At 41.8% G+C, this 57,671-nt stretch carries 45 protein-coding genes (1 of these 45 running past the window's edge); 43 read left to right on the forward strand and 2 right to left on the reverse strand.

The genetic code is table 11. The annotated features are described in order from the left end of the window. The first annotated feature begins 113 nt into the window (after positions 1–113). From BN3456_RS05065 to nhaC, 20 genes are all read left to right on the forward strand, one after another. Positions 114–428: a hypothetical protein gene (locus tag BN3456_RS05065; protein ID WP_089983055.1), complete on the forward strand. Its 315-nt coding sequence runs from the start codon at positions 114–116 to the stop codon at positions 426–428. Between the two features lie 688 nt (positions 429–1,116). Further along, positions 1,117–2,100 carry a LacI family DNA-binding transcriptional regulator gene (locus BN3456_RS05070; protein WP_089983056.1) on the forward strand — a complete coding sequence of 328 codons (984 nt, stop codon included), beginning with the start codon at positions 1,117–1,119 and terminating at the stop codon, positions 2,098–2,100. A 35-nt stretch (positions 2,101–2,135) separates the two neighbouring features. Next, complete coding sequence (locus BN3456_RS05075; protein ID WP_089983057.1) at positions 2,136–3,416, forward strand: ABC transporter substrate-binding protein; 1,281 nt, start codon at positions 2,136–2,138, stop codon at positions 3,414–3,416. Positions 3,417–3,503: 87 nt separating this feature from the next. Next, the gene (locus BN3456_RS05080) at positions 3,504–4,391 is read left to right on the forward strand and encodes a carbohydrate ABC transporter permease (RefSeq protein ID WP_089983107.1); all 888 of its coding nucleotides are present in this window, start codon (positions 3,504–3,506) and stop codon (positions 4,389–4,391) included. Positions 4,392–4,393: 2 nt separating this feature from the next. Further along, positions 4,394–5,212: a carbohydrate ABC transporter permease gene (locus tag BN3456_RS05085; RefSeq protein ID WP_089983058.1), complete on the forward strand. Its 819-nt coding sequence runs from the start codon at positions 4,394–4,396 to the stop codon at positions 5,210–5,212. A 30-nt stretch (positions 5,213–5,242) separates the two neighbouring features. Next, positions 5,243–6,343, forward strand: coding sequence for a glycoside hydrolase family 172 protein (locus BN3456_RS05090; protein WP_089983059.1), 1,101 nt, complete (start codon positions 5,243–5,245; stop codon positions 6,341–6,343). Between the two features lie 393 nt (positions 6,344–6,736). Then, a complete protein-coding gene (locus tag BN3456_RS05095; protein ID WP_242862805.1) occupies positions 6,737–7,318 on the forward strand; it encodes an AAA family ATPase in 582 nt (193 codons plus the stop codon). A 182-nt stretch (positions 7,319–7,500) separates the two neighbouring features. Beyond that, entirely contained in the window at positions 7,501–9,237 is a 1,737-nt protein-coding gene (locus tag BN3456_RS05100; RefSeq protein WP_089983109.1) for an ammonium transporter, read from the forward strand. 165 nt (positions 9,238–9,402) lie between these two features. Then, positions 9,403–10,692 (forward strand): DNA polymerase Y family protein, encoded by a 1,290-nt coding sequence (locus tag BN3456_RS05105; RefSeq protein ID WP_176699099.1) that lies wholly within the window; start codon positions 9,403–9,405, stop codon positions 10,690–10,692. A gap of 15 nt (positions 10,693–10,707) precedes the next feature. After that, positions 10,708–11,016 (forward strand): hypothetical protein, encoded by a 309-nt coding sequence (locus tag BN3456_RS05110; RefSeq protein WP_089983061.1) that lies wholly within the window; start codon positions 10,708–10,710, stop codon positions 11,014–11,016. Positions 11,017–11,238: 222 nt separating this feature from the next. After that, a complete protein-coding gene (locus tag BN3456_RS05115; RefSeq protein WP_089983062.1) occupies positions 11,239–13,380 on the forward strand; it encodes a methyl-accepting chemotaxis protein in 2,142 nt (713 codons plus the stop codon). Between the two features lie 103 nt (positions 13,381–13,483). Further along, entirely contained in the window at positions 13,484–15,640 is a 2,157-nt protein-coding gene (locus BN3456_RS05120) for a methyl-accepting chemotaxis protein (RefSeq protein ID WP_089983063.1), read from the forward strand. A 267-nt stretch (positions 15,641–15,907) separates the two neighbouring features. Continuing rightward, positions 15,908–16,189, forward strand: a complete 282-nt coding sequence (locus tag BN3456_RS05125; protein ID WP_089983064.1) for a hypothetical protein — start codon at positions 15,908–15,910, stop codon at positions 16,187–16,189. Between the two features lie 23 nt (positions 16,190–16,212). Further along, positions 16,213–17,805, forward strand: a complete 1,593-nt coding sequence (locus BN3456_RS05130; RefSeq protein ID WP_141654494.1) for a hypothetical protein — start codon at positions 16,213–16,215, stop codon at positions 17,803–17,805. A gap of 353 nt (positions 17,806–18,158) precedes the next feature. Continuing rightward, entirely contained in the window at positions 18,159–19,091 is a 933-nt protein-coding gene (gene srtB / locus BN3456_RS05140; RefSeq protein WP_176699100.1) for a class B sortase, read from the forward strand. A gap of 186 nt (positions 19,092–19,277) precedes the next feature. Beyond that, positions 19,278–20,429 (forward strand): exonuclease SbcCD subunit D, encoded by a 1,152-nt coding sequence (locus tag BN3456_RS05145; protein ID WP_089983067.1) that lies wholly within the window; start codon positions 19,278–19,280, stop codon positions 20,427–20,429. Next, complete coding sequence (locus tag BN3456_RS05150; RefSeq protein ID WP_089983068.1) at positions 20,426–23,569, forward strand: AAA family ATPase; 3,144 nt, start codon at positions 20,426–20,428, stop codon at positions 23,567–23,569. Before BN3456_RS05145 ends, BN3456_RS05150 begins: the two co-directional genes overlap by 4 nt. Before the next feature lie 163 nt (positions 23,570–23,732). Next, positions 23,733–24,428 carry a FadR/GntR family transcriptional regulator gene (locus BN3456_RS05155; RefSeq protein WP_089983069.1) on the forward strand — a complete coding sequence of 232 codons (696 nt, stop codon included), beginning with the start codon at positions 23,733–23,735 and terminating at the stop codon, positions 24,426–24,428. Between the two features lie 198 nt (positions 24,429–24,626). Beyond that, positions 24,627–25,790, forward strand: a complete 1,164-nt coding sequence (locus BN3456_RS05160) for a trans-sulfuration enzyme family protein (RefSeq protein ID WP_089983070.1) — start codon at positions 24,627–24,629, stop codon at positions 25,788–25,790. Positions 25,791–25,804: 14 nt separating this feature from the next. Then, positions 25,805–27,289, forward strand: a complete 1,485-nt coding sequence (nhaC, locus tag BN3456_RS05165) for a Na+/H+ antiporter NhaC (RefSeq protein ID WP_089983071.1) — start codon at positions 25,805–25,807, stop codon at positions 27,287–27,289. A 101-nt stretch (positions 27,290–27,390) separates the two neighbouring features. Here the strand turns inward: nhaC and tkt are convergent, their stop codons facing one another. Then, a complete protein-coding gene (gene tkt, locus BN3456_RS05170; RefSeq protein ID WP_089983072.1) occupies positions 27,391–29,373 on the reverse strand; it encodes a transketolase in 1,983 nt (660 codons plus the stop codon). A 155-nt stretch (positions 29,374–29,528) separates the two neighbouring features. Here tkt and BN3456_RS05175 point away from each other — a divergent pair, with 155 nt between their 5' ends. The 14 genes from BN3456_RS05175 to BN3456_RS05230 all read left to right on the forward strand — a co-directional run bounded on the left by BN3456_RS05175 (position 29,529) and on the right by BN3456_RS05230 (position 48,649). Beyond that, positions 29,529–30,146, forward strand: coding sequence for an amino acid permease (locus BN3456_RS05175; RefSeq protein WP_089983073.1), 618 nt, complete (start codon positions 29,529–29,531; stop codon positions 30,144–30,146). Between the two features lie 442 nt (positions 30,147–30,588). Then, entirely contained in the window at positions 30,589–32,454 is a 1,866-nt protein-coding gene (locus BN3456_RS05180) for a family 43 glycosylhydrolase (RefSeq protein ID WP_176699101.1), read from the forward strand. 31 nt (positions 32,455–32,485) lie between these two features. Further along, on the forward strand, positions 32,486–34,597 hold the full coding sequence (locus BN3456_RS05185; protein ID WP_089983075.1) for a LamG-like jellyroll fold domain-containing protein: 2,112 nt from the start codon (positions 32,486–32,488) through the stop codon (positions 34,595–34,597). Positions 34,598–34,640: 43 nt separating this feature from the next. Continuing rightward, the gene (locus BN3456_RS05190) at positions 34,641–35,021 is read left to right on the forward strand and encodes an LPXTG cell wall anchor domain-containing protein (protein WP_089983076.1); all 381 of its coding nucleotides are present in this window, start codon (positions 34,641–34,643) and stop codon (positions 35,019–35,021) included. Between the two features lie 17 nt (positions 35,022–35,038). After that, the gene (locus tag BN3456_RS05195) at positions 35,039–40,687 is read left to right on the forward strand and encodes an immunoglobulin-like domain-containing protein (RefSeq protein WP_176699102.1); all 5,649 of its coding nucleotides are present in this window, start codon (positions 35,039–35,041) and stop codon (positions 40,685–40,687) included. Positions 40,688–40,781: 94 nt separating this feature from the next. Continuing rightward, positions 40,782–40,928: a hypothetical protein gene (locus BN3456_RS15815; RefSeq protein ID WP_176699103.1), complete on the forward strand. Its 147-nt coding sequence runs from the start codon at positions 40,782–40,784 to the stop codon at positions 40,926–40,928. A gap of 130 nt (positions 40,929–41,058) precedes the next feature. Continuing rightward, positions 41,059–41,976 (forward strand): DUF2935 domain-containing protein, encoded by a 918-nt coding sequence (locus tag BN3456_RS05200; protein ID WP_242862806.1) that lies wholly within the window; start codon positions 41,059–41,061, stop codon positions 41,974–41,976. A 162-nt stretch (positions 41,977–42,138) separates the two neighbouring features. After that, positions 42,139–43,023 (forward strand): DMT family transporter, encoded by an 885-nt coding sequence (locus tag BN3456_RS05205; protein ID WP_089983079.1) that lies wholly within the window; start codon positions 42,139–42,141, stop codon positions 43,021–43,023. Between the two features lie 107 nt (positions 43,024–43,130). Continuing rightward, positions 43,131–45,194, forward strand: a complete 2,064-nt coding sequence (locus BN3456_RS05210) for a molybdopterin-containing oxidoreductase family protein (RefSeq protein WP_089983080.1) — start codon at positions 43,131–43,133, stop codon at positions 45,192–45,194. A gap of 14 nt (positions 45,195–45,208) precedes the next feature. After that, the gene (locus tag BN3456_RS15820; RefSeq protein ID WP_176699104.1) at positions 45,209–45,361 is read left to right on the forward strand and encodes a hypothetical protein; all 153 of its coding nucleotides are present in this window, start codon (positions 45,209–45,211) and stop codon (positions 45,359–45,361) included. After that, the gene (locus tag BN3456_RS05215) at positions 45,346–45,993 is read left to right on the forward strand and encodes a nitroreductase family protein (RefSeq protein WP_242862807.1); all 648 of its coding nucleotides are present in this window, start codon (positions 45,346–45,348) and stop codon (positions 45,991–45,993) included. Before BN3456_RS15820 ends, BN3456_RS05215 begins: the two co-directional genes overlap by 16 nt. A 119-nt stretch (positions 45,994–46,112) precedes the next feature. Continuing rightward, positions 46,113–46,343 (forward strand): AlbA family DNA-binding domain-containing protein, encoded by a 231-nt coding sequence (locus BN3456_RS16220; protein WP_242862808.1) that lies wholly within the window; start codon positions 46,113–46,115, stop codon positions 46,341–46,343. A gap of 231 nt (positions 46,344–46,574) precedes the next feature. Continuing rightward, complete coding sequence (locus tag BN3456_RS05225; RefSeq protein WP_089983081.1) at positions 46,575–47,675, forward strand: DUF3048 domain-containing protein; 1,101 nt, start codon at positions 46,575–46,577, stop codon at positions 47,673–47,675. 74 nt (positions 47,676–47,749) lie between these two features. Continuing rightward, entirely contained in the window at positions 47,750–48,649 is a 900-nt protein-coding gene (locus BN3456_RS05230) for an SDR family oxidoreductase (protein ID WP_089983082.1), read from the forward strand. A gap of 105 nt (positions 48,650–48,754) precedes the next feature. Here BN3456_RS05230 and BN3456_RS05235 read toward each other — a convergent pair whose 3' ends face one another. Next, on the reverse strand, positions 48,755–49,966 hold the full coding sequence (locus BN3456_RS05235; RefSeq protein WP_089983083.1) for an FprA family A-type flavoprotein: 1,212 nt from the start codon (positions 49,964–49,966) through the stop codon (positions 48,755–48,757). Between the two features lie 178 nt (positions 49,967–50,144). On the opposite strand from BN3456_RS05235, the gene BN3456_RS05240 reads away from it, so the two are divergent. From BN3456_RS05240 to hcp, 9 genes are all read left to right on the forward strand, one after another. Continuing rightward, positions 50,145–50,867, forward strand: a complete 723-nt coding sequence (locus BN3456_RS05240) for a lantibiotic protection ABC transporter ATP-binding protein (protein ID WP_089983084.1) — start codon at positions 50,145–50,147, stop codon at positions 50,865–50,867. Next, positions 50,849–51,628, forward strand: coding sequence for a lantibiotic immunity ABC transporter MutE/EpiE family permease subunit (locus tag BN3456_RS05245; RefSeq protein ID WP_089983085.1), 780 nt, complete (start codon positions 50,849–50,851; stop codon positions 51,626–51,628). Before BN3456_RS05240 ends, BN3456_RS05245 begins: the two co-directional genes overlap by 19 nt. After that, positions 51,616–52,377: a lantibiotic immunity ABC transporter MutG family permease subunit gene (locus BN3456_RS05250; protein WP_176699105.1), complete on the forward strand. Its 762-nt coding sequence runs from the start codon at positions 51,616–51,618 to the stop codon at positions 52,375–52,377. Before BN3456_RS05245 ends, BN3456_RS05250 begins: the two co-directional genes overlap by 13 nt. A 36-nt stretch (positions 52,378–52,413) precedes the next feature. Then, positions 52,414–53,073, forward strand: a complete 660-nt coding sequence (locus BN3456_RS05255) for a response regulator transcription factor (protein ID WP_089983087.1) — start codon at positions 52,414–52,416, stop codon at positions 53,071–53,073. Continuing rightward, positions 53,064–54,428, forward strand: coding sequence for a sensor histidine kinase (locus BN3456_RS05260; RefSeq protein WP_089983088.1), 1,365 nt, complete (start codon positions 53,064–53,066; stop codon positions 54,426–54,428). The genes BN3456_RS05255 and BN3456_RS05260 overlap by 10 nt, the downstream gene beginning before the upstream one ends. A 17-nt stretch (positions 54,429–54,445) precedes the next feature. Further along, entirely contained in the window at positions 54,446–54,802 is a 357-nt protein-coding gene (locus BN3456_RS05265) for an arsenate reductase family protein (protein WP_089983112.1), read from the forward strand. A 143-nt stretch (positions 54,803–54,945) separates the two neighbouring features. Further along, positions 54,946–56,436, forward strand: a complete 1,491-nt coding sequence (locus BN3456_RS05270) for a DUF1538 domain-containing protein (protein WP_089983089.1) — start codon at positions 54,946–54,948, stop codon at positions 56,434–56,436. Continuing rightward, the gene (locus BN3456_RS05275; RefSeq protein ID WP_089983090.1) at positions 56,429–57,088 is read left to right on the forward strand and encodes a P-II family nitrogen regulator; all 660 of its coding nucleotides are present in this window, start codon (positions 56,429–56,431) and stop codon (positions 57,086–57,088) included. The genes BN3456_RS05270 and BN3456_RS05275 overlap by 8 nt, the downstream gene beginning before the upstream one ends. A gap of 109 nt (positions 57,089–57,197) precedes the next feature. Continuing rightward, positions 57,198–57,671 carry the 5' end (the start) of a hydroxylamine reductase gene (hcp, locus tag BN3456_RS05280; RefSeq protein ID WP_089983091.1) on the forward strand. 1,158 nt of this gene lie beyond the right edge of the window, so the window shows 474 of its 1,632 coding nt (coding positions 1–474); it begins with the start codon at positions 57,198–57,200; its stop codon lies beyond the right edge, outside the window.

The raw sequence follows: 57,671 nt of genomic DNA on the forward strand, positions 1-57,671 counted from the left end.
TGGTCAAAAGAATTACCAGAAGAATGTAGGTTGATTCATAAGCATAAAAAATGCCTCAAGAAATGATAGGCTTAGTATAGCAGCATTGCGATAGAATTACACGACGCCATCTTTTGAAGCACTTACATGATATATCTGGTAAATACAATGGATTACACGAAAGTTCGTGTAATCCATTAAAGTTTCTTTATGCGAAAGAAAAATTAGAAGTAATAGAACGGGAACTTAATCGGTGCGGATATTTTGTGATTGTCACATCAAAGAAAATGACTGCAGCAGAAGCCCTTTCACTGTACAACAGCCGGAATGTATCAGAAAAGTTGTTCAGCGGAGACAAGTCATATCTTGGAAACAAAAGCCTGCGTGTACATGGAAATGAATCAGCAGATGCAAAGGTATTTGTTGAGTTTATTGCAATGATTGTATGATGTAGCTGCAAAAGAGCTGGAAGAGCTCCAGGAAAAGAAACGGTGTAATTCAAAGAAATGAACTTATTAAGGCAGTAGAAAAAAGTGGAAGATCTTATGCTGACGTCATAGCATTTCTAGAAAGTTCATGTTAGCGTTTCAATGTAAGGGTCTAAACCGGCATGTGAGTGAGTAGGTAAAATGTGGAAAGCTAACAATAAAAGGTGGATTTTTTTATCTGGTTGTGCCGGCACCATGCAGCCATAGACATACCGCTGGATACCTGCTGCTGGATTCGTTGTTTCCATAAACAGCTATTATCCTGATCCATTATGTGACCTGCTAAAGATATTTTAGGTACATTTTACAGGAGTTGCCCGGAAATTGCAGCACGTTATCGTTAGAAGCACTTACCTGATTTTGCTGGAAGTTCACAAAAAAAGTATTGACAAGTTACAAATGGTTATATATACTCTAATTATAGAAGTAAACGTTTACCTCGAGACCTATATCTTTCTAAAACTTAGTTTTTGCTCTTTGCTAATCAAAAATCTCTGGTTATAATCCGGAGTTTTATTTTCAACAGAAAGTAAACGTTTACTTTCAGCTGTAAATGAATTATACTAATATAGAAGAGTGCTACGAGCAATCTTCCGATGGATAAATAAAGTGGATTGTTATAATTCAATTTTGGCAAGGAGAGAGAAGAATGAAGCGAGTAACGATAAAAGACGTGGCAAAGCGCGCAAATGTATCAACCGCCACTGTATCGCGAGTAGTAAATGGTATAGGTACAGTAACAGACGACAATCGTGACAAGGTACAAACAGCAATTAAGGAATTAAATTACTTTGTGAATACGGCAGCCTCCAACTTAAAGAAAAATAGCAGTAATGTGATTGGGATTGTAATCCCTACTTTCACCAATGAATACTTCATGGAGCTGATTAAGGGAATTGAAGATAGTTTTGTATACTCAGAGTATGTATTCTATATTGCCAGTTCAAAGGATGATCTCGATAAGGAGAAGGAGATTCTGCAAAAATTCCGAGAGAGCAATGTAGAGGGGGTGATTCTACTCACAATTGGAGGCAATGAAAGTTTCATTCAGGAACTACTTAAGATGAATATGAAAATCATTAGTGTGGAACGCCGTGTGGAAATAGATAGTGGGATAGACTTTATCGGCGAAAACAATGTAGAAGCGACCTATGAATTAACGAAGAAATTTCTAAATGAGATTCCCTACCGTGATGTTGTATTGCTTGGTGGCTATGAAGAGTTATCAATAGGTCATGAGAGAATTGAAGGAGCAGTAAAAGCGCTGCAGGAGAAAGAACTAGAATATATGTACCTCAATGGTCATTTTAATGCAAAGATTTCGGAAGAGATTTTTCCGGACATTGTATCTCGGTATCCTAATGGCTGCGGTATAATCTCCTTAAATAACACTATGACAGAAGGGGTCATTAGGGCAATACACAGAGATGAGGAAAAAGACTATTCTTCAAAATATCCTGTTGCGTCTTATGGAAAGATTAAGTTCCAATCTATTTTTAAAAAAAATATTATTGCATCAGTCAGGCAGTACCCCTATCAAATAGGAGTTGAGGTATCAAACCTGCTACAGGACAAAATAGATGGAAATGCAAGTGAAACGGTTACGAAGTTAATAAGGAATACTATTGATTAAATCTGAAATTTGAAACAGAAAGTGGGTGTAGAAAAATGAAATTAAGAAAAATGATTAGTTTAACCTGCGTGGTTGGTGTAGTTTTATCTCTTGCAGCATGTGGAGGACAAAAACAAAATGACAGCCAGGCGGCAACAGATACATCTAGCGGAAAGACAGAAATTAAGTTCTGGAATCACTGGGGAAGTGAAACAAATGAAGCAAAATGGTTCAATGACAAGATTACTGAATATGAAAAATTAAACCCAGATGTTGAAATCACCCAAACCAATATTCCCATGGAGGACTACACCGGAGCAAGGCTGACTACAGCATTTGCAACAGGTGAAGGTCCTGATATTTTCAGCGCCAGCCCGGGAACTCTTCCGGCATTTACTGAAGCGGATATGTTGTATGACTTATCAAAGTATTTTTCGGAGGATGTATTAGCTGATTTTTCTGAGGACGCTATTAATTCCGTAAGTGTAGACGGAAAGATTTTGGCAGCGCCTTTTGAACAGGATTTATTAGGATTGTATTACAATAAGGATATGCTTGATGCAGCCGGCATCACTCCCCCCACTACCTGGGATGAGATGATTGCGGCAGCAAAAGCCCTGACTACTTCCGATGTATGGGGCATTACTTACGATCTGACCAAAGGTGCGTATGGCAATTTTATCTTCATGCCCTTTGTATGGCAAACCGGCGGTGACTTTTTTGAAGGGAATAAATCTTTATTAAATACGCCGGAGATGATAAAAGCTCTGACTATGTGGAAGCAAATGGTGGATGACGGCAGTGCAAACATTAAGCCCTCTCGTTTTGCCAGCGACGGTGCAATCCTTGCTGATGGCGAAACGGCTATGTGGATTGGGGGAAGCTGGGCAATTACCCAGTACGAGAAAGAGTACCCTGATATGAACATTGGTTTGGTTCCACTGCCAATCCCAGACGGTGGGAAACCGGCATCTGCCGGCGGTGGCTGGAGATTGGCGGTAAGCAGTCAAAGCCAGGTAGCAGAACAAGCGGCTAAATTTGTACAATGGCTATTTCTTGATGAGGATCCGACCAATGCTATTCAATGGAATACAGAAGTTAAGTTTTCCTATTCGCCAAGAAAATCAGTAATCGAGCAGGCAGAGGAAATTTACCAGAAAGGACTAAGAGCAACCTTCACTAATGAGATTTATGGCACCGAGCAACCGGAGCTTTCCATGGAACCAGAGGTCTCAGATATTATTGGCGATATGCTGCAAAATGCGATTTTCAGCATGAGCCCGGAAGATGCGGCTAAAGAGGGCGACAGACAGCTGACAGAGTTCTTTGAAAATTAATGTTTATCAAGAAGCTCTTTTATAGAATCCATGCTTAAAGCTCATGAAAACTCATGCGGAACAGTAGTGAAACAAGGAAAGGAAATCATGAAACAAAAGTATGCAAATAAAAAAAGAAAAGAAACATTGACGGCATATTTAATGCTGTCTCCCAATATAGTGGGAATCGGTATCTTTGTGTTTATCCCTATGCTGTATGCTGTCTATGTGAGTTTTCATAGTTGGAATGGAATGTCAGATATGACATTTACCGGAGTTGACAATTATAGGCGGCTGATAACAGATACTGGTTTTTTGAACTCAGTAAAAACAACCTTGATATATGCCATAACATATATTCCGTTGGTATACTGTATCTCCCTGGGTCTGGCACTTATTACAAATAGTCTGAGGGGAAAGTTGGAAACATTTTGCCGGATGGCATATTTCATGCCCTATTCAATTTCTACAGTAGTAGCGGCACTGATATGGTCATTCATGTATGATCCCAAACGGGGGTACTTTAATGGAATATTAAATGCTTTTGGGATGAAGAGTCAGAATTTTTTAGCAGATACGAATCAAGCTCTTTTTGCTGTAATGGCAGTAAGTGTCTGGCTTATAGTTGGTTACAATATGGTCATATTTATTGCTGCAATTAAGGATGTGCCACAATCATTATATGAAGCGGCAGATATGGATGGAGCAAATGCTGTAGTGAAATTTTTTTGTATTACATTGCCAACGATTAAAAATACAACAGTATTTATACTTGTAGTAACAACGATAGGATCCTTCCAAGTATTTGATCAGATTTCCATTATGACCGGTGGCGGTCCGGCTCATTCTACCGAAGTTGCTGTTTTTAGGATTTATGATGAAGCATTTAGAATGTATGATTTTGGCTATTCTTCAACAATGGCGGTTGCCCTGTTTGTAGTAATCATGATTCTGACATTCATCCAATTTAAATTTACCGGCTCCAAGGAGGATTAGAGATGAAGAACAGAAAAAGAGTAGTACTTAATATAATCGCAATTATGATTGCTTTATTGATTATATTTCCTATTTACATCCTGGTGCTAAGTGCTTTTAAGCCGAATTCAGAAATATTTAATTTATCGTTGCTTCCGGATTTTTCCATCTTAACATTTGAAAATTTTGTGCAGATATTTGAAACGGATTTCTTCTTTCGCAGTATGCTTAATTCCCTTATTATATCTGTTACAATTACAATAGCTGCACTTTTTTTTCATTCTATGTCAGGGTATGCACTGGCAAAGTTACATTTTCCGGGAAAGAAACTAATATTTGGCTGGTTTATGAGCACTATGATGATTCCTTTTGCAGTGATTATGATTCCTTTGTTTATCATTGTGCGGGGAATGGGTATCTTAAATTCACTGTGGGCGGTTATTTTACCGTTATTGCCTAATGCATATGGTATCTTTTTATATCGGCAGTTCTTCTTGGACATACCGGAGTCTATGTTAGAAGCTGCTAAAATTGATGGATTATCACATTTTGGAATATTTTCAAAAATTTATCTGCCATTATCAAAATCCATCACAGTTACCCTGGCAATTACATTTTTTGTAACAAATTGGAACACTTATCTTTGGCCTCTTATTGTTACACAAAAACAAGACCTTTGGACTATACAGGTGGCCTTGGCAAACTTTAAAGGAGAACATACTACGGCTTGGAACTTGATATTGGCTGGTGCAGTTGTGGCAGCGCTGCCTACGGTAATTTTGTTTTTTGTATTCCAAAAATATATTAGAGAAGGTATCAAAACATCAGGCAGCAAGGAGTAATAAGGACTTAAGAAAGGAAAGACAAACACAATGAATACATTTGGCAGTTCACTAAGAGATATATGTAAAGAAAGGGTGGGAAAGAGAAAACGCTATTCCAGTTATGATACTACGGGAGGAAATCAAGATTACTTAAAAGTTTTTCCAACGGACAGGAAAACATTTGTTGATATACAGGGAGCCGGGTGTATTACACATATTTGGATTACTACGGCACCATTTGATGGCTTGACAGAAGAATACCTCTACCGCAAATTAATTATAAGAATGTTCTGGGACGGCGAATCTTTACCTAGTGTAGAGGTGCCACTTGGTGATTTCTTCGGCATGGGGCATGGAATAACAAAAAATTTTGTTTCCGCACCATTTCAGATGGGGCCGGAAAATGGGCAGGCACTAAACTGCTTTCTGCCAATGCCTTTTGCTAAAGAAGCACGTATTGAATTAGAATCTCAAGCAAAGGAGCCGATAAAGTTTTACTTCTATGTGGACTATGAGCAATATGATGGGGTGATAGAAACGCCTTTGCGTTTTCATGCCACTTGGCATCGGGAGGTTACCAAAGGGATAGATCCAATGAGTGTTAATAATGCATTCTATGAATTTGGGGGTAAGAATACAACTGGTACAGAAAATTATATATTGCTGGAAGCAGAAGGAAGAGGACATTATATCGGCTGCAATTTAAATATTCATAACTTAAGATATACACAGGAATGGAACTGGTATGGGGAAGGTGATGACATGATTTTCATCGATGGTGAACCTTGGCCTCCTTCTTTACACGGAACAGGAATGGAAGATTACTTTAATACTGCATGGTGTCCTACACAAGAATATGAAAGCCCGTATTTTGGGTTGATTTTAGGCGGTGATTCTAATTGGGCCGGAAAGATTTCCGCTTACCGCTATCATATAGAGGATCCGGTAATGTTTGATAAGTCCATAAAAGTGACTATCGAACATGGCCATAACAATCACCGAAGTGATGATTACAGCAGCACCGCTTATTGGTATCAGACAGAACCACATAAAAGTTTTGATGAGATGCTGCCAATGGAAAAGCGTTTACCGTTGCCAACAATTGTTGCTCCTAAAGAAGAGGAAATAGAGGAGTTTTTCAATTATTAGGATACTGTATTACAATGAATGTTTAATTCCTATCCGAATGTATCGTTTTTATGTAAAATGGTACATTCAAAAAAATAGAAAATGTTGTATTTTCGGTTGTTGCTGGATTCGTTCTTTCCATAAACTGCTGTTATCCTGATCCATTATGTGACCTCCTAAAGATATTTTAGGTACATTTTACAGAATTTACTTGGAAATGACGTGCGACTAAAGATGTTGTAGATTCCAATAGACGGTACCTCCTTTTGGACGTCTAGCGTTTACTTCCCAAAACCATCTAATCCGGGACGGGTATGACTTTGATGCAAGTTAGGTTGGATATTATTTTCAGTTGCAAGGGTATTGAGATCTTTCTCTCCCTTAAGCAGCTCCATCACAAGGTCTGATTTAAATTTGGCACTAAAGTTTCTTCTTTGTCTGAACATAACCGTGAATCCTTTCTTTCATACTGATTTTAGTATATCAGATTCATTAAAATCTGTCCAGAAAAGTGTCTTAATTTATGAGACCATTATAGGTGTTTGTGGTTCCGGAAAAACAACTTATGCTAAGCAAAAGGAAAAAGAGGGGTACATCCGCTTATCCATAGATGAAGAAATGTGGAACAACTACGGAAAACGGGGCGTGGATTATCCTGTAAGTGAGTATGACCGTTTGTCTGAAGAAACAGAGAAGAGACTCCGTCAGAAAATGATCGAGCTTATTAAAACAGGGCAAAATGTTGTCATTGATTTTAGTTTTTGGAATAAGGCTAATCGTGATAAATATCGAAAACTGATTTTAGAAGCTGATGGCAAATTAGAACTTGTTTATATGAAAGCAGATAAACAAGTTTTGCGTAAGCGGCTAAAAGCACGCAATCAATCCATTCATGCTAATTCGCCATTTGTGATAACAGATGAAATATTAGACCATCATTTTAATGATTTTCAAGAGCCGGTTGGTGAGGGTGAAATCGTTTTAATACAACAATAACTTCCAATTTATTTAAGGTTATAAATTTTACCAACTCAAGTGAAATCTTCTTGACAAAGCGATATCAATGTATTATAAATGTTTTAAAGGCGAGGGTGCTGAAGCTTACTGCTTCAAGCACCCTCGCCTTTCTTTTTTACCTTGATGAAAAGATAACTTATGATTTTAAAGAGGAGGAATTGATTATGTCACAAATTATTATTGACAGCTTTTGGGTGGCCTTGGCGGCCTTCCTGGTGTTCTGGATGAACTTAGGCTTTGCCTCGGTTGAGGCTGGTATGGCAAGAGCAAAAAACACTGTCAACATTTTGAGCAAAAATTTTATTGTTTTTGCAGTATCTTCACTAGGCTTTATGTTTTTGGGATTTGGTTTGATGTTCGGCAGCGACAATCCCTTTGTCGGCACCGACAATCTCTGGATCTTAGGTAAGATTCCGGCATGGTATACCAATGAGGACACGATTCTCCTGGGCTCACCAATTACCTTTTGGATTAAGTTTTTCTGGCAGTTGGTATTCTGCGGCACTGCAGCTACTATTGTATCCGGTGCCGTGGCTGAGCGGGTAAAATACATCTCCTTTATCATTTTCTCGTTTGTCTTAACTCTCTTTATTTATCCAATTGTCGGGCATTGGATCTGGGGCGGCGGCTGGCTGGCTGATATGGGCTTTCAAGATTTTGCAGGCGGCTCAGTCGTGCATGGTTTGGGCGGTATAGCTGCTTTAGCCGGTGCTATGGCTTTGGGACCACGCATCGGCAAATATGGAAAGGACGGCAAACCCAAAGCCATTCCCGGACATAATATGAGCCTGGCGGTCATTGGCGTTTTTGTGCTCTGGCTGGGCTGGTTTGGTTTCAACCCCGGCTCCACCTTGAGTTTTGCCAAACCAGGTGATGTGGCACATGTACTCCTGACCACCAACACGGCAGCCATTATAGCTATTTTGACTTCTACCGCCACCAGTTGGATTAAAATCGGCAAACCTGATTTGGGTATGACCATCAACGGATGTTTGGCCGGTCTGGTCATCATTACCCCTGGTGCTGCGTATGTCAGCATTCCTGTTTCCATGCTTTTAGGCGCTATAGGCGGCGTCATTGTCGTTTTTGCAGTTATGATGTTTGACAGGTTAAAAGTAGACGATCCGGTGGGTGCTACTTCGGTACACCTGGTCAACGGCTTTTTGGGCACTATTGCGGTCGGCCTGTTCGCTAAAGAAGGGGTTACCACCCTCTCTCCCTCCAATGGCTTGTTCTATGGCGGCGGCGTTAAGCTTTTAGGTGTACAGGTTTTAGGGGTTGTGGCTGTAGCCGCCTTTGGCTTTTTGACTTCAGCCCTGGTCTGGCAAATATTAAAGAAGACCATAGGCATTCGCGTGACTGCGAAAGAGGAACTGGAAGGTTTGGATATCGGCGAGCACGGCAACGAAGCCTACCCCGGTTTTGTCCCGGCGGTGGAAACGCTGGCTGACGGTGAGGAAGTCATTGCTATCAGTGTTCCCCAAGAGAGTGTACCTTCTGATGAAGCGGTTAAGGTCGTCAACACCGCGGGCACTGGTGCCAAGATTACTAAGGTTTCTATTGTAACCGCTCCCGGTAAGTTACATAAGCTGCAAACTGAGCTTGATGCCATTGGCATTACCGGCCTGACTGTTACCAATGTACTGGGCTTTGGTATGCAAAAAGGTCATGCCCGCGAGTATTATCGTGGCAATCCGGTCGAAACCAACCTGCTGCCGAAGATAAAGGTAGACATAGTCGTATGCAAAACACCGGTTCCCGCTCTGGTAGCTGCTGCCAAAAAGGCACTCTACACCGGCAATTATGGTGATGGCAAGATTTTCATCAGTAATGTGGAGAATGCCGTCAAGATCCGTACCGGGGAAGAAGGATATAGTGCTTTACAGGATGAGGTTTAAAAATAATTGAAAAATATTAATTAAGCCTGCCTGTTCTACTGCAATTTCATGGTCCACAGGAAGAACATCACTGTTTTGGAAAAGCAGGATAAAAAATGAGGAAATAAGTTCCTCTTGAAAAAGAACATATGTTCGTATATAATTCTATTCAAAGGAGGAGTGGCTTTGGATAGAATTATTTTTCATATAGACGTTAATTCTGCTTTTTTATCATGGGAAGCGGCATATCGGATTTATCATTTGGGAGCTCGCATGGACTTACGCACAATTCCCTCCGCTATCGGTGGCGACGTCAGCATGCGGCACGGAATTATCCTGGCTAAAAGTATACCGGCCAAGCCATACGGCATTAAAACCGGGATGACAATACTAGAGGCGAGGCAAAAATGCCCCAGGTTATACCTGGCTCCTCCGAATTATTCTTTGTACCAGTGCTGCTCCAAAGCATTCCTGCAGATTTTACAAGAATATACACCAGATATCGAAGTCTATTCCATTGATGAATCGTTTCTGGATATGACAGCAACAATTCATTTGTACGGGGATGCAGTGGAGACTGCGTATCATATTAAGAACCGGATTAAATCAGAATTAGGATTTACTGTAAATGTAGGTGTATCTTCCAATAAGCTGCTCGCCAAAATGGCCAGTGATTTTGAGAAACCGGACAGGGTACACACATTGTTTCCTAATGAAATCAAAGAAAAGATGTGGCCCCTGTCCGTTTCCGAGCTATTTTTTTGTGGCAGAGCAACAACAAAGAAATTATTAAGCATTGGCATCCATACAATTGGTGAGCTGGCAAATGCCGATATAGGGATTTTAAAGAGCCATTTGAAAAAGCAGGGAGAAGTCATGTGGAGCTTTGCAAATGGTTTGGATTTCTCAGCAGTAATATCGGAGGCTCCAAAACAAAAAGGATATGGAAACTCTACAACAACACCTTTTGATGTGTCTGATTTGGAGACAGCCAAAAAGGTATTGCTGGCATTGTGCGAAACGGTAGGCGCCAGACTGCGTAAGGATGACTTTCAAGCAAAGGTTATTACTATTGGCATTAAAAACTTTGACTTACAATATAGCAGCCATCAGATGATTATGAATAACGCAACGAATATAACAACAGAGCTATATCATTATTCCTGTGAATTATTTCAGCAGCTATGGGATGGGAGAACTCCTATAAGACATCTGGCAATTCATACTGGCTCTTTGTCTCCCGGCATTTCCGGAAGGCAGATGGATCTGTTTGATGTAACAGATTACGTCCGGTTGGAAAAGCTAGATAAGACGGTCGATGCCATTAGGAACCGGTACGGAAAAGATATATTGAAGAGAGCTGCGTTTATTCAAGCGAAAGATACCGACACCAAGTTTCGGTCAATAGATCATATGGAAGGTGGAGTTTCACGGGAAAAACGGAGTGTAGACTATTCAAAAATTAAAGTGGTTTAAAGAAGGTGATTTTATATGGGAATGGGTATTGGTATAAATGACGCGGTTCCTGATGAAGGGATACTGAGGAGAAAACAAGAATCTGTTGCCTGTAGTGTATGGTTTACGAGTACCGGGCGGATCATGCCCAAGCTGATGAAATATAAGGAGACAAACGGAGAAATTGTTACCGTATACCAAATTAGCGTTTTATCATCTGCAAAGAAAAATTATTGTGGTATACCAACCATAGAATTTTTATGTGAAGCTATGATTGGGAGTAGATTACAAAAATTTCGGTTATATTACTATACAGAACGCCAGGAATGGAAAATGACGAAATAGTAAAGACGGTGTATATCCCACAAACTATTCCCCGGCACTGCAATTGTTTATATTGCATATCTTACAAACAATTTCCAGTTCACATATCATTCAATAATTATTTCCTTATCTGTTATTAAAATCTATTACAAGACGATATTGGGAATATATGAAAAACGAAAAAATATATTTATTTTTGATATCGTTTTTTGTACAAATATACTAAAGAAGGAGCTTTTTGTCATGAAAAGTAGAAGAGGGAAAAGAAAAACAGTAGTAAAAAGAAGAAAAGGGTTCCAGACTATTTCCAGTAAAATATTAACATTTATTGGAGGAGCAGTGATTCTTTTGTTTGTAGTATTAATAATTATTATTACCAGAATCACGGGCAAGTCTGTGACAGAACTAAGAAGAGGTCAGCTGGAGGCACACTCTCAGGCATCCGCCAATGATATTGACAGCTATTTTGTGTCTTATTATGAGACTGTAAACGCTATTGCAAATGACAGTGCAGTGCAGGCACTGGTGAACGAGACTAAAAAAGGGGTGGATATGGAAAAGTCCCCCAGTTTAGCAGGGGTAGTTAACACACTGCACAACCTCAGGTCAGACAGCAGTGAGGCTGTTACGTCCGTTTATGTCGCAGACGTTGATACCAGCCGATTTGTGACAGACGATAGGTCTTTTTCTGCCAATGACTGGGTTATTACGGACCGTTCCTGGTTTCAGCAGCTGAGGGAAGAGGGAAAACCTATTATGTCATCCCCCTATTTGGATGTTATTACAAACAAACAGGTGGTCGCAATTTCCGCACCTGTGTTTAAACAAGGTACTACGGAAATCACTGGGACTGTAAACATAAATCTGGCACTGGACGAAGTCGGGAAGATGATGAGCACTTACAAGTTGGGAGACACAGGGCGGTTTATGCTGACCACTGCCGACGGCCAGGTCATTTATCATTTTGATGATAAATTTGTTGACAAAAATATTACAGAATTAAATTTTTCTGACAACATTAAAAAGGCACTGACTTCACAAAAAACAGGAGACATTGATTACACTGTCAACGGAAAACACAGTTATGGTTACACCGCAGCCGTTGGAAATACAGGATGGATTCTTACCACAGGGCTGCCGGATAAGGAGTATAACGAAGCTTATACTACCGTCAGGAATAGTATGCTGGGTATTTTTGCTGTTATATTAATTATCGTAACGATTGTTATTTTGCTTGTATCCAGACAGATTGTAATGCCGATTAAAAAGCTCACAAGGACGGCGGATTTAATTGCCGATGGAAATCTGGATGTTGCCATTGACTGCAGTTCAGCTGATGAGACAGGACAAATGAGTGAGGCGCTGAGCCGTACAGTTGTTCAGCTGCAACGATATCAGGCATACATAAAAGAAATTACAAACACCCTGGAGAATATGGCAAAGGGCGATATGCGTATACACCTGGAGGAAGATTATGTAGGAGAATTTGCATCTATAAAGACGGCTTTTGACTCGATTTCCATATCCCTGAATCATGCATTGCATCTCATCAATGATACTGCCGGGCAGGTCAATGTCGGAGCGGAACAGGTTTCAAACGGAGCCCAGGCTCTGGCCTCGGGTGCAGCAGAACAGGCGGCAACTATCGAACAGCTTAGTGCATCTGTTACGTCCGTTGCAGAGCAGGCTGAAGAAAATTACGAGAATGTGAAGACAGCAACACAGTATGTAGAAAAGACAGCTGCGGATGTCACTTCAGGCAATGAACATATGCTGCAGCTTACAGAAGCAATGAATGAAATCGGTGCCGCTTCTGATCAAATTGCAAACATTACAAAAGCAATTGAAGACATTGCATTTCAGACCAATATATTGGCGCTGAATGCTGCCATTGAGGCAGCCAGGGCGGGAGATGCCGGGAAGGGCTTTGCCGTGGTTGCCGATGAGGTGCGCAGCCTTGCCGCAAAATCGGCGGAAGCTGCAAATCAGACAGCCGATCTGATTCACCACTCAGTAGCTACGGTATCAAAAGGAGCCCAGATTACAAAAGAAACAGCGGAAATTCTTCAGGAGGTGAAAGAAAGTTCACACAAAGTGACAGAAAGCTTTGAAAAGATTGGAGAAGCATCGGACGAGCAGGCAGGTGCAATTGATCAGGTCAAGCAGGGACTTGAACAGGTGTCCGCTGTAGTTCAGACCAATGCAGCCACCGCAGAAGAAAACTCCGCAACAAGCGAAGAAATGTCAGCCCAGGCAGCAACACTGCACCAGGAAGTAAGGCGATTCAAACTGGAAAAGGAAACCTGCGATGTAATACCTGAAGCGTGCGGGCAGGAAGAGAAGGCAAAGACAGACATTCCAGCAGCAGAAACCACATTATATTAAAATCGATTAACAAATATATAGTCTTGTCGATATTAAGGTGAGGTATCAGTTTCGATTTACATTTATAGTAAAAATTTAAATACAACTGAAGAAGGAGTTTTCAATGAGAGGGAAAAAAGAAGAAGGAAATAATGTAATAAAGAGGAAAAAGGGGTTTCGGACTATTTCAAGTAAGATTTTGATGTTAATCGGAGGAACGGTATTTCTTTCATTTTTAGTTTTGTTGCTCATTATTAGTTATATTACCTCTAAGTCTGTGACAGAAGTCAGAAATAAGGAGTTGGCAGCAGAATCTGAGGCGGCAGCCAATGACATCAATAGTTATTTTATACAATATTATCAGACTGCAAGTGACATCTCACATAGCAGTGATGTACAGGCACTTGTAAATGAGACAGATGACGGAACAAAAATGGAGCAGGCTTCTACTTTCACAGAGGCCGTTCATACTTTACATAACATCAGGTCGACAAGTGGTGAGGCAGTGATGTCCATTGCTGTTGCAGATGCTGACACAAGCAGGTTCGTGGCAGATGACGGGTCCTTTTCTGCTGATGATTGGGTTATTACAGACCGCTCTTGGTTTCAACAACTGAAGGCTACCGGGAAAACGGGCATGTCAGATCCTTATCTGGATGTTCTGACCAAGAAGCAAGTTGTTGGCATCTCGGCGCCCGTGTTTAAAGCAGGAACCAAGGAAATTAATGGTGCTGTGAATTTAGATCTGGCATTAGATGAAGTCGTAAAGATGATGAGTTCCTATAAATTAGGAGACACGGGACAATTTATGCTGACGACTGCCGGCGGACAGGTAATTTATCATCCTAATAAAGACTATGTTAATAAGAATACAAATGATTTAGGCTTTTCCGATAATATCAAAAAGGCACTGACCTCTCAGAAAACAGGAAAGATTGATTATACTGTTGCAGGAGAGCATTGCTACGGCTATTCAGCAGCAGTAGGTAATACAGGCTGGATTCTTACAACAGGGCTCCCAGACAAAGAGTACAAACAAGCATCTACTGCTGTCAGAAATAGTATGCTGACGATCTTTGTGATTGTGTTAGTCATTATGACAATGGTGATCATGATTGTGTCAAGACAGATTGTAATGCCTATTAAAAGGCTTACCAGGACAGCAGATTTAATTGCCGATGGTAATCTGGACGTTGCTATTGATGTTTCTTCTGCTGATGAGGTTGGACAAATGAGTGAAGCTTTAAGCCGTACTGTTGTCCAGCTGCAAAGATATCTGGCGTATATAAAAGAGATTACAGACACTCTGAAAAACATGGCCGAAGGAGATATGCGTATTCATCTGGAAGAGGATTATGTGGGAGAATTTGCATCCATACGGACTGCCTTTGACTCAATTTCCATTTCCTTAAACCATGCACTACATCTCATCAATGATACTGCTGAACAAGTAAGTATTGGCGCTGATCAGGTTTCAAACGGCGCACAGGCACTGGCCTCAGGTGCGGCAGAACAGGCTGCTTCAATAGAGCAACTCAGTAGTTCTGTTACAACCATTGCAGAACAGGCTGAAGATAATGCAAAGAATGTGAAGGAAGCAACAAAACATGTGGAAAAGACTGGTGCGGATGTTGTTTTAGGAAACAAACATATGATACAGCTTACAGAAGCAATGAATGATATAGGCACTGCTTCTGATCAAATAGCAACGATAACTAAAGCGATTGAGGACATCTCATTCCAGACAAATATATTAGCGCTGAATGCGGCTATTGAGGCGGCCAGGGCCGGAGATGCTGGAAAAGGGTTTGCTGTGGTTGCCGATGAAGTGCGCAGTCTTGCTGCAAAATCGAATGAAGCTGCAAAACAGACAGCTGTTCTGATCCAGCATGCAGCAGATACCGTATTAAAGGGAACGCAAATTACAAAGGAAACAGCGAAAATATTACAGGATGTGAAAGAAGGTTCACACAGAATAACGGAAAATTTTGCGAAGATTGAACATTCGTCTAAAGAGCAGGCTAATTCAATTGACCAGGTGAAGTTGGGGCTTGAGCAGGTATCTGCCGTTGTGCAGACCAATGCAGCTACTGCAGAAGAAAACTCTGCGACCAGTGAAGAGATGTCTGCGCAGGCAGCGACACTGAAACGGGAGATGGAACAATTTAATTTGGAAAAAGAAGCCTGCAATGTATCCCCAGAGCCCTCTAATCAGGAAAAAAAGCCTGTCGGTAATACCGGGGTTTCCGAACCTGCCTCAGATTTAGGGAAATACGAATAAATATAATTGATAGTGTGTTTGTGCTGATTCTGTTTTGGCGGAGATATGGGCATTGTATTAACTGGAGCTGTGAAAAGATAAAATTATCTTTTCACAGCTCTTTTTTCTCTTAATATAACCTAAATCTATTATATTTTTTGAAAATCTGATTTCTGATAATGCTTCTCAAAGAAACACTATGTTTATTTTTAGAATATAATACCTACTTGCCACATAATGTGAATTATGCGGTAACAGGTAAATAATACATCCGGAAGGGAGGAGGATATGAAGAAGCAAAATAGAAGTATATGGAGAAAATTGACTGCTGTCATACTTACGATTGGTGTCATAGCAGGCATATTTCAAAGTATACCGGTATATGCTGAAGTGGAGATGAAGACACCACAGGAAACACAAGATGTTGATTCCGAACAAATGCAGGCCGAACCGGATAAAGTTAAGGAACCAGAACAGGCTGATGAAGCTGAAAAAATCTTGCGTCGGAACAGATTTCAAATGTTAAGGATGAAGGCTTTGAATTCAAGGATACAATGTCATTTTCCCTGATGAATGATAAAGCAGCAAAATCAATGGATGTGAAAGCTAATGAGGCAGCTAAAGTAAAGATCATAAGTGATGGTGTAGAAAGCGATGGCAGCATTAACGCAGGAGTTATCTCAGAGAATTACCCGATACTAGACGGTATAAAATTTCTGGGTGCTTACGTAGTGACTGAAAGCGGGGAAGATCAAATCGCATACATAGGAAGTTATTCTGATGTAAATGGTACAGCACATACATACTATGCATTTACGGAAACTTCAGACACAGGTATTCTGTTGAAAGACAAGCAGTTTATCAAACTTGTTTATAAGACGGAATATCAGGTGGGTTATCAGATCAGGCTAGACTCCGTTGGTGGTGCGGACTGCCCGGACGGCGGAAACTTTTCATATGCGGATACCATTTTGATGATAAACAAAGGTGAAGACATAAATGTAAGATTTACGGCAACGAAAAGGCAGCCGATAGAAGGTGACAGTTATAAGTTTGAAAAACTTTATGCGATAGGGGCCGATGGAAATCAGACGGAGGTAACACTGGACGGTACAGGAAGTGGAAAGATTAGTAATGTGACTCAGGATATTACCATTTGTGCAGTCGTAAGTAAAGTAACGACCTATAAGCTTATTGTAGCCAATCAAAGCAGAGGTCATGTCTGCTGGGCCGGTCATGGAGATGAGAAGAACAGTGATCCAAGTAATCCTTACATCGTTGATCCCTCTAAATTCTGCTCATATGACGGAAATGGAAGCAGAACAGGTACAGCAGGCGCTACGGTAACAACAGCACCGGGAGGAACTATTTATTTCGTTATGTATTCTCAGGCAGGGACCAAGTGGGAATTCCAGCACCTGATTATCAACGGAACTTATATAGATGCAATATGTGACGGTCAAATTCATACCCAGGCTGTAAATGGAATGATGCTCAATTTCAGGTCTTTAGGTTACGGAAAAGACAGTCATCTGAAGTCCAACAGCAACAGTACAAGATCGAAGTTTGAGTGCTGGATTACCAACGTTAATGAAGATATTACTGTTAATTTTGAGTGTGAGAGTGATAGGAGGGAGACTCTGACGCTTGTTCAGGCCGATGGAATTGCTTCCGCAGCTGCCTCGTCTTTTGACCGAAATTATTATCCTTCGTGGTTTATTCCAGAATCAGTGAGGGACTTCTGGAACGGTATTTACACAGGTGCGCAGCTCGGGCCGATGGACATTGGTAAGGACCTGGTGAACGAATTTTGGAATGGCAGTAAATCTGGCTATCAATCAAGCACTAACGGACATACTGCCGTGGAAACCAAAACAAACTCGAAAAAGACACTTTTTGAAACTTCCGATCCCAAATATGGATCGAGATATGTTTATTTTAAAACTGCACCCGGATATGATCCGACTTCAATTACTGCTCAAATTACCGGTCAACATACAAATCTTCCTGTTGGGGATATTGCAACTCTGGTCTCAGGAAAGGCCGGGTCATGGCTTGGATTTTTCAGCAGAGATACGAATAAGTCCGTAGCGGCTGCCAAAAAGGCCGGCTATGACTGGTATGTTTATTACGAGGGTATACTGACTATACATTTGTACCAGATATCGCTACAACAGTTACACTAAGACACGGACAATCTCTGACATTTGATAATTTACCTGCAGGTACCAAATATAATGTAACGGAGACAGGGACGGAAAACTATTCTGTAGTATATGCAGGAAAAGCTAATGGAGAGGCTATTTCAGGGAGCGCAGAAAAAGCAGCCGATTTGACAGCTTTAAGCATCCTCGTTGGGGAAAAAACAAATAACAATACTTATACAAACACTTATGATGATGCGAGTATTTCACCTACAGGTATAATTGTTAATAATCTTCCTTTTATTATGATGATTCTTGTAGCCGTACTCGCATTTGTAGGATATGTTTTTAACAAAAAACGCAACAATGTCAGATAAATCAGGGATGCATATTTTATGAAAAAAAAACAAAGCTTAAATATGGATGGAAGCCATTTAGAGACCATAGGAAAAAGGCTTGTTCGTTGGATAGACAGTACCGTGAATTTTACGGTACTGACTTTTTTCCTGTTAATATTCACCTATGGCTGCTATGCCATGTGGGATTCAAAACAAATCTATCGTGATGCGGATTCATCGGCATATCAGACTTATAAACCTGTATCAGATGATACGTTCTCTTTTAAAGAATTAAAAAGCATAAATCCAGAAGTTATTGGCTGGATTTCTATATATGGTACAAATATAGACTACCCACTTGTTCAGGGAAAGGACAATGAAAAGTATATTAATACAGATTCAAAGGGCAAATATTCTTTGTCTGGCAGTATCTTCATGGATTATAGGAATAATACCCGATTTGCGGACTTTAATACCATTGTATTTGGTCACCATATGGTGAAAAGTGCAATGTTTGGAGATATAGAAAATTTTAAAGAAAATGAATATTTTAACAGTCACAAGTATGGAAATCTATTCTTTGACGGCAGGTCACACGGTGTAGAGCTGTTTGCATTTTTGGAGACAGATGCTTATGATCAGAATATTTATTCCCCCGGAATATCCGGAAATGAGAGATGTATGCAATATTATGATACCCTGATTAGACGGGCAGTCCATAAGCGTGATGTTTCTATAACACCAGATGATCATATTCTCCTGCTCAGTACATGTACTTCAGATATCACGAACGGAAGACACATATTAGCAGGAAAGATTACAGGTGCTGTATATCCGGGCGATTATAAGAAAGATACTCAAAATATTTTGGAGACCATCGAGAACACATCATTTATAGAATTTTTGAAAAAAATACCAATATGGGTGTGGGTTCTTGGGATAGCTGTAGGCCTAGTACTTCTATGCATGACTGGTGTAAGAAGCAGATGAGGTGGCTTAGACAGAGCAGACATTTATGGATGCAATTCCGGATATGTGAAAGGCTGCGAATAGAATGTTTAACATTTTACTGAAATTGTATGTTAAACTATTTATATTATATTGATAATGGCAGTATTTATAATGCATACTGAAGATATGAAAAAATACAGATATAATTTTCGGGAGGGTAACACGATGAAATTACTTCATCTTGCCGATTTACATATCGGAAAGCGTGTCAATGAATTTAATATGCTCAGCGATCAGGCGTATATTCTTGACCAAATTTTACAGATTGCAGTCGAGGAAGAGCCGAATGGCATTCTTGTTGCCGGAGATGTCTATGATAAAAGCCAGCCTTCCGCAGAAGCGGTAGAGCTTCTGGATGAGTTCCTGACAAAGCTTACTGCACTTGGACAGCCTGTTTTTATGATCAGTGGAAATCATGATTCCCCTGAGCGGTTAAGTTTCGGAAGCCAGATTCTGCAGAAAAATGGGCTTTACATTGCAGGTACATTTGACGGCAGTTTGAAAAAAATTTCACTGGAGGATGAGTACGGTATGGTGAATATATATTTGCTCCCGTTCCTGAAGCCGGCGAAGGTGAATCCTTTTTTCGAGCAGACGCTGGAGTCCTACGACGAAGCTGTGCGCGCAGTTATCTCTGCAGCTGACATTCATGAACAGGAGCGAAATATTCTGGTGACGCACCATTTTGTAGTGGATGGGTCCCGGCAGCCGGAGCGCTCTGATTCAGAAAATGTGTCTGTAGGCGGTGTGGACAACGTGGATGTCTCTGCTTTTGAAGTTTTTGATTATGTTGCTCTGGGGCATTTGCACCGTGCACAAAACATTGGGCAAGACAATGTCCGCTATGCCGGTTCTCCTCTGAAATATTCTTTTTCTGAGGCTCGTCATCAAAAATCAGCGACGCTTTTGGAACTGGGCAAGAAGGAAGAACTTTCCATCCGGCAGATTCCACTTATACCCTTGCATGACCTGCGGGAAATCAAGGGCCCTATTGACGAACTGCTCCGTGTCGGCCGTGAAAATCCGGACAATGCAGAAGATTATATGCATGTGACCTTGACAGATGAGGAAGAAATTTATGATGCCATAGGCCAGCTGCGACAGGTTTATCCTAATCTGATGGTGCTGGACTTTGAAAACAGCCGTACTGCCCAGGCTGTCGCTGCACAGCTGGCTGTTTCTGGTGATATTGCCAAAAAAAGTCCGATGGATTTATTTGCCGACTTTTATCAGATGCAAAACAACAATGAGCTGACTTTAGAGCAGGTGCAAGTATTGGAACGGATTTTTGAGGAAGCAGGGGGTGCCGGAGTATGAAACCATTAAAAATTGTGATGAGCGCTTTTTGCCCATATTCCGATAGAACCGAATTGGATTTGACGGCATTTGGAGGTCAGGGATTGTTTTTAATCACAGGTGACACCGGAGCGGGGAAGACAACCATCTTTGATTCTATTGCGTTTGCTCTGTTTGGCGAGGCAAGTGGCTCTACAAGAACTGCGGATACTCTGCGCAGTGATTTTGCCGAACCAAATGCTAAAACTTATGTTGAGCTTACCTTTTCACATAAAGATAAGGTCTACAGCATAACAAGGAACCCACGCTATGAGCGTCCCAAAAAGAACGGTGAAGGGATGACGACTGAAAATGCCGATGCTGTGCTTAGGCTGCCCGGGGGAGATGTCATCACCGGATACAGGGATGTTACGGCAAAGGTTGTGGATATCCTGGGAATCAATTATCGTCAGTTTAAACAGATTGCCATGATTGCCCAGGGGGAGTTTCTCCAGCTCTTGCTTGCGGACAGCAAAGAAAGAGGCGATATATTCCGGCGTGTATTCAATACCAATCTCTATCAAAACGCGCAGCGTTTACTAAAGAACAGTGAACGCGAAGCACAAAAACGCTGCGAGAACGCTGAACATAGTATCCTTCAATATATTTCCAGCATTGCCTGCCCTGACAGTGAGCAGGGAAAAGAGCTGACAGCTGAGATGGAAAATGCTTCGATTCATAAAGGGGCGGACATTCTGAGCGGATTACAGGAATTAATTGCAGAAGACAACTCTCTCCTAGACAATTTAATGAAGCAGAAAGAAAAGTTGAATCATGAGCTTGATGCACAGATTACTGCTATCACTCAGGCTCAATATATTAATCAGTTTTTTGAGGAATTAAAGACTGCACAGGAGAAACAAAAAACTCTGGCCGCTCAACAGGATGAAATAGCGGACCGAAAGAAAAAAATGCAGGAAGCGGAAAAGGCGCTGTATACGATATCACCCCTGGAAGATAAATATCTGCGGGAACAGAGAGACGAGCAGGAATTAAACAAAAACATCAGCAAGCTGGAGCTTAAAATACAGACACAGAAAGAAGAACTGGAAATAGCCCGGACCGCTTATCAGGCTGAAAAGGAAAGGGAACCAAAACGGGAAGAGCTTGCTTCTGCAATTGTTCGGCTTAAAAAACTGCTCCCTCAGTATGAAACTGCGGAGGTGCTTGAAAGAAACTTAGAGGAACTGGCTAAGAAACAGTCAAAAGTGAGCAAAGAACTGGAAGAACTTTTGCAGCAGAAGAATCATTTTGCGGAGCAAAAAGCAAAATTTACGCAAGAATTGGAACAGTTGTCGGATATAGAAGTGAAGCTGTCTGCCTGTGAGCAGGAAAGGAATCGGCTTCAGGATGTTCAGACAGGCTTACTTGCATTGCAGGACTCCCTGTCAAGGCTCTGTAAAACACAGACAGAAAGTGGCCGGCTGAAGCAAAGGTTTTTAAAAACACAGGAGAATTACCAGACTATAAATGCAGTTTACATTGAAAGCGAGACTGCCTTTTTCAGCGAGCAGGCCGGATTGCTTGCCGAATCCTTGAAAGACGGGGAACCATGTCCTGTATGCGGCTCTAAGGTTCATCCCAGCAAAGCCACCATAGGTGCAGACGCTCCCAGCGAAGCAGAGCTCAACGAGTTGAAACAGAAAACCGACAAGGCCCGGCAGAATATGCAGTCAGCCAGTGAGCGTTCAGCAGAAGCTTTGACGAAAATCGCTATGATGAAGGAGCAGTTAGTACATGATGCAGGAACCTATATCTCCAATATTGAGCCAGACATTGAAGGGGAACATTTTTCAACATTGATTGAAGGAGCGGCAGCAGAGAATCAGAAGAAACAGAAAGAAAATAATGAACAAAAGACTCGGATAGAGGAGCAGGTTTCATATAAAAAGCAAGTGAAAGAGCAGCTGGCCCTGTTGGAGAGTTCCTTACAGGGGAACCAGGCAAGTACTGTACAAAAGGAGCAGCAGAAAAGCAGCATAGGCGCAGATATTGCTTCCGGTACCGGGGAACTCAAGGCATTGCAGTCTACATTAGAGTATACGGGCCGGGAGCAGGCAGTGGCGGCTATAGAAGCATGGACAAAAGATTTAAATGCTTTAAAAGAAGCTTTCCAGAAAGCGGATGAAGCATATCATGGGCTGGAGAACAAGCTTGAGAGCAATCAGGCTCTCTTTAAGAATTATCAGGAAAGATTAGCCGGGACTACACAAGCTAAACAGGCGACACTGGCTGCCTATACACAAAAATTGTCTGAATGTGGATTTTGTAATGCAGAAGTGTATCATAATGCATTGAAAACAGAAGCAGAAATCAACGAATTAAAAGATTCAATCGAGCAGTATCAGAACGAAGTGCAGGCTGTGGAACGAGATTTACAGAGACTCACCAGAGAGACCGAAAACAGACAAAAGCAGGACCTAGAGCAACTTGAAGTCTCGAAACAGAAACTGCAGAAAGAAAAGAACCAGGTGGAAGATTTTGTTCAAACGCTGGCAGGACGCCTTGGAACCAATGAACCGATTGCAAAAGCCCTGGGCAGGACAATTTCGGATGCTGCCGGGTACCAGAAGGAGTACCTTCTCGTCGGAAACCTTTCGAAGACAGCAAATGGTGAATTGGCCGGCAAGCAGAAACTGGCCTTTGAGCAGTACGTGCAGGCTTCGTATTTTAATCAGATTCTTGCGGAAGCAAACAAACGCCTTAGAATTATGACAAATAGCCGTTTCGAACTTCTGCGCCGGGAAGATGCGGCAAATCTCCGGGCCCAGACCGGACTGGAGATTGATGTAATGGACCATTACACCGGCAGGATACGTTCTGTAAAATCCCTCTCCGGCGGAGAGTCTTTTAAAGCATCTCTGTCTCTTGCCCTGGGACTCTCGGATGTAATCCAAAGCCATGCCGGCGGAGTGGAGATAGATACATTATTTATAGATGAAGGATTTGGAGCACTGGATACCGAATCACTGGAACAGGCAATCCAGACACTGGCAGGACTGGCAGCGGGAAACCGCCTGGTCGGGATCATCTCTCATGTAACAGAACTCAAAGAGCGGATCGACCGGCAGATAGTGATAGAAAAGTCCAGCAGCGGGAGCAGGGTGAAAATGAAGTATTGAACAGAGCGTCATAAAAAGTTGATCTAATTTACCTATTGCATTCAAGAGGCTTAATGGTTAATATATTTATATGAAGAATTATATACAGCAAAAGCTACTAGAATAATTGTCATAAATAATTCAAATCGTATATCTTTGGATATTATAAATGAGGTGTTAACTAATGTTAGATGGAAATAAAAATTTAGAACCGGTTGAAAAGGATTCTTTATATCTAAAAATTGCCGATTCCATATACCGCTATATTAAGAAAAATGAACTAAATCCAGGAGATAAATTACCATCGGAAAGAAATATGGCAGAAAGTCTGCAGATAAGCCGCAACTCCCTCAGAGAAGCACTGCGTCTTCTCGAGGCGAGAGGGGTACTGCATGTAAAGACGGGGAAGGGTGTATATCTGAATAGTCTTTATGGTGAAGGAAGTACACTGGTTGTCAAAGTTGATGGATGCACATTGAAAGAACTGCAGGAACTGCAGACAACTCTGGATCAGCAGGCAGTTCAAAATGCTATCACAAGAGGAACTTCGCAGGAAAAAGACAAGTTAATCCAGATTGGTGAAGAGATGATTAATATGTATTATAATAATATATATAGTCATACCCTTGATTTTAGTTTTCATGACTTGCTGTATAAGATGAACCGAAACAACGCCATTCATAAGATTATTAGTCAGATTCGTGATGAACGTTTTGTTTACAGAGAGCATATTGAAGGTGAAAATACGTCTGTATGGCTTGCCACGGTGCCACAACATCTGTCCCTTGCACAGGCCATTAGTGAAGGAACAATTGAAAAAGCTTCACAGAAGATGGATGAAATCCTTCAATACGGATTTGACTTAATAGAAGGTCACTAAAATAATGAAAGTCACTTGAACCAAAAAAACTAACAAATTTGCTGAGCAAAATTTGGACGATATCTACAAACATTTGTGGTTATCGTTTTTTTAATTGACAAATTACATAACAGGGAATAATATAAAGCACATCTGGTTCAACCATAGAGCCAGCGGACCAAAATATTAAATGATAATTTGTATAGGAGGTATACAAAAATGGTGAATAATGAAGACTTGTTGGCATTAACTCACGTTGGAGAAGATCCTCACAAGTATATGGGAGCAGTTACACCCCCGGTGTTTCTTACATCCTTGCATGTGTTTGACTCTGTTGAAGACTACTTTGGAGTTGATATATTCAAAGACGAATATTATTATGGACGTGCATCAAATCCAACTGTAACTATTCTTGAAAAGAAGATAGCAGCATTAGAACATGGAAAAAGGGCTGTAGTTTTTTCTGCAGGTATGGCAACTTGTGCAGCAATTGTACTTGCCTGCTGTGGTGCGGGTGATCATATTATTTGTATCAAAGAGACTTACGGGCCGGTACGTCATCTAATAAGTGATTTCCTTCCTAAAATGGATATCAGCGCTACGTTTGTTAAGGGAGATTCAGTTAAGGAGTTTGAGGATGCAATCCGTCCGAATACAAAATTGATTATTCTGGAAAGTCCGACGACTCTCCTGCTCAATGTTGTTGATTTAAAGGGTGTGGCAAAACTTGCAAAGGAACACGGAATTAAAACATATATTGATAATACTTATTGTTCTCCAATTTTCCAAAAACCACTAGATATGGGAATTGATTTTGTTATGCATACAATGACAAAATATATCGGTGGACACAGTGATTTGATCGGTGGCGTTGTAGTATCCAATGATGAAAAATTCATGGAAAACCTTATGATTCAGAGAGATTGGTTTGGGGGAGTTCTAGGACCAATGGAAGCCTGGCTTGCAATTCGTGGATTGAGAACGTTAGATGTCCGTATGCAGAGACATTATGAAACGGCTATGAAAGTTGCTGAATTTTTGGATAATCATCCGAAGGTAAAAAAGGTATACTATACAGGTTTGAAGTCTCACCCACAATATAATCTTGCGAGACAGCAGCAGGCAGGTGAGTGTGGCCTGATGACTATAGAGATTGACGGCGATGAAAAAGCAACTGCAAGATTTGTAGACAGCCTGAAAATCTTTGAACGCGGCTGTTCTTGGGGCGGCTTTGAGAGCCTCGCAATTGCATATACCTATAATTGGGAAGAAGACAAACTGAAATATTTTGATTTAAACAGAAGTGTTGTAAGACTGCATTGCGGTCTTGAAGGAGCTGAGAATTTAATTGCCGATTTGGAACAGGCGCTGGATCAAATCTAACAGGAGGCGAAGACATGGAGAAGGAAATAAAAGAGAAGAAAGAACCAACTCTTGGAGTTGCAATACTCCCGTTGATATTTATGTTTGTTACTTTATTTGTAGGATTGGTGATTTTTAAAATTGACATCAAAATTTTGTTATTAATCTGTGCTGCTTTTACCGTTGCCATCTGTTTATATCTCGGTTATTCCTGGAATGACATACAGGACGAAATTGTAGTAAAGCTGGCCAAAGCATTTCCTGCTATTATGATTTTGATTGTTGTAGGTATGATGATTGGTGCGTGGATGATTGGAGGAACCATTCCGTTTTTGGTTTATCTCGGACTTAAGATTATCAGTCCTAAATTTATCATAGTGACATCTTTTCTGGTGACAGTAATTCTGTCCATTAGCACAGGTACATCATGGGGAGCGGCTGGAACTGTAGGTGCAGCACTAATGGGGGTTGCTGCCGGCATGGGAGCTCCACTTCCGGCTGTTGCGGGTGCAATCGTTGCAGGTGCATATTTCGGTGATAAGATGTCTCCGCTTTCAGATAGTACTAATATGTCTGCAATTGCTACAGATACTAATCTTTATGCGCATGTTGGTCACATGCTGTATACGACAGTTCCGGGTTTTATTGTCAGTTGTATCGTATACGTAATCGCAGGTATTCATTTTGAGAGTGAAGGCTCAGTTGCAAAGGTTGACAGTATCATGAATGAGATTTCACAGCTCTTTAATTTGAGTATGCCAATAGCACTTCTCCTTTTGGTACCTCCGATTATCGTTGTTGGTGGTTCTCTTTTGAAGAAGCCGACAATTCCTGTTATGATAGTTTCATCTGCGGCTTCTGTTATTATTGGAATTACACTTCAGGGATTTTCTTTTAAGGATGCAGCTGATGCAATGGTCAATGGATTCAGTATAGACATGTTCAAAAACGTATCTATAACTGCTGAATCTCTGCTTCCGGAAGTGGCAAATCTACTTCAGCGGGGCGGGATGCTTTCCATGATGAATACTGCTTTGATGGCTTTCTGTGCTTTTGCCTTTATTGGTGCTATGACCATTTCCGGTACTCTGGATGTGGTTATTGCAAGAATCATGAAACACATACATAGCACGGGACAGTTAATCACAGTTACTGTTATCATTGGTGTAATCGTAATTGTTGTCATAGGAGAGGCTTCTGTATCTTTCCTTATGATTGGCGGTCTATTTAAGGACGAGTATGTCAAAAGGGGGCTTCAAACCAAGAATTTATCCAGAACACTCGAGGACAGCATTACAGTCGTCGAACCATTGGTACCATGGTCACTGGCTGGTGTTTACATGGCATCAACGCTTGGCGTTTCGACTGTAGAATATGCTCCATGGGCGGTACTTTGTTACACAGGTATAATCTTTGCCATCATTTGGGGATTCACAGGTTTCGGCATCGCAAAAATCAAAAAAGATGGTGCTAATTATAAAGATTACGTCAGATTAACGGATAGAGCTCTCGAGGAATAATGTCCATTTGGCATATGGCTGCAAATGTTTTTGCTAGAAAAGGAGACTACATATATTAAGAATGTAGTCTCCTTTTCACCTATTCCGGATGTTATTTTAGGCTACTTACCCAAAAGTTCTCTGCATTTAGCCATGATATTTTCCGCTGTAAATCCAAAGTGCTTAAAGAGTTTATCTGCTGGAGCCGAAGCACCAAAGCTGTCAATGGATATGATTTTTCCTTTAAGCCCCACATATTTATGCCAGCCAAATGAAGATGCAGCTTCTACGGCCACCCTATTTTCAACGGCAGAGGGAAGGACGCTCTCTTTATATTCTTCAGGCTGCCTTTCAAATATTGCCCAGGAGGGCAAGCTTACAACTCTGGCATCAATGCCTTCTGCCTGAAGTGTTTTTCCTGCTTCCAGCGTAATATGGACTTCCGATCCGGTGGCAATCAGTATTATCTGAGGTACATTATTTTTTGCATCTAAGAGAATATATCCTCCTTTCAGTGCTGATTTGCCGTCTATATCAAGGACAGGCAGATTCTGCCTTGAAAGTACCAGGCAGGTCGGCGAAGAAGTATTGGTAATTGCAGTATACCAGCCGGCTGCTGTTTCGTTGGCATCGGCCGGCCGAAAGTCAATAAAATTCGGGATGCTTCTGATTGCGGCAAGCTGTTCTACCGGCTCATGGGTGGGACCATCTTCTCCTACACCGATACTGTCATGGGTCATGACATAGGTTACAGGCAGTTTCATGAGAGCAGACAGACGCATGGCCCCTTTCATGTAATCAGTAAATACGAAGAAAGTAGAGCAGAATACCTTTAACCCTCCATATACGGTCATTGCATTTGCTATCGCGGCCATCCCATGCTCCCGCACGCCAAAATGCAGGTTTCTGCCACTGTAATCCTGGGCGGAGAAATCGCCCATATCTTTCATGTTGGTCTTGTTTGAAGGTGCAAGGTCTGCTGAACCGCCGATGAAATTGGGTATCTTGGAGCTCAGATAATTGATCACTTTTCCTGAAGCAGCTCTTGTCGCAACAGGGGTATTGTCACAAGCCCAGAAATTCTCGTCTTTCAGCAGCTCAGTATAATCAGAATTCAGTTCTGCTTTCCATTCTTTAGCCAAATCAGGATATTGTGCGGAGTATTCTTCAAATAATTTGTTCCAGTTTTCTTCTGCCTCAGCCCCTTTGGCGATGAGTTCCTCCATATGACTGCTTACTTCAGCGGGAACTGTGAAATCATCCTCTTTGATTCCGTAGAACTCTTTTGTTTTTATCAGGTTCTCTTTCCCAAGGGGTTCACCATGGGCTGAGGCGCTTCCAACTTTAGGTGATCCATAGCCAATCTGTGTATTGACAATGATCAAAGAAGGTGCATCCGTTTCTGCCTTCGCTTTGATTAAAGCATCGCTGATATCTTCCACAGAATTACCGTTGTCAACGTTTAACACCTGCCATCCGTAAGCAGTAAAACGCTGCCCTACATCTTCTGTAAAGGCAATGTCTGTACTGCCTTCAATCGTAATATTATTCCAGTCATAAAGAAGAATAAGTCTGCCAAGCTTCAATGCACCGGCGAGAGAAGCAGCCTCTGAAGCAACTCCTTCCATCATACAGCCGTCGCCGCAGAGAGCATATGTGTAATGGTCCACGATATTAAGGGAGTCCCGGTTAAACCTGGACGCCTGAAATCTCTCTGCCATTGCCATGCCTACTGCATTTGCGATGCCCTGTCCCAGTGGGCCTGTGGTTATCTCAACACCGGGAGTATGTCCATATTCAGGATGCCCGGGTGTTTTACTGCCAAATTGTCTGAAATTCTTTAAATCGTCCATAGATACATTATAGCCAAACAGATGAAGCAACGTGTACAGCATAGCAGACCCATGACCGGCAGATAATATAAATCTATCCCTGTTCGGCCAGGAAGGATCTTTAGGGTTGTGATTCAAATGCTTCGCCCATAGGGTGTAAGCAGCTGGAGCAGCACCAAGGGGCAGCCCGGGGTGCCCGGAGGCTGCTTTTTCTACGGACTCTGCAGCCAGTATTCTTATGGTGTTTATACAAGTGTTGTCTAAATTACTCATGTGTTACCTCCTTAACTTTAGTTTTTTAGTGTCGCATTTATATATTTATTATAGAATATTATGTGATTTAATCAATAGAAAACACAGTATATTCAGTTAAAGAGATAAATGGAGAAATTGGTGTTTTTGACGGAGTCAGCATTATTGGGGGAATCATGATAGGCCCCGGCTCTATTGCAGCAGTTACAACCGCTCTGTTGGCAGTGCTGCAGTCTTATACCGGTTTGAGTGATTTTGGCGTAAAGGCAGGTGCAATTGTGTTAATCATCGTTATTACCGCTTATAACCTGGGAGGGGTCAAGCTGGCTTCGATGGTACAAAATATTTCGATGGTAGCCAAGCTTATCCCTATAGCGCTTATTATGTTGGTTGCTCTTTTCGTCGGGAGGGTGAGTCCGGATCTTTCCCTGGGCTCAGCAGCAGTTTACGCAGTTGATAATAACACAAGTATCTTCCGTATGGTTGCCTTTGGCGTGGTTGCCGCTCTGTGGGCATATGAAGGATGGACGAACTTAAATACGGTAGCGGAGGAAATTAAAGAACCAAAGAAAAAGCTGCCATTAGCTTTAATTATCGGTATTGGAAGTGTAACTTTTATTTATGTTTTGTTCAACTTTGCCGTTATGAGAGTTTTACCACATGAGGAAATTGTATCGCCGATCGACAGTGGGGATTTATATCTGGGAACAGCTGTAGCAAAAAAGGTATTTGGAACAGCCGGTGCTTTCGTGGTTTCTCTGGGAATGGGAAGAATACTCTATGCCATGTTGTGAACCACTGCCAGATTACTGATAAGGCTTTGCTGGAGAGAGTCAGAAAAGATGATATTTTAGTTATGGCTCAGCCGATTTTTATTGATTATGATAAGAAACTTAACTTCTTTTATAAATTTTTCAACCTATTTCACGTGTTTAAAAATCTTCATAAAAAAACCTAGCTTTTGCATAAGATTCTCTGTTTTACTTTTTTTAAAAATGCTTTATTCTCACTATATAACACTGCTCTATAATTTCACCCTTAACTAAAGATAAAAATCCCATCATGGTTTGAAAAATTGGACCATGATGGCTTTATAAACTACAGATTCAGACAAAAGTAAAAGTTGCGATTACAACTTTTATTTTTGCTTTATCTAGCGAATTAAAATGAAAAGGGAAAGGAGTGCAGGAGGAGAAGCCGATAATATAAAAAATTAAAAAGGAGGCTATGAGGGTTATGAGGAAAAAGTTATTGGCAGGATTGCTGTCCGTAATGATAGGGGGTTGTGCATACGGACAATTCATATTTGCCAAAGAAATCACAACAGCAGATATGAAATCAACATATGAAGTGAAAACGAAAACGTTGAACAAAAGTGAATCAGGGAATCCGTTCCTGGGATTTGATGAAAACGGAGAAATTCTTTATGGTGGGGACCCTTCTGTATTAGTGGATGGGGATACCGTCTATTGCTATGTAGGGCATGATGTTTCCCCCGGAGAATGGTATTCTATGCCTGACTGGAAGTGTTACTCATCAAAAGATATGGTGAACTGGGAATATGAAAGCACAATCTTAAAAGCGGATCGCTCCAATATCACATGGGCAAATGACGATTTATCTGCCTGGGCCGGACAGGTTGCAAAAGGAAGTAACGGAAAGTATTATTTCTATTATTGCACGGAAACTAACAGGGCAAATGGTGGTGGTAAATCCATTGGTGTTGCTGTATCAGAAAGTCCTACAGGTCCTTTTAAGGATATTGGGAAACCACTTGTGAAAAATATTGACACTCCAAACGGACCACACACTTGGGAAGATATTGACCCGACTATCTGGATTGAAAAGGATGACGATGGGGCAGAGCATCGCTATCTGGGGTGGGGAAATACCCGATTTTTTATATGTGAGTTGAATGAAAATATGATTTCTATAAAAGACCAGGACGGCAATCCGGACAAGCTTTCCGTTGGCTTTGACAAGGGACATGATATTGTAATTGGGAAGATCAATAATTTTCAAGGTCATACGTTCACGGAGGCCCCCTATTATTATAGGATGCAGGATGAAAGTGGAAACTATTATGGACCATATTATATGTTCTTTGCCTGTGACTGGAGAGAACAGTTAGCTTATGCCACAACAGAAGATATCATGAGTAATGAGTGGGAGTTCGGCGGAGTCCTTATGGAGCCTTCGGCTACAGCAAACACCAATCATATGGCTGTTTTTGATTTTCGTGGACAATCCTATTTCGTTTACCACGATGGAAGTTTGCCTCACGGAAGCGGTTACCGCCGGGCAGCATGTGTAGAAAAGTTTAATTTTAATAAAGATGGTACAATTGATCCGATAAAAAAGACTGCTATTGGTCTGAGTGGGACAGCTTCCTGGATAACAGACAATGACGGCAACTACATAGCCAATAAAAGCTTCATAAATACGATGAATGACGGTGATTATCCAATTTTAGGAAAAGAGCTGGTCAGTGATTTTTATGCGGAGGAAGATACATGTACATGGGAGATTAAACCCGGAAAAGCAGATAAGAAAAAAGCAGAATATGTTTCCATTGAGTCTAACGATAAACCAGGATTATATTTAACGGCAGGCAAACCATCAAAGGGAACAGCAAACGTTGTTCTTTCCCAGGATGTACAAGGTTCGGATGATGAAGCCTTGCGTATGACGTTCAAAACGCTGGAAGGGTTTGATGGGACAGGTGTTACTTTTGAAAGTGTAAAATATCCAGGATATTATTTATTCAGTAAGGGCGGAAAGCTGCTCCTTGGCAACGAACCGGATAAAAAAGCGGTAACATTTTATGTATCAACAGATTTGGCTGTAAAAACGTCCAATACTTTAAAAACAAAACGGATGTACAGTGTTGGTGAGACTCTGAATACGGATGATATTAAAATCCAGATGTATATGGAAAACGGAAAAGTGGTAAAAATCATGAATTTTACGACTGATGCAGATAAGATTGATATGATGAAGGAAGGAACAAAAAATCTGAACGTTACATACGAGGCAGGCGGACAGTCATATACAGATTCAATAGAAATTACAGTTGTAACGGCTGATTATCTACGAAAATAACAGAGTCACTGAGGAAAGGAGATTCATTGATATGGGAAGCAAGAATTTGATGCCGGGAATACTTGCCGGGATAGTAGTACTTACTTCTGTATTTTCTTCGTCATCGGCGTTTGCTGCACCGGAGAATGGAAATATAATGCTTGAAACTGTGTCTGTGGATATGCCAAAAACAACAGATGGATTGACAAAAGGACTTACCGCGGCATATTCTTTTGAAGATACGTTGGACAATAATCTTGCAGAGAATGATGCTGTTTCCCCCATTGTGAAAGGCCTGGCAGGCTATGACGGAGAAATTCACTATAGGGACGGCATTAGCGGAGGTAAGGCAATACAACTGGATGGATATGGTTTAAAGCTGAACAAAGAAAATTTGGGGCAAAATTTTACGGTGTCTATGTGGGTAAAATCAAACAGTACAATTGAGGCAAACCAGAATGTTATTTTTCTTGGATATCATAACCCTGAAAAATGGTTTTCGGTAGCAGGAGCAGATGATGGTTCCGGAATATGTAAGGTGTGGGCAAACGGAAACGGATACGCCTGGGGCGGTATAGGCAAAGTTTCTATAGACGAGGGTGAGTGGCATTGTCTGACGTTATCCGGAACTGAAGATGACATGTTGGCATATATGGACGGCCAGCTTGCAGCTTCCGGCATCAGCAATAACCCTCTGGATGGTGAACAGCAGGATATCTATGTTGGTATTACAAATTGGGATTCTGCTTTTGAAGGTCTTGTAGATGAAGTAAAGGTCTATAATCGGGCTCTGTCTGCAGGAGAGATTTACCGCTTATATGATGACAGCTCAACTCCCGAAGAAATCCTTGAAAATGAAGGGATTACAGTTACAGAGTCCCTGACACTGCTGCAGGGAAGAGAGACAGCTGTTCAGGTGAGTATGTCTGCTGTCGTGTCTGAAGCGGATCCTGACATATCTTTTGTTAGCAGTGACCCATCTGTTGCTTCCGTGGACGGGGATGGAAAGGTCACAGCTATAGGTGATGGGAATGCAGATATTACAACTAGTGTCACTCTTGGCAATACCACAAAAACAGCAGTGACAAAGGTACAGGTTACCGGTACATTTGAAGGCAGTCTTAAGGGAGAATATACATTTGAAGACAATGTGAAAAACAATGTGGATGGAGCCAATGCCCAGGCAATCGTAAGGGGATTGGGTAATTATGCCGGTAATATACAGTATGGTGAGGGCAGAGACGGCGGCAGGGCCGTATACCTGGACGGTTATGGATTGAAACTCAACCAGCAGAACCTGGGAGAAAACTATACAGTCTCTTTTTGGGCAAAGCCCGATGGAACATTGGAGGCGAATCAGAGTGTACTTTTTCTCGGGTATCACAATCCGGAAAAGTGGCTGGCAGTATCAGGCTCAGATGGTACTGACACATGTAAGATATGGACCCTGGGAGGACAATATGATAAGCATACAACGCTGTTTTCACCTGCAATCGGATCAGACAGATGGTATCAGATGACCCTGACGGGAACAAAGGGAAAGATGACAGCTTATCTGGATGGCATGAAATTAGGAACCAAAGACAGTAACAATCCATTATCCGGAGAAAAGCAAGATATCTATCTCGGAGTGAATAACTGGGATAAAGAGTTTACAGGTCTTGTGGACGATGTGAAAATCTATAATCAGGCCATGACCGAGGAGGAGGTACAAAATCAGGCAAGAGAAACCTTTGAAACAAATTTTCGGGATAAAGTAAATAATGGAATTACGGAACAAACAATCCTTGGCAAAAATGAATGCCTTGAGAACATCAAATATGATTTGGAGTTGATGAATGAATTTTCCGGAATAAAAGTGGTATGGGAAAGTTCAGATTCCGCTATCATTTCACCGGATGGCAAGGTGACAAATCCGGGACAAGATACAAGTGTTGTTCTCAAAGCAATTCTATCCTCAGGTATTCTGAGTGCAGATAAGGAGTTTTATTTAAATGTGACTGGTCTTGTGAGGACAGAATTAGATGCTCTTATAAAAAAGGCAGAAGCAATTAATCCCAGGTATTGTCTGGATACTTCAAAGAACAGGCTGTTATCAACAATCAAAGAGGCGAAAGCTGCAAATAGCTATACTGCAATGGACAAGGCTTTTTTCGGGCGATGAAGAATGTGCATCATATATTGACGGTAAGGTGACGGCACTGAATATGGGAAAGGTAACAGTGACGGCAGTTATAACCGCGAAATATGACGGATTTAAGATGGAATATGCGACTGCATTAGATATCATTGACGACAGTTCAAATAAGCCGGAACCCGAGGACCCTGATAAACCTGACCCAGTGAATCCGATCCAGCCGGATCCTGACAATCCCAATAATCCCAATCCTGGAAACCCGAATATGCCTGGTGCGGGAGACAGCAAAAAACCTGTGTATAACATTTCCAATACTACTAAGACTCAGGATACCAAAAAGCCGGCTGTGAAAACGGGGGATACTGCAAATCCGGTTGTTCCGGCAGTGGGACTTGGGGCAGGGCTTTTGCTGATAGTCTTTGCGGGAGCTTATCTCAAGAAAAAGAAATAATGGAAAGGAGTACGGGAATGAGAAGAAAGCGGTTGTATTTGAAGAGAGTATTCACCGGCCTGCTGGCAGCAGCGGCACTGATCTCATCAGTGCCGGCTACAGCTTTCGCAGAACCAGTTAATACAGGAGATTTAAAACAGGATGGGGCAGCCCAGGAAAGACTGCTGGCAGATTTCAACTTTAACTCGGAGGAATCTGGGTTTACAGGCGGAGGTGCAAAGGCAGAAGGAAACTATACTTTGGTGGAGCATAATGGGCAGAATGCACTTCACCTCGATGGAAACAGCCAGTACCTGAAGGTTACAGATACCGAAGGGGGGAACCTTCTGACAGGGAAAGAGGAAGTTACCATTTCCTACGATATCTTAAATGAAAGAGCAGATACAAACTGGGTATTTTTTATTGCGCCGGATGACACGGAGCAGAGTTATGAGAAGGAACATTATCTTGGCAGTCATCACAAAAACGGAAGTGTGAATGTCGAGCGTTATAATGGCGGATCACGTGCACCTGTAATTTCTGCATCACTGGTAAATGAATGGGCACATATAGATGTTGTAGTACAAAAGGATGTAACGAGAGTATTTATTGACGGTAAGATTGCCGGAGCCCAAGAAAGTAAGTTTAAATTGTCTGATATATTGGGCGATGAAAGTGTGTTTTACATAGGCAAGGCAAATTGGGGAACCGGTGGAGAATACTGCCAGGCTGCCATTGACAATTTTAAGGTATACGATGGTGTAAAAGAAGATCTGATGGAACAGATTGTGCAAGAAGCCTTTGAAAGCTTAGATTTGGGCGATTTAAGTGCTGTGGAAAGTAATTTAAATCTTCCGGAGAAATTCAAGGGGGTAGATATTAGTTGGATATCTGATAATGAATCTGTTATTGCCACTGACGGAACAGTTACTCGCCCTGAGCTGGATACGGAAGTTATCCTGAAAGCAGTCCTCAACCTTGGAAATATATCGAAAGAAAAGGAGTTTATTGCAAAGGTGCTTCGCACAGACGATGCTGAAGCGCTGATTTCAAGGATTTCTTTTCCCTATTCTACAGAAGAAGGGAAGGAAGTCTACGGAAATATTACATTGCCTGAAACAGTTGAGGGTACAGGCGGACAAGTTTCCATTGAGTGGGAAACAGATCACCCTGAGATTATCAATGTGAATGAGATACCCAATGACGGAGTATATGCAGATGATCCAGCTCCAGCAGGGACTGTAACCCGTCCGTTAGAAGACACAAAAGTGACTATGACAGCAAAAGTTGAATGTAGGGGAGATACAGCAGAAAAGAACTTTGTATTTACGGTAAAGGCAAAACCAGAGGCAATATCGGAATCTGATTATACAGATTACTTCTTTGCGTACTTTACGGGAGAGGGGTATACAGATGGAGAGCAGATTTATTTTTCCGCAAGCCAAGATGGGCTGCACTGGGAAGACCTAAACGATAACGCCCCTGTTCTCGTTTCTACGTTAGGGGAAAAAGGAGTAAGAGATCCCTTTATCATTCGGTCACCGGAAGGAGACAAATTCTACCTGATTGCAACAGATTTGAATATTAATGCAAATGGAGATTGGGGAAGGGCTCAGACTGCCGGGAGTCAATCTTTAATGATTTGGGAGTCTACGAATCTTACAGACTGGTCAAAACAGCGCATGGTGGAGGTTAGTACAAAACTTGACGCAGGCTGTACATGGGCTCCAGAGGCAACTTACGATGAAACGACAGGAGAATATGTAGTATATTGGGCGTCCAAAGTCAAAGCAGACAACTATGGCAAACAAAGAATATACTATGCAAAAACAAGAGATTTCTACAGCTTTACAGAGCCTAAGGTTTTCATTGAGAAGGAACACAGCACCATTGACACTACGATATTAAAAGAAAATGGGAATTATTATCGGTACTCAAAGAATGAAGATTCCAAGCGTGTTTTTGCAGAGAAAACCTCAAATTTACTTCATACGGATCCGGTTTCTATTTCTTCTCCCGTACTAGAGAACCAGGCTGGTGTTGAAGGACCGTCCATATACAAATTTAATGAAGACGATGTGGAGCCAAACGGCGGGCAATATTGTCTCCTACTTGATAATTACGGAAGAGGCGGATACTACCCTATGATTAGCAGTAATTTGGATGGAGACTTTGCCGAATATAAAGGAAATTATAAGATGCCAGGTGGGGGAAGAACTCCCCGCCACGGCACGCCAATTCGTGTGACAGCAGAAGAATACAAAGCAATCATGAAGGCATATGGTAATGGGAACACAGAAGAACCGGTACAGCCGAATGATGACGGGCTGCTGGCAAGGTACCAGTTTACAGATGAAAATGTTATTCAGGAAAATGATACAATAACAATAAAAGACAGCTCTGGTAATGGTAAGGATGCTTTGCTGGAGGGAAATAACGGCAGTATTGAGGAGGGTATACTGACGCTGCCCGGAGGAAATGCAGGCAGTGATGCAGCCTATTTGTCTATACCGGGAGAGATCTTTAACAAACAGGATACTTTAACGATTACCTTGTGGCTGAAAAATGAGACAGGTGCGGGCAATTATTCTGCAATGTTTTTCGGGAATCCTACCAGACATATTGGTGGAGGAACGGCAGATTATCCTCTGAATTACTGGCTGCTGAACCCGTCTGTAATTAATACCGGATTTTTCAAAAGTGTGTGGACAGACGGGGACAATGCCAACTCCCCATGGACTACTGAGACGGCGGTATCCTCTGTAAAAACAGGTTCTGACTGGGCAATGTATACAACTGTTATTACAAAAGACAGTATTAAGGGGTATTACAATGGTATGGAAGTCAGCTCGTCCAAAAAGACTAAGACAACATCAGATTTCGGTAAAAATCTGGTAGCTTATATCGGACGATCCTCTTATAATGATATGTTTTACAAAGGGGGCGTACGGGATGTCAAGATTTATGGAGAGGCAATGCCCCCGGATGAAGTGATCAGCGAATATTACACAAGTGCTCAAAATGGGGAGGAACTTCTGGAGGCAGATTTGCAATCTGCAATGGAAGCGCTAACTTTAGGAGACACAAGTAGTATTAAGAAAGATATGGAACTTCCGGACAAAGGAGAAAAGGGAAGTACAATTACCTGGAAGAGCAGTAATCAGAAGATTTTAAAGGACAATGGAAAAGTTATTCGCCCGAAAAATAAAAATACGGGAGTGGAACTCACAGCAACATTGACCCTGTGTGGTAAATCCATTACAAAAGAGTTCAAGGTTATTGTACTGGCAGACAATGCAGAAAACAGGCTGAATGAGCTGGTAAATGCGCTTACAATCCAACCATCAAAAGTGACAAAGGATATCAGTCTTCCAGATACAGCAGGAGAAAATACAACTGTTGTATGGAAAACCTCAGATGTATCCTATATTACAAATAAGGGGAAGGTTACCCGCCCTAAAAAAGGAAAGGATGATGTAAAAGTTATCCTTACCGCAGAAATAACATATGATGATGGTGCAGATAAACTTAAGGCAGACAAAGAGTTTGAAATTACAGTTCTGGCAGAAGCGTATGGCTATATAATGGCTTATACAAACAATCAGGAGAGAGAGGATCTTGGAAAAAGCCTGCATCTTGCATACAGTACAGACAAAAAGAGCTATACGGCACTTAACTCCAATACAGGCGTCTGCTTTGCAGATAATACCGGGGGCAGTAAAAACAACAGTCCAAACGTCTTAACTTCTACTTATATTTTCCGCAAGGCAGACGGAAGTTATGGACTGATCGCAACAAATAATAACAACAAGAAGTATGTATATGTGTTTGATTCAAGGGATTTGGTAAACTTTACAAATGAAAGGAAGCTTGCCTTAAGTGAATCAAAAGATGTTAGACAGCCAGTGTGCAGCTTTGATGAAAGAGAAAATGCTTATGTCATTTACTGGAATGATGGTTCTAAGAAATATAAAAGCATATCCAAAGACTTGAAAAAGGTAAAAGAGACAAAAGAGGATGACTATAAGACGGAGATTGTATCTGCGGATGAGATACCCGACGGCGCGGTTCCTGGAAATGTGCTGGCAGTCAGCAAAAATGAATATGACAGAGTAACTGATAAGCTGGGAGTTATAAAAAATATCGGTGTAGAGGGCGTAAATAAAAAACTGGGAATAACTGTAAATGTGGGAGAGGATATTACAAAATCTATTCCGGGAAGCGTAGCAGCTTCTTATAACGACGGCTCAACAACTAATCTGCAGGTACAGTGGAACGAGGAAGACCTTGCCGGAATAGATACGCAAAAGCCGGGGAGTTATACTGTACACGGAACAGTTCAGCAGGAGGAATATGCTAATCCGTTTATTGAACAGAGAGCGGACCCGTGTATTCTAAAAGGTGAGGATGGATATTATTATTTTACGGCATCTTATCCAATGTTGGGAAGCAAAGATCCAAATGGGTATGACAGAGTTATTCTGAGGCGTTCTGAAACAATTGCAGGTTTAAAAGATGCAGAAGAAGTAACAATATGGCATTGCAATGACAGTGCTGAACAGTACCCGTATATCTGGGCACCGGAACTTCATTATATTAATGGCAGCTATTATATTTACTATACGTCAAGTGTAGAAAGCTGGAGTACATGGGGAATCCGCCCACACGTGCTGAAATGTGAAAATGCGGAAGACATAATGAACCCTGAATCATGGACGGAAAAAGGACTTTTTCAGGCAACCGGAACAGATGCAAGGGCATTTAGCCAATTTTCACTGGATATGACCTATTTTGAAAACAATGGACATCACTATGCGGTATGGGCACAGACGGAAGGCTTTTCTTCACTGTTTATTGCTGAAATTGATCCAGATGAACCATGGAAATGCATCTCTGACAGTGTAATTATCAGTGTACCTCAGTATAGCTGGGAGCGGGTGGCAGAAAATGTAAACGAAGGTGCCTCCGTTTTGAAAAAAGATGGAAAAATTTTTCTCGCTTTCTCTGCTTCAGGAACAGGACCAGAGTATTGTGTAGGGCTGCTTACGGCAGATACGGACGCTGACTTGCTAAATCCAGATTCATGGGAAAAGACGGGCTATCCAGTTCTCACATCCGCAGATGTGCCAGGAGAATACGGCCCTGGTCATAATTCATTTACAGTAGATGAGAATGGAAACGATATATTTGTTTACCATGCAAGAGGAGAAGAGTGCTACAATGACCAGTGCCAATGGGCAGCAGAAGGGCCTTTGTACGACCCATGCCGGGATGCCAGGCTGAAACGTGTACACTGGGCGGCAGATGGGACTCCTATATTGAAAATGTCCTATACAGAGGAGCTGGCAGAAGAATTCAAAAATGTAGAGCTCACGGTATCTATTAAAGATGATAGTACTGATCCGGGGGACGACAATAAAGATCCGGATAACAGCCAAAAGCCTGATCATAATAAAGAACCGAATAATGGCAAAGAACCAAATGATGGAAAAGGACCAAATGATGGCAAAAAGCCAATTGACAATAAGAAACCAATAAACGATGCAGATAAGATTTTATCAGGAAATACACAGACCGTTAAAACCGGAGATACGATGCATGTCCTTGTTCCCATAGTTGGTGTTTTTATGGGGCTGCTTGCAATAATTCTGGCTACTGTTTATCTAATTAAAAAGAAAAATCGATAATGCTTGGCGTCAAGGTGTTTTTTGAAAAAATATGCTGTGAATATCCGGTATAAATTGCGCCGTTTTTTCACATACTATCGTAGAGGTGATATGTATGGGTAAAAAGAAGCAAGAGCTGCAAAACGAACAAAAGAACCTGAGCAAGTATAACAGCGTTACTGAAAAAAAGAAGCCTGAGAATCAGAATCAGAAACATAATGCCAGGAAAGAGGCAGTGGACGTGAATATAAGACAGGTATAAAGGCACCCCCAAGGGTGTCTTTTTTTGCTCTGCTGTAAGAGCAGAAAAGCAGGGAGATTATTTCTCGAGGCTATTTCATTTAAAAAGGTACACTTTTCGTTTTTCATAATACTATATACTAAGTGAAATTATGAAAGAGGGAACTATTTTGCTATCACAGCGGGAATTTATACGGGTTTCTTTAGAAATAAATCTTTTCTTTCAAAGGATTATGAAGGAACATTTATTTTTTATTGAAACAAATTTACAGCCTGTTGAAGCTAAGAACATTGCAACGGCAAAGATGCTTAAGCAGCAGTTTGAACAGCTTCTTGCAGATACAGTATACTACGCGAACGGCATGATATCTGAAAAGGTTATTCAATCTCAGGAAATCGTTACACCATTTACTCTGAGAGCAGAAGAATTAAATGCAATGTTAACTGGTGCAAACATTAACACACAAATCACAAAGGATGAATGCAAATTAAGAAGCGGATCAAACTTTAATTACCAGGCATGGCTGGGAAATGTAGTAGTTAATATAAATAACAGATCCTATTCTTTACTTAGAGAAACAATTGCATTCCAAAAGAAATTGCTGGCTTTGTCATTGGAGTGTAAGATATTTATCAGCCTGTATGATGAAATGCTGGAGCATGATACCCGCGAAGCAGAGTACTATCTGCAAATATTAAGTTCATTACAAAATGGGGCTCTTCCAAGAAGAACTCTTTGCGGGGAATTGAATTTCTGGAATAATATAATGGGTGAACATGCGCAGTTTATTGATGGAATGTTAGATCCTACGGAGAAAACTCTGAAAAAAACAGCAGAGACATCGGCAAAATCTTTTGCAAAATTGGTAGAAGAATGTATCCGAACCGCCGAAAATCAAATTCTTCATAAAAGTTTTGATTCTACAGAAGAAATAAGAAAGTTCAAGATATCATCCGCAGAAGGTTTATTATGCTGCAAAATAAAATCTGTTATCCCTCCACTATTGGCGGACCATGTGCTGCGGGAGGCCAATCATTATTTGCGGTTATTAATAATGATGAAAAAATAATGGATGGATGTACAAAAAGCATCAACCTCACATTTGGAGTTGTGAGCAGCCAGACATGGCTGTTCACAGCTCCATTTTGCCTGTTTAGCCATAGACCAAAGATTGTGAAATAAAGAAGGATAAGGTATAATAAAATATATATCAGTGTAGGGGGAAATCACCATGAAAATATTCAAAAGCTTTCATATCTATGCATTAACAACCACAATATTCTGGTCTTTGGCGTATGTTTTGACAAGACTTAATTTGGAGCACTTTTCAGCTTACTCTGTGGGGTTTTTGCGTTACATATTCGCAACTATTCCGCTTTTGGCAATATGTGCAGTCAGAAAAGTTCATCTTCCTCAAAAAAAGGATATAGGTTGGTTTATTGCATCAGGTACTACCGGTTTTTTTCTTTTTATAATTGCTTATAATGTCGGTGCATCAAGCGTTACTGCAGCTACAAGCAGTGTAATTATTGCAAGTGTACCGGTTATCACAGCTGTTTTATCGGCGTTATTGTTACACGAAAAACTGAGAATACACCAATGGCTGGCAACTGCTATAGAGTTTATTGGAATACTGATTATTACTATGTATGGTGCGGTGTTAAGTGCTAATATCGGGGTGTTGTGGTTGGTGCTGGCGGCACTGGTACTGAGCTGTTATAATTTAATTCAGAAAAGGCTTACACATACATATTCTGCTTTACAAGCCACCGCCTTCAGCATTTTTATCGGGACAGCATTACTTTCTATATTTGCGCCTGAAGCCATCGGGCAGTTTAGTACTGCGCCATTAGAGCAAATGATATATATCCTGATACTTGCTGTTTTTTGCAGTGCCCTTGCTTACATTACATGGTCTAAAGCTTTTGAAAAAGCAGAGCGGACTTCGCAGGTAAGCAATTACATGTTTTTCACACCATTTTTGACTGGCATAATGGAATTTATATTCATTGGAGAGGTACCGGATTCATCTATCTGGTTAGGCGGCGCCCTTATTATAATAGGAGCTGTGATATTTAATAAACAGAATCAGAAAGATGATGGATATAAGAGGTAGCAAATTGTGGCGATTATTCTGATCAGTTATACTGGACAGTAAATGGAGGCCGGTATACAATTAAATAAATATGGGCGGCAAAAAATGCTAAAAAGAAGGGGGATACTATGTCAGAGTTTAATATTGTGAAGACATCTTGTGCAGTCTGTGGCTCCTGCTGTGAGGTGGATGCCTGTGTTAGAAATGGAAAGCTTGTATCTGTGGAGGGTGCCAAAAACACTCCGGAACAGTCCGGGGAGATGTGTGCCAAAGGTGTAGCGGCCCCGCAGTTTGTGTACAACAAAGAGAGGGTATTATATCCGCTGAAAAGGGCCGGGGACAAGGGGGAGGGAAAATTCGCCCGTATCTCCTGGAATGAGGCCTATGATATGATTGCAGAGAATCTTCTGCGGATACGCCGGGAATACGGTGCCAGGTCCACGGTATTTTATGCGGGATATCCCAAATGGTTCCGTCCGGCGCTGCTGCGTCTGTCCAATGCATATGGATCGCCTAATTTTTGTACAGAATCCAGCACGTGTTATCAGGCGGCCGCATTGGCATGGCGTTCTGTTTTTGGCAGTGACATATGTGGACCAGACTTAAAAAATACAAGGACTCTTTTAATCTGGAGCTCAAATCTGTATCTCAGCAATACAACAATGATCGGTACATATCAGGGACTAAAGAAGAGAGGGGTCAAAGTGATCGACGTGGATCCCAGACATACGGTTACTGCAAATGATGCGGATATTCATCTTCAGCTGATTCCCGGCACAGACGGTGCCCTTGCACTTTCCATGGGGCAGGTTATCATAGAGGAAGGCCTGTATGACAAGGCGTTTGTGGAAAAGTTTGTCTTTGGATTTGAGGACTACAGGGAATATGTCCGTCAGTTTACTCCCGAAAAAGCCGAGAAGATTACCGGCGTCCCGGCGGAAAATATCCGCCTGGCTGCCAGGACATATGCACGAAACGGACCTGCCGCAATTATGTTTTCGGCATCGCCGGTTGTACATCATATCAACGGAGTGCAGAATTATCGGGCAGTTTTTTCTTTGATTGCCCTGACCGGAAATTATAATGTTCCCGGTGGAAACTGCATGTCTCCGGGACCGTTTTCTCCGGCAAATGAATTCGGAAAAGTGAGACGTTTCGATGGGGAAGAGGCTATCGGAGAAAAGGATTTTCCGGTGTGGTTTGATCTTTCCTGCGACGAGGCACAGTGCACGAAGCTTGCAGATTACATATTGGAGGAAGAGCCATATCCGATCAAGGCAGTCTTTGCCATGGGTCTGAATCACAGGATGTGGCCACAGCCATCGCATTTGCTTGGAGCACTTGAAAAATTAGACTTTTATGTAAACACAGAGATTTTTATGTCTGATTCTTCCAGAGGGGCAGATTTGATTCTACCGGCATGTACTTCTTATGAAAGGGAGGAAGTACATATTGATAAAAATGGAAGGTTCTATTTCTCCAACCGTGCCATTGAACCATTAGGTGAAGCAAGGAATGACATTGAGATTATTGCGGAAGTTATAAGAAGAATGGGACTTTATGATGAGACACTGGCAAATGGATATGATGCATATATGCAGCATATTCTGGAACCCTCCGGTTTGAAGCTTCAGGAGTTAAAGGATCATCCGGAGGGAATGCTTGGAAAGTATATGTGTCCTTCTGTTATGAGACTTTGTGAATCTGATCCGAAAGATCTTCCCTCAGGTAAGATAGAGCTTCGCTCTCTGGTGTTGGAGCGATATGCTGACAGCTGTGGATATTCTGGTCTTCCGGCATATGATGATTATAGAATTCATACAGATGTGGACAGACAAGAGTATCCTCTTATTCTGAGTACAGGCAGCCTGAAACCACAATTTTTCCACGCCAGAGTATATCGCAAGGCATGGCTGTCAGGCGTTGAGGATGCCCCACTTGTAGAGATACATCCAAAAGACGGTGAAAAGTATGGCATAAAAGATAAAACGAAGGTGCGGGTATCCTCTCCCTCAGGAGAGCTGACAGGGATAGCTGCCTATCATGTGGGCGGGAAGCCGGGAGTTGTCTATGTCTATCATGGAAGCTCAAAAGGAGATGCCAATGAGCTGATAGGCAAAGATTATCTGGATCCGATTTCAGGTTTCCCCGGATATAAGGGGTATTTTTGCAAAATTGAACCGGAGGTATAGGAGGAAGCTATGGGTTGAGTCTTACGGATCACTATTGGCTGCAGCCTGTAGGACAGGAATTATACTGGAAGGATCTGAACTTTTATGATAATGACTTTTCAGATGAATTGGTCAGCAGTGCTGTGAATTATTATTATAGCAGGCGTGTAAAGTGGCAGAGGGAATAGAAGTGGCAGAAGCATATAGGAGAAAGGCAAATAAGAAAGGTAAGGTGAATGTAAAAATGTTTAAGGATTTAGTAATCGCCAATAGAAGTTACCGGGGATATGATGAAAGCTACAAGATGTCGCGGGAGGAATTGCTGGAACTGGTGGATTGTGCAAGGTTGTCACCATGCAGTGTAAATGCTCAGCCGTTTAAGTATTTTCTGGCCTGGGAGTCAAAGACAGTCCATACAATTCAGTCTTTGACAAAATGGGCGGCTGCTCTTCCAAATCTACAGATTCCCCACGAAGGAATGTGCCCTACCGGATTCATTGTGATTTGTCAGGATCGAGAGGTCAGTGACTCCCTGGCGGCGCATCAGAAAGATTTGGGGATTGCGGCTCAGACAATGTTGCTGGCAGCAGCTGAAAAGGAGCTGGGCGGCTGTATAATTGCAAGTTTCAGCCCGGAAAAATTAAAGTCTGCATTACATCTGGCTGAGAACTTAACTCCGGTACTGGTTGTCGCTGTAGGAAAGCCCATAGAAAAAATAGTACTGACTGAAATAGAGGACGGAGAAAGCACAAAATATTACAGGGATGAACATGATGTACATTATGTCCCAAAGCGTAAATTGGAAGATATTATAGTATAAAGTCTGGAGAAACTGTAATGGTTGAGAAATCAATGGACAATGTTATTACAATTGGAGAAACTATCGCAGTTGAATTTAAAAGGTGTGGTAATGGAATTGAAAATGACACATAAGAGACAGTGTGCTCTTTTTTAAACAGGTATGGTGGTGATATTTATCTGGGAACAGCGGATGATGGAAATGTTGTCGGTATACCTGAGAGGGCGGCTGCTGATATGGTCAGGAACTTTATAAAAGTAATCAGCAACCCTAATACGTTTCAGCCCACAGTATATCTTGAAGCAAAAATTGTGAAATATAAAGACAAAACAATTATTCATTTGCACGTACCGCCAAGTTCAGAAGTTTGAGCATTTTCGTATGGATTTATTACCTAAAGTGAGGCAGTTGGCGATTAATAATGCGGGGGGGAAAACATCCGGAAATGATAGGAATTTCATCGAGAAGAATAGAGGCTAACGTTAAAAAGTTGAAAGAATTGCAGTATTTATCCAGAATAGGTTCGCTGAGAAAAGGCTATTGGCTAGTAAAGAATATAAGTGAAAAAAACAAAGGTTAAAAAAGATAAAGGAGAGTTTCCTATGAAAAGACTGAAAAAAGCAGGTGTTATCCTGCTTGCGTTTCTCATGTTATTTAGTATGGCAGGGTGTAACAAAAAAGCTGAAGAAAGAGAAAAACCAGAAAAGCCAGCGAAAACAGGGGACAAGAAGCCTGCGAAGGAGGAACCTGCCGAACAGGTTCCTGCGAACCAAAATCTGCTCACCGGATTGGGAGATTTGTCAGAGGGGGCCATAGGGAAAAGACCTGTAGCGGTTATGGTGAATAATGTGCAGGATGCGCTGCCCCAGTATGGTGTGGCGAAAGCAGATATTATATATGAAGTTCCCGTCGAAGGTGATGTGACTCGTTTGATGGCAATCTACGGGGATTATACAGCAATGCCTCAGGTTTGTGCAGTCAGAAGCTGCCGCTATTATTTTCCTGCGTTTTCCCAAGGTTATGATGCTTTCTATGTAAACTGGGGAATCGATGACAGTATCTCAGATTACCTGGAGGCTTTGAATCTGGATCAATATGATGGGATGAATAATGCCGGCGGGCTTTTCGGACGTGATCAGGACAGGATAAATGCCGGCTATTCTCTGGAACATACAGGATATTTCGACGGCCCAAAGTTTTCTGCGGTTGTTCAGTCTGAAGGCAGAAGAACAGATTTAGCGGAGAACAAGAAGGACACGGCTTTCAAATTCAATGGTCTAAAAGAGCAGCTGAAGCCGGAAGGAGCGGACTGTAACACGGTAAACATTAATTTTGGAGCCGCAACTGCCACTTTGACTTATGATCCTGAAACGAAGACTTATCTAAAGCAGATAAATGGAACCCCACAGATGGACAGTCGCTCTAATACACAGCTTGAATTTACAAATATATTTGTGCTTGAAACAGAAATTTCAGTCAGAGATGATATTGGTCATAAGAATGTGGATTGGGACGGCAGTGACACGTCTGTGGGATATTATGTTTCAAACGGCGGTGTCCAGAAGATATACTGGAACAAAGATAGCAATGATGAAACTTCCTATCTGCGCTTCTACGATCAGGAAAGTAAAGGGGAGATCAAAGTTAACCGTGGAAAGAGTTATATTGCGGTTAATTATCCCGGGCAGAGTGCATTTAAATAAATGATGCCGGTCCCTGCCGCACAAAAACAGAACCTGCTTTATATAATATTATAAAATGTTACCGGAGATTAATAATGCGCAAGTTTAACCAAAATTTAGGTTACAAAGAAGAATGCCGGAAGATTCCGATTCAGTTTCCGCCTCAGCATCAGGACGTGCAGCCGGGACTGGAAAGTCTTATGGAGCCAAAGCCGATTTTTGATAATCCCAATTACATTGGAACCGGAAAGTTAAAAGACAAGGTGGCCCTGGTGACCGGCGGTGACAGTGGGATTGGAAGAGCAGTTTCTGTAGCGTTTGCAAAAGAAGGGGCAGATGTATGTATTATTTATTACAATGAGCACGAGGATGCAAGAATGACCAAATCATATATAGAGGCGCAGGGCAGGCGATGCCTTTTGTTCGCCGGTGATATACGTGATGAAACTTTCTGCAGAAATGTAGCAGCGACGTGCGTTTCAGATTTGGGGAGTCTGGATGTTTTGGTAAATAATGCCGGGGTACAGTTTCCCCAGGACGATATTGAAGACATTTCCATGGAGCAGATGGAAACCACTTTTCAGATTAATTTTTTTGGAATTTTTTTGATGACAAAAATAGCTCTGTGTTACATGAAATGTGGCAGTACCATTATCAATACCACCTCGGTTACGGCCTACAACGGCAATGATCAGCTTATTGATTACTCCAGCACGAAGGGTGCCATCGTCAGTTTTACACGTTCTATGGCGCGCTCCCTTGTATCCCAAGGAATACGGGTAAACGCCGTTGCTCCGGGACCAATATGGACACCTCTGCAGCCGGCAAGCTGGCCTGCTGAATACATTGAAACCTTTGGCTCAGGCACACCTATGCAGAGGGCCGGGCAGCCGGTGGAACTTGCGCCCACTTATGTGTATCTTGCGTGTGATGATTCTTCCTTTGTTACCGGTCAGGTACTCCATGTGGACGGGGGGCAGTCCATGCAGTCATGATGTCAGTAAGAAAAAATTAAATGCTTTATCTGCGGTTATATATAAATACAAAAACACATCAAATATCTGAATTGGTTTCTGTTATTTGATGTGTTTTTTATATGATTACTCTTTTCCGACGATCTGTCCTGCCAGTTTGTTCACCAATTCATCCAAAACACTCAGCTGTGCTTCCTTCAATGCGGATTTGATTGCAAAGTTTTCTGTCAGAAGTGTCATATTTTTCATTTCACTGATTTTTGCTTCTATCAGCTTTGCGGACATGGGCGCCCATGTCCCATTTCCGAGTACGGCAACTGTGCGGTTCTGTATATTCAATGCTTTCATATCTTCCAGATAATTTGCCATAACCGGATAAATGCCGGAATTATATGTAGGGGAAGCCAGTACCAGATGGCTGTACTTAAAGCTGTCCGATATCAGTTCAGACACATGAGTTCCGGAAATGTCGTGGACGGCAATATTTTTCACACCGGCGTCGGCAAGTTTGACAGCCAGGACATTGGCAGCATTCTCTGTATTGCCATACATGGAAGCATAAGCAATCATGACACCTTTAACTTCCGGCTCATACTTACTCCACAGATTATACTTTTCCAGTATATACTTCAGATTATTTCTCCAGATCGGCCCGTGGAGAGAGCAGATATAATGAATTTCCAGGGGGGTTATCTTCTTCAGCGCATTTTGCACCTGTATGCCGTATTTTCCCACAATATTGGCATAATACCGGCGGGACTCATCCAGATAGTCTCTGTCAAAGTCTATTTCATCATTGAAAACATTTCCGCCAAGTGCTCCAAAGGTTCCGAAGGCATCAGCAGAAAACAGCACTTTATCTGTTTCATCATAAGTCATCATTACCTCCGGCCAGTGTACCATAGGAGCCATGATAAAATGAAGTGTATGCTTTCCGCAGGAGAAGGTATCTCCTTCTTTTATGATGTTCTTCTTTCCTTCCATATCCATTCCGTAAAACTGATCAATCATGGGAAAGGTCTTTGCATTTCCGATAATCTGCATATCCGGATAGCGGAGCAGTAAATCTGCGATGAGAGAGCAGTGGTCCGGTTCCATATGGTTGATTACCAGATAATCGAGAGCTCTTCCGGATAGAACTTTCTCTACATTTTCAAGGAACTGCCGGCCTATAGCGTTATCTACTGTATCAAAGAGCACAGTCTTTTCATCCAGCAGAAGATAGGAATTATAGGCGATGCCTTTTGGGACGGGAAACATATTTTCAAAACGTTCCAGGCGGCGGTCACTTCCTCCGACCCAGTATAGATCATCCGTTACTTTTCTAAAACAATACATACGTGTGTCCTCCTCGTTTGTGTATACATGTATTATTTTATCATAAAAGTAAAAATACGCAAGTAAAGAGAACGCAATCATTAATACATTTTTATCTGCTTTTTCATATTCCTTATAAATTCCTTAGAATTGCCTTTTATCATAAAGCAGTAAGAAAAAAGGTGTTAGGAGGATGAAAATGCAGGATTTTATTTTAGAGACGAGAGGAGTATGTAAATCTTTCCACAAACAGCTGGTGTTGGATCATGTTTCGCTGATGGTACCGGAGGGAAGTGTCTATGGACTGCTGGGACCTAACGGAGCAGGAAAGTCTACTTTGTTAAAAATGTTTTCAGGCATGCTGCGGCCGGATGAGGGCGAAATTTTCTTTGAAGAAGAGAAGTGGTCCCGCGGATGCCTTGCTAAAACGGGGGTTCTGATTGAACAGGCGTCGTTGTATGAGAATTTGACGGCAAAAGAGAACCTGGAGGTCAGAAGGCTGCTGTCAGGGGAATCCCGTGAGCGTATTGATGAGGTATTGGAGATTGTAGATTTGAAGGATACTAAAAAGAAGCGGGCGGGGCAGTTTTCCATGGGAATGAGGCAGAGGCTGGGAATCGCAGCAGCACTTTTAAATCAGCCCAGGCTGTTGATTCTGGATGAACCCACCAATGGTTTGGATCCATTTGGAATCCAGGAGCTAAGAGAACTGATCCGTGGATTTGCGGCCCAGGGGATAACGGTGATTGTCTCCAGCCATATTTTAAGTGAGGTGGAGCAGATAGCCGATTATATCGGAATTATATCGGAAGGTGTCCTCGGTTATCAGGGAGGCATGAAGCAAGGGGAGGACCTGGAACAGCTTTTTACAGAAGTAGTGAAGAAGAACAGGAGGGGCCCAGCATGTGGAAAGCATATATGAAAGCAGAAAATTTGAAACATAGGCACACAGTCACTGCGAAACTGTTCTGGCTGGTACCTTTGTTTGCTATTATGATACCTGGCTTTTTAGCAACGCTGTCCGGGGGTTATTATTACCAGCTGAATCAGTTCAACTGGTCTTATACCACATTTTATCCCATGCTGCTTCTTTTGAGTACGGCTTTTGCTGTTCAGAGGGAGAAGAAGCTGAAGAATCGAGTAATCAGTGCATTGCCTGTTGATTTGAAAAAGGTATGGGCTGCAAAGACTGCATATATCTTAAAGATACTGGCTTGGGCAGCAATCATCATTTATGCCGGGGAAGAAATTATCAGCAGCATATTTGCAGCAGGAGGCAGCAGGATTATTTCCGGGGCAGCCGGCTTTGAGGCGGTCCTGCTGTGGATTATCTTAATTCTGTGGCAGATTCCGCTCTGGCTGTTTGTTTTTCATATATTGGGTTTTGCAGCAGGAATGATTCTGGGACTCGCAGGAAACATTGCCTTAGGTATTTTAGGTGCGTTATCAAAGTGGTGGCTGCTGAATCCTTTTACCTACATCAATCGTCTGATGTGTCCGGTACTTAAAATATTGCCAAACAATCTTTTGGCAGTACCGGAGAGCCAGACTTATGTTGAGGGAGTCCTAAATCCCATTGTTATACCGCAGGGAATTGCAGCGTCTCTGCTATTATTTATTGTTTTATGTGTACTGACTGCCAAATGGTATCAGAGAAAGGGGGAGACAGGATGGGAAAATTAGGTCGGGCTATGGCATCCGAGTTTTTAAAAATGCGCAGGACATGGATTCTATGGATACATGTTGTAATGCCTGTGACGGGAATTTTTATATTTCTTCTTTATTATCGATACGCAGGCGGGACTAACTGGGGGAAAATTTCCGGTTACATGGAGGTTTTAGCCCTGGTCTGTCCCACTCTTGTGGGTATCATCTGTGCTCTGGCAGCGGATCAGGAAAAAGAGGCCGGCCATCTGCAAAATCTTTTTGGTGTGACAAAAAGCAGATGCTTTATTATGGCAGAAAAGCTAGCCTTATTACTTATCTGTAACCTGGCTGCCCTATTTCTTGCCGCAGAAGGGTTTGGCATCGGCTTTGGGGGTGGGCAATCCAACCTGGAGATTCCGGGGAATTTTTATGTAATAATGACCGTTTTTTTATGGCTGCCTCAGTTTTTTGCCTACTGCTTTCATTTATATCTTGGGCTGCGTTTTTCAAAAGGCATTACAATCGGGGCCGGAATCGTGGAAAGTCTTCTGGCAGCGCTTTTTTTGACCGGAATGGGGGACGAAATCTGGGTATTTTTCCCTTGTGCCTGGGCAGAACGCTTTATCATGTATTATACCTTATATATCCGGGGAAAAATAAACATTTCTTTCTTGACGGGACAGGTAAAAGTTGGAATAATACTGGCAGGACTTCTTACGCTGGCAGGGGGCGTGCTATTCTTTGCATGGATACATGTTTACGAGGGCAGCGGGGTAGAAGACTGATAAGCGAACAGAATGTTTAGAGAGGTGGAAAGTGCTATGGCGTATATTCTGGCAGTAGATGATGACAAAGCAATTCTGGCGTTAATCCGCCGTGCGCTGGAAAAGGACGGGCATACGGTAACGGTCTGTGAAAGTGCCTGGGAAGTGAACAATTCGTTTTTAAGCAGGTATGATTTAATTCTGCTGGATATTATGATGCCGGGTACAGACGGAATCAGTTTTTGCCGGGATATCCGCGGTCAGGTGGACTGCCCCGTAGTTTTTTTGACTGCAAAAATAGATCAGAGCAGTATTATGAACGGGCTCGGTTCAGGTGCAGACGATTACATTATGAAACCCTTTGGAATCGGGGAGTTAAGGGCAAGGGTACAGGCTCACCTGCGCCGGGAAAAACGTGAGAAAAGGAATGCAGTACAGATATCCGGCGTCCTATTTGATCTTGCGGGAAAGCGGGCTGAAATTCAGGGACATTTGATACCGCTGACAAAAAGCGAATATGAGATCAGTGAATACCTGGCCCTCAATCATGGTCAGGTATCTTCCAAGGAGCAGATTTTTGAGAAAGTATTTGGTTATGACAGGGATTCAGATGTGGCGGCAATCACAGAGCATGTAAAAAACATTCGGGCAAAGTTTGGGGAATACAAAGTAAATCCGATAGAGACAGTGTGGGGGATAGGATATAAATGGAAGTAAAGAAAAAAGTAACATTGCAATCTGTTTTCTGGCGCTTTACTTTCTGGATTTTTGGACTAACGGCGGGACCAATACTGGTCTGCTGGTTTTTATTCTATTTTCTCTCTCAGACAGGAGTTGTTCTGCCGGCAAATTACAGTGAGAATGTGCTGGAGGATAACAGGAAAGCCATTGAGAGTGCAGAAGTTGTGACGGATGAATTAATACCGGATGGGTGCAGCTATGGGGTTTTTCAAACAAACGGGACTTACCTCTACGGGAATCTGAATGCAAAAAAACAGAATAAGATATGGAATGAATACGCACAGGGCGGCTTCGAGATTACAAACATAGGATATTTGAAATATTTTCAAAGGGAAGAAGGTGTGTGCATTGCCGTATATCACCTAAAAGCAGAATTTGTAAACCCTCTGCTCAGGAAATGGCTGCCTGGCTTTCCTGAAACGCTTGGGATTCTTAGCCTGCTGTCATTTTTAATTGGAATTGTTCTACTGAATCGAATATTTGGGAATGTTGTCGGAAGGGAACTGAAAGCGGTTAAGAAGGTGACGGAAAAGGTAAGACTTAAGGATTTGGAATTTGAAAAGCCAGATACGAGTATCCGGGAGGTTGACGAGGTTATGGAGTCTCTGGAGAAGATGAAGGAAGCTCTGAAAGATTCTCTAAAGGCACAGTGGAAGATGGAAGAAACGCGCAGGCAGCAGATAGGCGCATTGATTCATGATATTAAAACACCGCTGACTGTTATACGGGGAAATGCGCAGCTTATGCAGGAGGCTGAATCGGCTGAGGAAGCACGGGAATGCGAAGAATATATCTTGCAGGAAACCGGCCGGATTGAAGAGTATATACAAGTTTTGCAGAAAATGCTGCAGTCAGAGGAAACAACACAGTTTCAGAAAGAAAAGGTGGATGTACGACGGACTGCTGAAGCATTTGCCTCGAACGCAAAAATTCTTGCGGCAGGAAATCATCAGCATTTGAAGGTTGTAATTTCTTTCATTCCAGATTATATTAATAGTAACAGACAACTTCTCATCAGAGCCTGGGAGAACCTGCTTTCCAACGCTCTGGATTATACACCGGAGGGCGGAGACATCCACATCTTTATAAGGGAGGAGAGAGACAAGCTTTTATTTGTAATAGAAGACAGCGGACCGGGGTTTACAGAAGAAGACATACACAGAGGGACACAGCAGTTTTATCAGGGTGATAAAAGCCGAAATTCCCGGAACCATTACGGTGTGGGACTGTTTATGGCAGATTCGTTTGCGCAGCAGCAGGGTGGGAGATTGATACTGGGAAATTCTCCGAGAACAAAGGGCGCACTTGTCCGTCTGGAAATCAATATGTGAGAAAGAGAGGAAAGGGAATGTTATTTGTCTATTATCCTAAATGTACGACCTGTCAGAAAGCTAAGAAGTGGCTGGACGAAAGAGGAATATCCTATGAAGCGAGAGATATCAAGACACAAAATCCTAGTAAGGAGGAACTAAAAGAATGGTATCAGAAGAGCGGGCTCCCTTTGAAACGTTTTTTTAACACAAGCGGAATGTTATATAAGGAAATGAAGCTTAAGGACAAACTGCCGGACATGAGCGAGGACGAGCAGCTGGAGCTGCTGGCCACAGACGGAATGCTGGTAAAGCGCCCCGTAGTGAAAACCGGGGAAATTATACTTGTCGGATTTAAGGAAAAAGAGTGGGAAGAAAAACTGACCAAAGTGTAAGAAAATGAGAGGAAAAGACTGATTATTCTATTGATGGGTTGACTTTTTTTAAGCAATTTGTGTACAATAATAATGACGGTCTCTTTTGAGCCGCTGTGCACAGACAACTATGTTAACTATGAAGAAGAAAGGAAGATGCCCATTTGAGTGTAATTATATCTAAACTAAAAGAAGTCTTATTTTCCGTACTCCCTATCACGGCAATCGTGATTATACTTAATTTTACTTTGACACCTATTGATAAACCGGTCATGCTCAGGTTTCTCGTCGGTGCTTTCCTGATTATTATTGGACTGACCATATTTTTGCTTGGAGTTGATACAGGAATTACCCCAATCGGAAATACCATGGGAACAGGAATGATAAAACCGAACAAAGTCATAATTGTAGTGATTGCCGGGCTGCTGCTTGGTTTCTTTATCTCCATTGCCGAACCCGACCTTCATATACTTGCAGGGCAGGTAGACTCGGTCACGGGCGGGTTGATTTCGAAGGCTGTTATTCTTTTTATTGTATCTTTAGGCATTGCAATCATGCTAACTATAGGTCTTACCAGAATCGTTTATAATTTTCCACTTAATAAGCTGCTTACTATCTTATATGGCATTATTCTGATTCTTGCCATATTTACTTCTCCGGAATTTATGGCGGTAGCTTTTGATGCATCGGGGGCTACAACCGGGGCACTGACTGTTCCATTTATACTGGCTCTTGCGATAGGTGTTTCAAAGTTAAAGAAAGACAGTAAATCTTCAGAAAAGGATAGTTTTGGCCTTATTGCAATATCCTCCACAGGTGCAATCATTGGTGTTTTAATTATGAGTATTATTACAAAATCGGATAAAATTTCCGGCAGTCTTGAAACTAACGGAGCAGCATCAGCAGAAATTTTGGCACCGTTCTTTCGTCAGATTCCTGTTATGGCAAAGGAAGTACTGATTGCATTGGCTCCTATATTGATTATCTTTCTTGTGTTTCAGAAGGTTTCATTTAAACTGTCAAAAGCAACTGTTCGGAAGATATTATTTGGAATGTTATTTACTTTCATTGGTCTGGTGTTGTTTCTGACAGGGGTAAATGCAGGATTTATGGAGGTGGGAAGTATTATTGGGTATGAACTGGCGGCTATGGACAGCCCGGTATATGTTGTTTTGGTGGGATTCATACTCGGTATGGTCACGATTCTTGCAGAGCCTGCCGTATACGTATTGACACATCAGATTGAAGATGTGACTAGTGGATATGTAAAAAGGAAGGTTGTAATGGTAACCCTGGCTTTGGGTGTGGCTTTGGCTGTTGCCTTGTCTGTTATAAGAATTTTGGTTCCGGGAATAAAGCTATGGCATTATTTATTGCCGGGGTATATGATATCAATTGCATTGTCATATTTAGTACCGGAACTATTTGTCGGTATTGCCTTCGATTCAGGAGGTGTAGCTTCGGGGCCGATGACTGCCACATTTATTCTGGCATTTGCTCAGGGTGCTGCTGAATCTATAGAAGGTGCAAATGTACTGGTAGATGGATTTGGCGTGATTGCAATGGTTGCAATGACTCCGTTAATCGCACTTCAGATACTGGGTCTTATTTTTAAAATGAAATCCCAAAAAGGAGGACTGGAGAATAATGGATGAGAGGCTTAATGTAGAGCTGATTTGTATGATTGTAAATTACGGCTTTGGCAGCAGGGTAATAAAATCAGCAAAACGATGTGGTGTTTCCGGAGGGACAGTTACACTGGGAAGGGGTGCCGCAGGAAGTGGCCTTTTGGATTTCCTGGGACTTTCCGAGGAGAGAAAAGAGATTGTTTATATGGCAGCTGAGAGAGAAATTGCTTATCAGGCACTGGAAAAGCTTAATAAAGAATATCAGTTTCATAAACCAAACCACGGGATAGCTTTCACAACATCTATCTGTGGTATTCTTGGAACAAAGCGTATTGTATGTAGGAGTAAAAAAGAGGAAAGGGGTGCAGAGGAATCTATGTATCATGTTATCACAGTTATTGTAGACAAGGGAAAGGCCGAAGATGTAATCACTGCTGCTGTCGAAGCTGGCTCCAAAGGGGGTACCATTATGAATGCCAGAGGATCAGGAATCCATGAAACAAGCAGGCTGTTTTCTATGGACATTGAGCCGGAGAAAGAGATTGTCACCATACTGTCAGAAGATGACAGGACAGAGAAGATTACAGCTATGATCAGAGACAGCCTCAATATGGATGAGCCCGGGAATGGGATTATCTACGTGCAAAATGCTAATAAAACTTATGGAATCTATAAGTAGAAAAAAATTATTGTTTTGTTGTTTTAACAACATAAAAAGAAGTCCGAATCACGTAAACTCTAATCATGCAAAGGAAAACAATTTGTAGAAACGAAAGGAGAAAGTGAGTATGGAGAATAAGATGTTTTGTTTTCAATGTCAGGAGACCGTCGGATGTAAAGGCTGTACAAATGGTGGAGTATGTGGTAAAAAACCGAGAACAGCAAATCTACAGGATTTATTGGTATATGTATCCCGCGGATTAAGCGAGGTAGCCACCCGTCTCAGAGAAGAAGGAACGGATGTTGAAAGAGCTGTAAATCATTTGGTCACAGATAATTTATTTACTACCATCACCAATGCAAATTTTGATGATGAAGCAATTATAGATAAAATCAAGAAAACAGTTGATACCACTAAGAAGCTGAGAAGTGAGCTGAAAAATCAGTCAGATCTTACAGAGTCTGCACTGTGGGATGGAAAAGGCGACTGGGATGAAAAAGCCAGCCAGGTCGGCGTTCTTGTTACTGAGAATGAGGATATCCGAAGTTTACGAGAATTGATCACCTATGGTCTGAAAGGTATGTCAGCTTATCTGTTTCAT

The sequence above is a fragment of the Clostridium sp. C105KSO13 genome, assembly GCF_001517425.1.
In the GTDB taxonomy this organism is placed as follows: domain Bacteria; phylum Bacillota; class Clostridia; order Lachnospirales; family Lachnospiraceae; genus Muricomes.

Coding starts and splice junctions, on each gene's coding strand:
- BN3456_RS05200 (WP_242862806.1), top strand. CDS start 41,059: ATGAAAGAGGGAACTATTTTGCTATCACAGCGGGAATTTATACGGGTT.
- BN3456_RS05070 (WP_089983056.1), top strand. CDS start 1,117: ATGAAGCGAGTAACGATAAAAGACGTGGCAAAGCGCGCAAATGTATCA.
- BN3456_RS05180 (WP_176699101.1), top strand. CDS start 30,589: ATGAGGAAAAAGTTATTGGCAGGATTGCTGTCCGTAATGATAGGGGGT.
- BN3456_RS05260 (WP_089983088.1), top strand. CDS start 53,064: ATGGAAGTAAAGAAAAAAGTAACATTGCAATCTGTTTTCTGGCGCTTT.
- BN3456_RS05150 (WP_089983068.1), top strand. CDS start 20,426: ATGAAACCATTAAAAATTGTGATGAGCGCTTTTTGCCCATATTCCGAT.
- BN3456_RS05235 (WP_089983083.1), bottom strand. CDS start 49,966: ATGTATTGTTTTAGAAAAGTAACGGATGATCTATACTGGGTCGGAGGA.
- BN3456_RS05195 (WP_176699102.1), top strand. CDS start 35,039: ATGAGAAGAAAGCGGTTGTATTTGAAGAGAGTATTCACCGGCCTGCTG.
- BN3456_RS05250 (WP_176699105.1), top strand. CDS start 51,616: ATGGGAAAATTAGGTCGGGCTATGGCATCCGAGTTTTTAAAAATGCGC.
- BN3456_RS05155 (WP_089983069.1), top strand. CDS start 23,733: ATGTTAGATGGAAATAAAAATTTAGAACCGGTTGAAAAGGATTCTTTA.
- tkt (WP_089983072.1), bottom strand. CDS start 29,373: ATGAGTAATTTAGACAACACTTGTATAAACACCATAAGAATACTGGCT.
- BN3456_RS05245 (WP_089983085.1), top strand. CDS start 50,849: ATGTGGAAAGCATATATGAAAGCAGAAAATTTGAAACATAGGCACACA.
- BN3456_RS05190 (WP_089983076.1), top strand. CDS start 34,641: ATGGGAAAGGTAACAGTGACGGCAGTTATAACCGCGAAATATGACGGA.
- BN3456_RS05125 (WP_089983064.1), top strand. CDS start 15,908: ATGAAGAAGCAAAATAGAAGTATATGGAGAAAATTGACTGCTGTCATA.
- BN3456_RS05145 (WP_089983067.1), top strand. CDS start 19,278: ATGAAATTACTTCATCTTGCCGATTTACATATCGGAAAGCGTGTCAAT.
- BN3456_RS05185 (WP_089983075.1), top strand. CDS start 32,486: ATGGGAAGCAAGAATTTGATGCCGGGAATACTTGCCGGGATAGTAGTA.
- BN3456_RS05205 (WP_089983079.1), top strand. CDS start 42,139: ATGAAAATATTCAAAAGCTTTCATATCTATGCATTAACAACCACAATA.
- BN3456_RS05130 (WP_141654494.1), top strand. CDS start 16,213: ATGGATGTGAAAGCTAATGAGGCAGCTAAAGTAAAGATCATAAGTGAT.
- BN3456_RS05090 (WP_089983059.1), top strand. CDS start 5,243: ATGAATACATTTGGCAGTTCACTAAGAGATATATGTAAAGAAAGGGTG.
- BN3456_RS05080 (WP_089983107.1), top strand. CDS start 3,504: ATGAAACAAAAGTATGCAAATAAAAAAAGAAAAGAAACATTGACGGCA.
- BN3456_RS05275 (WP_089983090.1), top strand. CDS start 56,429: ATGGATGAGAGGCTTAATGTAGAGCTGATTTGTATGATTGTAAATTAC.
- BN3456_RS05110 (WP_089983061.1), top strand. CDS start 10,708: ATGGGAATGGGTATTGGTATAAATGACGCGGTTCCTGATGAAGGGATA.
- BN3456_RS05230 (WP_089983082.1), top strand. CDS start 47,750: ATGCGCAAGTTTAACCAAAATTTAGGTTACAAAGAAGAATGCCGGAAG.
- BN3456_RS05225 (WP_089983081.1), top strand. CDS start 46,575: ATGAAAAGACTGAAAAAAGCAGGTGTTATCCTGCTTGCGTTTCTCATG.
- BN3456_RS05175 (WP_089983073.1), top strand. CDS start 29,529: ATGATAGGCCCCGGCTCTATTGCAGCAGTTACAACCGCTCTGTTGGCA.
- nhaC (WP_089983071.1), top strand. CDS start 25,805: ATGGAGAAGGAAATAAAAGAGAAGAAAGAACCAACTCTTGGAGTTGCA.
- BN3456_RS05085 (WP_089983058.1), top strand. CDS start 4,394: ATGAAGAACAGAAAAAGAGTAGTACTTAATATAATCGCAATTATGATT.
- BN3456_RS05255 (WP_089983087.1), top strand. CDS start 52,414: ATGGCGTATATTCTGGCAGTAGATGATGACAAAGCAATTCTGGCGTTA.
- BN3456_RS05210 (WP_089983080.1), top strand. CDS start 43,131: ATGTCAGAGTTTAATATTGTGAAGACATCTTGTGCAGTCTGTGGCTCC.
- srtB (WP_176699100.1), top strand. CDS start 18,159: ATGAAAAAAAAACAAAGCTTAAATATGGATGGAAGCCATTTAGAGACC.
- BN3456_RS05115 (WP_089983062.1), top strand. CDS start 11,239: ATGAAAAGTAGAAGAGGGAAAAGAAAAACAGTAGTAAAAAGAAGAAAA.
- BN3456_RS05160 (WP_089983070.1), top strand. CDS start 24,627: ATGGTGAATAATGAAGACTTGTTGGCATTAACTCACGTTGGAGAAGAT.
- BN3456_RS15815 (WP_176699103.1), top strand. CDS start 40,782: ATGGGTAAAAAGAAGCAAGAGCTGCAAAACGAACAAAAGAACCTGAGC.
- BN3456_RS05265 (WP_089983112.1), top strand. CDS start 54,446: ATGTTATTTGTCTATTATCCTAAATGTACGACCTGTCAGAAAGCTAAG.
- BN3456_RS05075 (WP_089983057.1), top strand. CDS start 2,136: ATGAAATTAAGAAAAATGATTAGTTTAACCTGCGTGGTTGGTGTAGTT.
- BN3456_RS05120 (WP_089983063.1), top strand. CDS start 13,484: ATGAGAGGGAAAAAAGAAGAAGGAAATAATGTAATAAAGAGGAAAAAG.
- BN3456_RS05240 (WP_089983084.1), top strand. CDS start 50,145: ATGCAGGATTTTATTTTAGAGACGAGAGGAGTATGTAAATCTTTCCAC.